We start from the raw sequence: 56,032 nt of genomic DNA, 5'->3' as shown, positions 1-56,032 counted from the left end.
CTTCGCCGTCGACCAGCGCCTGGCTCGACTTGCTGAGCTCGGCGATCTGGACGGCGGCGGCGTCGATGTTCTGCAGCGCCTTCTGGGCGTCGGCGATCAGCGCCTTGCGTTCGCGCAGTTCGGCGGTGACGGCCTGAGCGTCCTCGACCGCGTCGCCGAACTTCTTGATGTTCTGGTCGGACAGCACGCGGTTGACGCGGTCCAGCGCCTCGACCGTGCGGGTCAGCACCGTGCCGCCGCCTTCCAGCAGGTCAGACAGCGCGCTGCGCTGGGTCCGCAGCTTGGGCACCTTGCCGGGATCGACGGTGTCTTTCAGCAGCCGCTTGGCCGGGGTCCCTGCGGTGATCTGCACGTAGTTGATGCCGGTGATGCCCTGCGGCTCCAGCGTGGCGTAGGAGTCGACGCGGATCGGCACGTCGGAGGTGACGCGCGCCCGGGCGATGACCCGGTTCGGATCGGCCGGGTCGAGCTGGATCTTCGTCACCTCGCCGACCTTGATGCCGTTGAAATGCACCTCGCCGCCCTGGCTCAGGCCGCGGACCGGTCCTTGGAAGATGATGTCATAGACATCGTAGTCCTGGGCGAAGCTCAGCCGCGCCAGCCAGACCACGAAGATCAGCAGGCCGGTCACCAGCAGCAGGGTCGAAAAGCCCACCAGGGCGTAGTTGGCGTCTTTTTCCATCAGGCTGGTTTCCCGGCTCTATGGGCCGCAACGGCCGCCGCGCGGCCGCGCGGTCCAAGGAAGTACTCTTGGATCCACGGATGCTGTGAACGCTCAAGCTCGGCGACGGGCGCCACCTCGACCACGTGCTTGTCGGCCAGGACGGCCACACGGTCGGTTATCGAGTAGAGCGTATCGAGGTCGTGCGTGATCATGAACACCGTCAGGTCGAGGCTGTCGGACAGGTCGCGGATCAGCTCGTCGAAGGCGCCGGCGCCGATCGGGTCCAGGCCCGCGGTCGGTTCGTCGAGGAACAGCAGCTGCGGGTCCAGGGCCAGCGCTCGGGCCAGGCCCGCGCGCTTGCGCATGCCGCCGGACAACTCGGCCGGCTTCAGGTCGCCGGCGCCGGGGCGCAGGCCGACCAGCGCGATCTTCAGATCGGCCAACTCGTGCACCACGCGGCGGGGCAGCTTGGTGTGCTCGTACATCGGTGCGGCGACGTTCTCGCGCACGGTCAGGTTCGAGAACAGCGCCCCCTGCTGGAACAGCACGCCCCAGCAGCTCTCGATCTCCGACCAGCGGCGGCGGCTGGTGCGCTGGATGTCCTGGCCCAGCACCTTGACCGTGCCGGCGTCTGGCTGCCGCAGGCCGATGATCGAGTTGAGCAGCACCGACTTGCCGGTGCCCGACCCGCCGACCACGCCCAGCACCTCGCCGCGCTCGACGGTCAGGTCGAGGTTGTCGTGCACCACGTGGTCGCCGAATTGCGAGCGCAGGCCGCGCACCTCGATGGCCGGGGCGTCGTCGTCGAGCAGGGATTGATCGGCTAAATCCGCCACTTAGACATCCAACTGCATGTAGATCAGCGCAAAGACGGCATCGATCAGAATGATGGCGAAAATCGCGTGCACGACTGCGGCGGTGACGCGGCGGCCCAGCGACTCCACGTCGCCGCCGACCTCCATGCCCTGGCGGCAGCCGATGCCCGCGATCACTGCGGCCATGATCGGCGCCTTCGACAGGCCGATCCAGAAATGCGTCGGCCCGACATTGTCCAGGATCCGCTGCAGGAAGAACGAGGGGCCGAGGTCGAGCACCGTCCAGGTCACCAACAGGCCGCCGACCAGCCCCGATATCGTCGCCACGAACGTCAGCAGCGGAATGATCGTCAGCAGGGCGGCGAAGCGCGGAAAGACCAGCGCCTCGAACGGATCGACGCCCATCACCTTCATGGCGTCGACCTCCTGGTTCATCTTCATCGATCCGATCTCGGCGGCGAAGGCCGAGGCCGAGCGACCCGCCAGCAGGATGGCGGTGATCAGGATGTTGAACTCGCGGAACACGGCGATGCCGATCAGCTCGACGGCGAACACCTCGGCCCCGAACTGGCGCAGCATGTTGGCGCCCAGCAGCCCGACGACGGCGCCGATGAAGAACGAGGTCAGGGTGACGATCGGGATCGCGTCCAGCCCCGCCCGCTCGGCCAGCGACACGCAGGCGGCCCAGCGAATGCGCCCCGGATTGGCGATCGTGCGGCCGACGACCACCAGCAGGTGGCCGACGAACGCCATGGTCTCGAAGATTTCGGCGCCGAGGTTGAACACCCCGCGCCCGGTGCGGATCGCCAGCTCGTAGAAGCCGCGCGGCTCCTGGCGCTTGGCCGGCTTGTTGCGGGCCGCAGCGGCGACCAGTTCCAGCAGCCGATGGGTCTCGGGGCGGGCGTCGATGTGGTCGGCGGCGGGGTGGTCGGCGACGGCGCGCAGGATGCCGTAGGCCCCCGCGGTGTCGAGCCGGCGGACGCTGGTCAGGTCGATCCCGGAGAGCGCCTCGCCGCGCACGGCGGCCACCAGACGGCTCACCGCGTCGCCGGCCGCCGTCGCCGTCCAGTCGCCCGACAGCACCGCCCGGCGGCCGCCATCGGTCTCCATCACGCTGAAATCGGCGGGTCGTTCCATCGGCTCGCGTCGGGCCTCGTCAGCTAGCGTCCGCTTGAGTCGAAACGCCTCAAGCTTGAACCTAGCAGAGCCGCCTCAACACGCCGAACGCCTTATGGCGAAGGTTGTTCCGTGGCGCCAGCCTATCGAACGCGTCTCGCGACAAGGTGATCCTAGGTCGCAGGCGGCGGCCAAGATTTCGCCCAAGTCGCAGGCCCTAAGGGGGCCGGGGCGGCTCGGTCCGTCCCCTGATTAAGCGCCTATAGGTCGGGAGCGTGGGTTGACCCGTCGTCACGTCGAAATCGCCGGTAAGTCCGGCGCCCTTTACCGGTATTCGGCCCTGGAGGAGGATCGCGTTCTGCCGCCGGCCGGCGCGAACTACGTCATCTGCAAGCCGGCCGATCGCGGGATCGACATCCTGTTCGTCGGCGAGACCGATAGTCTGGCGCGGATCGCCTGGCGCGAGCAGTTGGCCTATGCGCGCGACACCTATGGCGACGATGCCGACGTGCTGACCCGTCTCAACGTGCGCAGCGCCGTGCGCCTGGCCGAGCAGGAAGATCTTCTTGAGGAATACCGCCCGCCGATGAACGCGGGGGCCTAGCGTCGGGGCGCGGCCGTCGCCATTCTCCGGCCCGTGTCCGATCCTCTCATCGTCATCCTCGGCGCCGCCGTCCGCCCGGACGGTCAGGCCAGCCCCGCCTTGATCCGCCGCATCAAGGGCGGCTTTCGGTTGGCCGAGGCGCATCCCGCCAGCCTGGTCTTCTGTTCCGGCGGGGTCGGCCGCTACGGGCCGTCCGAGGCCTCGATCATGGCTGAGCGGCTGACCGCCATGGGGCTGGTGGCCGAGCGGCTGGTGCTGGACGAGGACAGCCTCGACACCTTGCAGACCGTCGTCGCCGCCGCGAAGTATGTCCGTGCGCGTGGGGCGCCTGGCGTAATCGTCTGCACCGACAGCTATCACACCCCGCGCACGCGACTGTGCTTCGCCGCGCTCGGCGTCGCCAGCGCCGACGGCTCGGTGCCGGCCGGCCCGCGCCAGATGGGCTGGGGCGCGTGGTGGCGGATGCGGGTGCGCGAGATCCCGGCGATCCCCTATGACGGAGTGCTGGCCCTGACCAAGCGCGGCACGCTTCAGCCGGTCCAGCGATAGCCGACCCCAGGCTCGGTGGTGATCAGGGTCGGGGCGGCCGGGTCAGGCTCGACCTTCTGGCGCAGCTGGGCGACGAACACCCGCAGATACTGGACGTCGGCCTCATGGGCCGGCCCCCAGACGGCGGTCAGCAGCTGGCGGTGGGTGATCACCTTGCCGCCGCCGGAGACCAGCTGCGCGAGCAGGTCGTACTCCTTCGGCGAGAGACGGACGGCGTGGCCTCCACGGGTCACCAGCCGCTTGACCAGGTCGACGGTCAGGTCGCCGGCCGTCACCACCGGCTCGGCCCCGGTCGACTTCAGCCGGTGGCGCAGAGCGACACGAAGCCGCGCCAGCAACTCCCCGACTCCAAAAGGCTTTTCCACATAGTCGTCGGCCCCCATGTCGAGGGTGTCGATCTTCTCGGTCTCCTTGTCGCGGGCCGAGAGCACGATGATCGGACCATCGTAAAAGGCGCGTGCGCGGGTCAGCGCTTCCTTGCCGTCGAAGTCGGGCAGGCCGAGGTCCAGCACCACCGCGTCGGGCGCCTTGCGGGCGATTTCCTTCAGGCCGTCGGCGGCGGTGTCGGCGCGCACGGGCTCATAGCCGGCCGCCTCCAGCGCCGGCTGCAGGAACCGGTGGATCTGCGGCTCGTCGTCGATGACCAGGATACGCGGGCGGCTTGCGCTCACAGCATGTGCCCCGGCATGACGTGCTCCTTGGGCAGGCTGATCAGGATGCGCGTTCCGCGGCCGTCGTGGATCGGGCTGGCGGCGGCGATTCGCCCGCCCATCGCTTCGACGAAGCCCTTCGAGATCGCCAGGCCCAGGCCCGCGCCCTTGCCGCGGTCGGTGGCTTCTTCCATCCGTCGGAACTTCTCGAACACCCGTTCCAGCTCCTCGGTGGGGATGCCGCGCCCCTCGTCCTCGATGGAAACTACAACGTTGCCGCGGTCCTCATAGGCGGCGACCTCGATCGCCGAGCCGTCGGGGCTGTAGGCGATCGCGTTCTCGAGGATGTTCACCAGGGCCTGCTCCAGCAGTGATGCGTCGGCCTTGACCATCGACAGCTGGTCGGGGAAGTCGCGCGCCACGCTGCGCTTGTCCAGCCGCCGCTGCACGCGTTCGACCGCCGCGCGCAGGACGTCGCGGATATCGACCCACTCGCGGCGGGTGACCAGCGCGCCGCCTTCCAGCCGGGTCATGTCCAGCAGGTCGCCGACATAGCGGTTCAGCCGCTCGGCTTCCTCGCGGATTGACTGAAGAAGATCGCGCTGGACATTGGGTTTCAACGACTTTCCGTAATCCAGCAGCGTCGTGACCGAGCCCAGCACCGTCGACAGCGGCGTGCGCAGGTCGTGGCTGACCGAGTTCAGCAGCGCCCCGCGCAGGCGGTCGGTGCGGCGCAGCGCCTCGGCGTCGGCGGCCTGGGCGGCGAACTCGGCGCGCTCCAGGGCGACCGCGCCCTGGTCGAGCAGGGCGGCCACGAAGCGTTCGTTGTCTTCGGCGGCCAGGGCGCGCGGCTCGACCCCGGCGACGCCGGCGCGGGCCTTGACGCCCTGCAGCGGCCGGAAGCTCCAGGCGGAGTTGGGCAAGGTGCCGGTGCCGGCTCCGGCCGGCTCGCCCTTTTCCCAGGCCCAGCGCGCCGCGGCCATATCGCCCGGCGCCAGGGCGTCCAGGCCGGGCGAGGCGGCGGTCAGCGCCAGGTCGTCGCGCTCGGGGGTCAGCACCACCGCCGCGCCGCTGGTGGCGGCGGCCAACTGCTCGGCCAGGGCCTGGGCCGCGGCGTCCTGCTTTGCGGCCGAGGAGAGGCGGCGGCTGGCGGCGAGCAGCGCCGAGATCGCCGAGGCCCGCTGCGCCACCGCCCGGGCCTGATCGCGGATGCGGCCGGTCAGCCAGCCGGTGGTCAGGGCGACCGCGAAGAACACCCCGAAGGTGAGCACGTCGGCGGGATGACCGATCCGCACCGTCAGCCGCGGCTCCAGGAAAAAGAAATTGTAGATGAAGGCGCTCAGCGCCGCAGCGGTCAGCGCCGGCCAGAGCCCGAACGCCAGGCCGCTGACCAGCACGCTCAGCATGAAGATCATCGCCAGGTTGGCGGTCTCGGCGACCTGGAACGTAACGCTGGCCAGCAGTGCGGCGAGGACGACGAGGCCGACGGCCCCGGCGTGCCCGGCCCATGGCCACGCGCGCAGCGGCGTCGAATGGCGCACCGGGGCCGGATCGGGTTCGCCGTGCTCGGTGACCACGTGCAGGGCCGCGCCCTGCGCCTCGTTCAACAAGGCCTGGATCAGCGAACGGCGGAACGGGTTGCGGCGGCGATGGCCGGACTTGCCGACCACGATCTGGGTGACGTTGTTGCGCCGGGCGTAGTCGAGCACGCTGGCCACCAGGTCGTCCCCGGTCAGCACCACCGTGGCCGCGCCGAGCTGTTCGCCCAGCTTCAGCGCTTCGTTCAGCCGCGCCTGGCCGCCGGCGGGGGCGGGCGGGGCGTTCGGCCGCTCGACGTGGGCCACGATCCACGGCGCGTCCATCATCATGTCCGACAGCCGCCGGCCGGTCCGCACCAGCCCTCCGGCCGCCCCGTCCGGGCCGATCAGTACGAGGATCCGCTCGCCGGCGGCCCACGGGCCCTCGACGCCGGCGGCCTTCATCGCCCCGATCAGCTGGTCGTCGACCGTCTGGGCGGCGCGGCGGAGCGCCAGTTCGCGCAGGGCGGTCAGGTTCTCGGGTTTGAAGAACCGCTCGGCGGCCAGCTGCGCGGTGTCGCCGATATAGACCTTGCCCTCGGCCATCCGCTCCCGCAGCTCGGATGGCGTGATATCGATCAGCTCGATCTCGTCGGCGCGCGACAGGGCGCTGTCGGGGACCGTTTCGCGTTGGCGGATGCCGGTGATCTTCCAGACCACCTCGCGCAGGCTCTCCAGGTGCTGGACGTTCAGCGTCGTCCAGACGTCGATCCCCGCGGCCAGCAGCTCCTCGACGTCCTGCCAGCGCTTGGCGTGGCGCGATCCGGGCGCGTTGGAATGGGCGTACTCGTCGACCAGCAACAGCTGCGGACGCCGATCCAAGGCCGCGTCCAGGTCGAACTCGAGCAACGTTCGCTCGCGATACTCGATCGGACGGCGGGCCATTACCTCCAGCCCGCGCAGCAGCGACTGCGTCTCTCTCCGGCCGTGGGTTTCGACCACCCCGACAACGACGTCGCCGCCCTCCGCCTTTCGGCGGCGAGCGGCGCGCAGCATCTCGAAGGTCTTGCCGACCCCGGGGGACATCCCGAGGAACACCTTCAGCCGTCCTCGCCCGGGTCTCTGGGTGGCCGCCAGCAGGGCGTCCGGGTCCGGGCGTCGGGGTTCGTCCATGTTCATCGGGTCGGGGGCGGGAAGCGGGCGTCGAGGGCGAGGTTGGTCATCAGCACATTGACCCTCGGCTGGCCGAGGACGCCGAAGGTGCGCCCTTCCACATGGCTCTGCAACAGCGCGCGCACCAGCCCCGGATCCACCCCCCGGGCCTTGGCGATGCGATCGGCCTGCAGCAGGGCGTATTGCGGCGAGACGTGCGGGTCGAGGCCCGAAGCCGAGGCGGTCACCGCGTCGGCCGGGATCGTCCCGTTGACGCCTTGCGTGCGCAGGGCCGCGGCGCGCTCGGCGACCTGCGTGGCGAGGTCGGGGTTGAGCGGGCCGAGGTTCGAGCCGGACGAGGCGGCGGCGTCGTAGCCGTTCGCCCCGGCGGCCGAGGGGCGCGGGTGCAGGTACCGCGGTTCGGCGAAGTTCTGGCCGACCAGTGCGGACCCGACCACCTTGCCGCCTTCGACGACCAGGCTGCCGTTGGCCTGGTCCGGGAAGGCGGCCTGGCCGACGCCGGTGATCGCCATCGGATAGGCCAGGCCCAGCAGGAGGGTGAAGAAGGCCATCGAGACGATGGCGGGGCGGATAAGGGAAAGCATGGTCACGCCTCCTTAGAAAGCGGCCTTGAGACCGAGGACGACGCGGCTCTCGTAGAGATCGCCGAAGTCGTGCTCGTCGGTGTCGTGATAGCGCAGGTCGACACCGAGGAAGTCGGTGAGAGCATAGCCGACGCCGAGGTTCCAGGTGGTGTAGTCGCCCTCGTAGTCGACGTCCTGATAGCCGACGGCGCCTGAGACGGAGACTTTCTCGGCGACCGGCGTCGAGCCGTTGAGCTCGAAGTAGGTGGCCTTGCCGGTCCCCCCGAAGAAGTCGTCGGAATAATAGACGCCGGCGCCGAGGGTGGCCGGGCCGACGGGGACCGAGCCGGCGACCTTGAACTCGATGAAGTCCTGGTCCGAACCGGTCGGGGCGTTGATGTAGCCGTAGTAGATGACGCCGAGGTCGAGGCTGACCGGCCCGAGCTGCGGCCGAACGCCGGCATAGAGGTCGAGCTCGAAGTCGGTGTCGTTGCCGAAATCGACGTTGGACAGCCAGCCGCCGGCATAGATCAGGCCGCCGACCGTCGCGTCGACGCCGCCCGAGATCTGCGGGCTTTCGTCGGTCTGGCTGACACCGCGCCACACGTAGTCGGTCGCGGCGCCGACGTTGAACGACAGGTCGATCGGGCTGGTGTCTTCGGCGAAGGCGGGAACGGCGAAGAGCGAGATCGCGGCGAAGCCGGCGCCGGCGAGGCTGTGACGGCGGAGGCGGAAGAGAGACATAGGGGAGGTCCTGGTAAGAGTGTTCTTGGAGGTGTTGATCATCGGGAGCCTCAGACGATCCCGCCGAGGAAGGCGCAGGCGAACAGCAGGGCGATCAGCCCCAGCGAGACGAGGGTTTCGCGTATCAGCATCACGCGAGGCCGAGGCTGGAGATGGCCAGGTCGATCAGCTTGATGCCGACGAACGGCGCGACCAGGCCGCCCAGGCCGTAGAGCAGCAGGTTGCGCGACAGCAGCTTGGCCGCTCCGATCGCCTGGTAGCGCACGCCGCGCAGCGCCAGCGGGATCAGCGCCACGATGATCAGGGCGTTGAAGATCACGGCTGACAGGATGGCGCTCTGCGGGCTCGACAGTCCCATGACGTTCAGGGCGCCGAGCGCGGGCAGGGCGGTCACGAACATCGCCGGGATGATCGCGAAGTACTTGGCCACGTCGTTGGCGATCGAGAAGGTCGTCAAGGCGCCGCGGGTGATCAGCATCTGCTTGCCCACCTCGACGATCTCGATGACCTTGGTCGGGTCGCTGTCCAGGTCGACCATGTTGCCGGCCTCGCGCGCGGCCTGGGCGCCGGTCTGCATGGCCACGCCGACGTCAGACTGGGCCAGGGCCGGGGCGTCGTTGGCGCCGTCGCCGCACATGGCCACCAGCCGTCCTTTGGCCTGTTCCTCACGGATCAGCCGCAGCTTGTCCTCCGGGGTGGCCTCGGCCAGGAAGTCGTCGACCCCGGCTTCGGAGGCGATCGCCGCGGCGGTGACCGGATTGTCGCCGGTGATCATCACCGTGCGCAGGCCCATGCGGCGCAGGTCGGCGAACCGCTCCTTCACATTGGGCTTCACGACGTCCTTCAGGTGGATGACGCCGACCAGGGCGCCGTCCTCGCTGACCGCGAGCGGCGTGCCGCCCGAGCGGGCGATGCGGTCGACCGCCGCCGTCAGCTCGGCCGGAACCTGATGCGGGGCCAGGTCCAGGCTGCGGATCATCGCGTCGACCGCGCCCTTGCGCCAGGAGCGGCCGCCGACATCCAGGCCTGACTGGCGGGTCACGGCGCTGAACGGGATGATGGTCGCACCGTCCGGGGCCTCGACGTCGATCCCCTGGGCGCGGATCAGATCGACGATGGAGCGGCCCTCGGGCGTCTCGTCGCCCAGCGAAGCCATCAGGGTGGCGCGCAGGGCCGCATCCTCGCGCACGCCGGGGGCGGCGACGACCTCGGTGGCCATGCGGTTGCCGAAGGTGATGGTCCCGGTCTTGTCGAGCAGCAGGGTGTCGACATCGCCGGCCGCCTCCACCGCGCGGCCGGAGGTCGCCAGCACGTTGACCTTCAGCAGGCGGTCCATGCCTGCGATGCCCACGGCCGACAACAGCCCCCCGATGGTGGTCGGGATCAGGGTGATGAACAACGCGCCCAGCACCATTGGCGAGAGCTGCACGCCCGAGAACTTGCCCAGGCCCAGCAGGGTCACGACCGCGATCAGGAACACCAGGGTCAGGCCGGCCAGCAGCACGGCCAGCGCGATCTCGTTGGGCGTCTTGCGGCGGTCGGCGCCCTCGACCATGGCGATCATGCGGTCGAGGAAGGTCTGGCCGGCCTCGGAGGTGATCCGCACCTTGATCCAGTCGGAAACCACGGTGGTGCCGCCGGTGACGGCCGAGCGGTCGCCGCCGCTCTCGCGGATCACTGGGGCGGATTCGCCGGTGATGGCCGCCTCATTGACCGAGGCGACCCCCTCGATGATCTCGCCGTCGGCCGGGATCACGTCGCCGGCCTCGACCAGCACCACCTCGCCGACGCCCAGCTTGTGGGCGGGAGTGGGGACGATGGTGCCGGTCGAAGGATCGACGACCAGCTTGGCCTTGGTGGTGACGCGGGCGGCGCGCAGCGAGTCTGCGGCCGCCTTGCCGCGCCCTTCGGCGACGCTCTCGGCCAGGTTGGCGAAGAGCACCGTGGCCCAGAGCCAGAGGGAGATCTGGATTTCGAAGCCGAAGTCGCGGCCCATCGCGATCTCATTGATCGTCGAGGCCGTGGCCAGGAGCGCGACGATCCAGGTGGCGAAGATCACCGGATTGCCGGTCAGTTTGCGGGGGTCGAGCTTGACCACCGCGTCGCGCGCGGCGCGCACGATCATCGGGCCGGACAGGCTGGTGGCGAGGGTCGAGGCCTTGCGACGGCCCTCTCCCTGCGGTGCATAGGACGCAGTCATGTTCAGACGCCTTGCGAAGTTCAGCGGCCGGCCACGGCGCCAAGCACTTGGAAGTGCTCGACGATCGGGCCGAGGGCGAGGGCAGGGAAGAACTGCAGGCCGCCGAGGATGAGGATGATCCCGATCAGCAGACCAACGAATTGGGCGCTGTCGGTGGGCAGGGTCCCGGTCGACGGGGCAAGCTTGGGCTTGGCGACCAGGGAGCCGGCGATGGCCAGGACTGCGACGATCGGCACGAAGCGGCCCATCAGCATGGCCAGGCCAAGCGTGGTGTTCCACCAGGGCGCGTTGGCGGTCAGGCCCGCGAAGGCCGAGCCGTTGTTGGCGGTGGCCGAGACGTAGGCGTAGAGGATCTCCGACAGACCGTGCGGGCCCTGGTTCAGCAGGCCCTTCAGCGCCTCCGGCAGCACGGCGGCGATCGCCGAGAAGCCGAGCATCGAGAAGGGAACGATCAGCACGGCCAGCATGGCGAGCTTGATCTCCTTGGCCTCGACCTTCTTGCCCAGGTACTCGGGCGTGCGGCCGACCATCAGCCCGGCGATGAACACCGACAGCAGGGCCATCACCACCATGATGGCGATGCCCGAGCCGATGCCGCCGGGCAGGATCTCGCCCAGCATCATCAGGAACATCGCGATCCCGCCGCCCAGCGGCATGTAGCTGCCGTGCATGGCGTTGACCGAGCCGTTCGAGGCGCCGGTGGTCTGCGCGGTCCAAGCGGCCGAGGCGGCCGGGCCGAAGCGGAGCTCCTTACCTTCCATGTTGGCGCTGGCGTCGACATGCGCGGCGACCAGGGCCGGCGGGCTTTGGGTCTCGGCCAGGTAGACGCCGGCCGCGCCGAGCGAGAGCAGCACCGCTGCGGCCGCGACCAGCGCCCGCAGGTCCTTGAACGCCTTGGCCGAGCGGCCGAAGGCGAAGAACGCGGCCCAGCCCAGCACGTTGATCGACACCGCCGTCAGGAAGTTGGTCAGCGGGGTCGGGTTCTCGAACGGGTGGGAGGAATTGACGTTGAAGACGCCGCCGCCGTTGATGCCCAGCTGCTTGATGGCCAGCTGACTGGCGACCGCGAACAGCGACAACTTCTGCTCGCCGCCCTCCAGCGTCGCGGCCTGCGCCGAGGCGGCCAGGGTCTGGGGCACGCCCAGGGCGACCAGGGTCGTCGCCAGGATGATCGAGGCCGGCAGCAGCACGTAGAGCGTGGTGCGCGTCAGGTCGGCCCAGAAGTTGCCGACGCCTTCGCCGCGATGGCCGGCGAAGCCGCGCGCCAGAGCCGCGGCGATCGTCGCCCCGGTGGCCGCCGAGACGAAGTTCTGCACGGTCAGCGCAGCCATCTGGCTGAACTGCGACATGGTCGTTTCGCCGCCATAGGACTGCCAGTTGGTGTTGGTCACGAAGCTCGCGGCGGTGTTGAACGCCAGGTGCTCCGAGAGGGCGCCGAAACCCTGCGGGTTCAGCGGCAGGCCGCCCTGCAGCCGCAGGATCGCATAGACCAGAAAGAAGCCGACCGCGTTGAAGGCCAGCAGAGCGGCGGCGTATCCGAACCAGGTCTGGCTCCGCTTGGAGTCCACGCCGCAGCCGGCGTAGACCAGCCGCTCGACGGGGCGCAGCACGGGATCGAGCCAGGTGCGCTCGCCGTTCCAGACCCGGGACATATAGACGCCGATAGGCCAGCCGAGGCCAATGGCCACGGCCAGCGTCAGGGCGATCTCCGCCCATCCTTGCCAAGTCATGTCAGCTATCCGTCAGAAGCGCTCGGGGCGCAGCAGCGCGACGAGCATGTAGGCGGCCACGGCGATCGCGCCGCCCGCCCAAAGGAAATCGACCAGCATCTTCAGATGCGCCTCAGGCCGACGGCCAGCAGCGCGAACAGGGCGAACGCCCCCGCGCCGATGCCGATAAAGATGAGATCCGCCAAGGCAGCGCCTCCATAGCCAGTTTCAGGCCAGGAGGATGCGCCCCTCAAGCGTCAGGGTTCGAGACGGGAGCCGTCCGCGGGGCATAAGGGAAACGTAAAGATCAGCCGGCGCGCGCGAAGGTGAAGCGGCGGTGGCCGATCCAGCTGGTCGCCACCGGCACGGCGATGGCCAGGGCGTGGCCGACGGTTTCGGCATGCCAGGTGAAGCCGATCATCGGGAACACGCCGCGCACCAGCAAGGTGGCGGTCAGGAAGGTCAGGGTCGCGCCGATCGCGTTGACGATCAGGAAGTTGCGCGCCTGCACGCCGATCGGCAGCGGCGAGCCGGGGAACACCAGCAGCCGGAACAGCACGAAGGCGAGCGCCATGCCCGTGGCGTAGGCGCAGATCACGGCCGCCTCGAACGGCAGCACCAGGCTCCAGGCGAAGCGCGAGGCGAAGTTCGTGCCGGCGGCCAGCCCGCCCACGCCCAGGAACCGCGCAAAGCGCAGCAGATCGAAGCCCAGCGGCTTCCAGCTGGCGGGCGCGGTCAGGACGTGTTGATGAGCATTCACGTGCGTCATGACGCGATCCTGGCGTGTCGTGGTTGAGAAATCGCTCACGTCCGCCAGTTTTTTGCTCAGCGCATTATTAAGCTTGATGCGCCAGCTTGCTCGCCTTCCAAGGGAGGTGGCGTTGAGGCTGCAGGATCTGGACCGGCTGGTGAGCGCCGAGCGCGTGCGCAACTACAGCCTGTTGCTGGTGGTCGGCTTTGTCGTCGCCGTCGTGGCGTGGCTTGTCTACATGGCGGGCAACGATTGGCTCGACCCGTTCGGCATGCCGCTCGGCTATGACTTCATCACCTTCTATGCGGCTTCGGACCTGGCGCGGATGGGCGATCCGGCCGGGGCGTTCGACTACTACAAGATCTATGCGCGCGAGGTGGCGGCGGTTCCGGCCAACACCAGCATCTTCCTCTGGCACTATCCGCCGCCGTTCAATCTCGTCATCGCGCCGCTGGCATTCGTCCCTTATCCGGTGGCTCTGACGGGGTGGCTTGCGATCACCCTCGGGCTCTACCTGCTGCTGGTGCGGAAGATTTCCGACCATCGCCATGCGCTGCTGATCGCGCTCGCCTTTCCTGCAACCTTCGTCAACCTGATGCACGGGCAGAACGGTTTCCTGAACGCCGCGCTGCTCGGCGGCGGACTGCTGTTGCTGGACAAGCGTCCGTGGCTGGCCGGCGTCCTGATCGGCCTGATGGTCTACAAGCCGCATTTCGGCGTCCTGCTGCCGTTGCTTCTCGCGGTGCAGGGGCGCTGGAAGACCTTCGCCTCGGCGTCGGTCACCGCCGTCGCCGTCTGCGCGATCGCCTATGTCGCCTATGGCCTGGAGCCGTGGCTGGCGTTCTTCGCCAACTTCGACCGCGTGTCGCTGATCCTGGAGCGGGGCTTCCTGCCGTGGAGCAAGATTCCCAGCGTCTTCGTGATGCTCGCCAGCCTCGGGATTCCGATGAAGGCCGCCTATGCGGCTCATGCCGCGGTCGCCGCGGGCCTCGCCCTGGCGACGCTCATCGCCTGGCGCGGGCCGGGGCCCCAGTCGCTGAAAGTCGCTTTGGCGATTCCGGCGATCCTGGCGGTCAGCCCCTATTGCTTCGACTACGACCTCGTCCTTCTGGCGCTGCCGATCGGGCTGCTGGCCGACTATGGCCGGACCTCGCCCTTGGCCCCCGGCGCGCGTATCGCGATGGCGGCCGCCTTCCTCGGACCGCTGATTTTTCCGACGCTGGCCTACCAGACCCACGTCCAGCTGATGCCGGTCAGTAACCTGCTGCTCTACGCCGTAATCTGGCGGACGCTCGCGCTGGCGCGTCGCGCGGACGTGGCCGTCGCGCCGGCGCCCGGTGTCGCGAGTCCTAGCCTGGCCGGTTAGATCGGATCGACGCGGAAGTAGCGTTCGGCCTGCTCGCTCCAGCCGTAGGCCGTCTCGTTCATCTGCTCGCGGTCGTAGGCGGGGCTGTTCTTCAGCAGGTCCTTGGTCAGGTCGGTGAGATAGCTGTCCGACGACTCGTCGTAGCGCAGGGCCCGCCAGGGGATCGGGTGGAACTTGCCGCTGGTCCCGAACAGTCCGCCGAATTCCAGCGCCACGAACCGCGCCTGGCCGGTGTCGCGCTCGAAATAGACCTCGCGGATCGTGCCGAGCTTTTTGCCGGCGGCGTCCTTCAAGGGCGCGCCCAGCAGGTTGGCGCTGCGGATCATCAGGCTGTCCAGGCTCATCGCGTCCCTCCGTTTCGCGTGAGGAACGCCTAGCTGAGCTGTTCGATCCCGATGGGGGTCGTGCGCCGCGTTCCTGCGCAGGTCGGCGGCCCTCGGCAGCCAGGGGCAAGCTGCGCCATAATTCCACCCTCAGCCACAGCGAGCGTCGAGTTTAAAATTCGCGAGGAGGTGGCGGTGCGGCGCGCGCAGGTGATCGTGCTGGTCATGTCGCTCGGCGCGCATGTCGTCGTCCTGGGCGCGTTCATGGTCCAGCGTCACGCGCTCTCGCCGGCACCTGAGACCCCGGTCATGGAGGTGCTGCTTGCGCCGTCGCTCCATCGCCGCCCGGTGGCGGAGCCCCCGCAACGCCGCGAGCCGCCGCCGCGCCCGCACGCCGCCAGAGCGCCGCAACGTGCGCCGATCCAACGAAGCGACCCCGATCTCGCCGCACCCGCCGCCGTCCCAGCCCCGCCACGGCCGCCCGCGCCGCTGGCCCTGCGGCGGGCGCTCCGCGGCTTGGTCGGCTGCGGGATGGCTGATCAGACCGAGGACGAGCGCGAGCGGTGCGAGGCGCGCCTCGCCGCCCGCGACGGCCGTGGGGCGCCCAAGCTCAACCTCGACGTCCACGGCGACTTCGACCGTGATCCTGATCCCTATCTGGCCCTTCGTCCGAAGAACGGCTGCAAGGCGAGGGCGGGCGGCGACGCCGATCCCGCCGGCAAGCAGGGCGCGGCGATCGGCCTTGGCTGCGCCTGGGCGTTCTAGCGCGGGGCGGGCGGTCGCTGATGGACTTCATGGTCCCGGCCATGCCGAAACCGGGCGCATATGGATCCCCGGCACGCATGTGCGGTCGAGGATGAAGAGCCGGAGAGGCGGTGGACGCGTCGATGCGGGCAGGGCCTAATCGGCCGATGCGGCTGTTCCATTTCAGCGAGGATCCGGCGATCAGCCGGTTCGAACCGAGACCGGTGCGGACGCCGTCGCGCCGTGCGCCGGGGCGAGAATGGCTGAACGGGCCGCTGGTCTGGGCGATCGATGAGGCGCATCAGCCCATGTACCTGTTTCCGCGCGATTGCCCGCGCGTCCTGCTCTGGCCGTTGGCGACGACGCGCGCGGAGGATCGCGCCGCCTGGTGGGGCCAAAGCCAGGCGCGGATGCTGGCCTATGTGGAGCATGGCTGGATCGCGGCCCTGAGCAGCGCACGGCTTTACCGCTACGAGCTGCCGGCTGAGCCGTTCGAAGGCCTCGACGACGCCGGCATGTGGGTGTCGCGCCAGGCCGTGACGCCCAGCGCGGTGGTCGAGGTCGCCGATCTGCCGGCGGCCCTGGCCGACCGCGATGTCGAACTGCGGGCCGTCGATAGCCTGGTCCCATTGCGCGGGGTCTGGGATACCAGCCTGCACGCCAGCGGCATACGCCTGCGCAACGCAGTCGGGTGGGACGCCTAAGGCGCGGTCGCCTCGTCCTGCAGCAGCGGCGAGGCGCCCATCAGCGCGCCGACGACGCGACGCTGCTCCATCGGCACGGCCTTGGTCCCGAACACGTCGGACAGCCACAGGCCGTCCGCCACGAGCCGCTGCAGCAGGGCGTCGTCGGCCCCGACCGCGTCGTTCGGCTCGTCGCGGGTAATCTGGTCGGTCCACCAGCGCCAGCGGTCGGCGAGCTCCGGCTCCAGCAGGCAGGCGACGAGCACGACCTTGCTGGTGCGCACTTCGTCTTCGCTCATGGTCAGCTGCACGGTGGCGGCCAGGTAGGCGCGAGAGAAGCGGCCGACCGGATGCGGGTCCTTGGCGGCCAGCGCTTCAACGGCGCCGGCGAACCGCTGGCCGGCCTCATCGACCAGCGCCCGCAGCAGCTCGGCCTTGCTCGGGAAGTGGTGCAGCAGCGCGCCCTTGCTGAGCGGCAGCCGGGCGACCACGGCGTCGAGGGTGAATCCGGCCGCGCCGCCTTCCTGCAGGGTGCGCATCGCCGCGCCGATAATCTGGGCGCGGGTGGCTTCGGGCTGGCGTCGGCGCGGTGGGATCATACTTTTACATACCAACTGGACGGTAATTTGCAACGAGCGTCGCCGGCCGTGACAGCTCGCGATGTGCGGGTGAGCGCCTGTCGCCGGCCGCGTGCGACAGTCACTTAGATTCCCGAGGCGGGCGCGCCGGCACGGCTCGACGGCTGCCGCGCGGCGCGGCTAGTTTCGCCGCGACCGGCGGCGGCGTGCGCCGCGGGCGAAGGGGACAGCGATGGCGCGGCAGGCGGAGCGACGGGCGGCGACCAGCGGGGCGATCCTCTCAGCGGCGCGCGACCTCTTCCGGGCGGAGGGCTACGATGCGGTCAGCGTTGACGACATCGCCGCAGCCGCCGGCGTCACCAAGGGCGCCTTCTATCACCACTTCGCCACCAAGCAGGTGATCTTCGATCAACTGGTCGATCTCGTTCAGGCTGAGATCGCCGCCCAGGTCGCCGCCCGCCCGCCTGTCGCGGGCGAGGTCGAAGACCCGATGGCCGCCGCCATCGGCGCCTACCTCGCCGCGGCCAACCAGCCGGGCGTGCGGCGGATCCTGCTGATCGACGGCCCGGTAGTGCTGGGCTGGCGCCGCTGGAGGGAGATCGACGACGCCCACTTCGCCGCCATGGTGCGGGCCGGCGCGGCCCGGCTGATGGGGACGCAGGCGTCGGCGGCGCAGGTGGATGCAGCGAGCCGGCTGATCCTTGGCGCGGTCATGGAGGCGGCCCTGGCGCTCGGCGGTGCGGACGGCGAAGGGCTCACGGCCGCCGACTACGGCGCGGCGCTGTCGCGCCTGCTGCGGGGGCTGCGGCCGGCTTGAGCGGAGCGTCCTTGACTTGCGTACTGCCGGTCCGCAAAAACAGACTCGAAGTATGCAAATAACGGAGGACACGTCATGGCTATCGACACCCAGGCCCTGTTCGCGCGCTACCACGCCGCGTGGGAGGCCAAGGATGCGGCCCGCATCGCCGCGCTGCATTCCGAGGATTCCAGCTTCATCCTGCATGACGGATCGGCCCGCGTGCACGGCCGCGCGGCGCTCGAGGCGGACTTCGCCGAGCTCTTCCGCAAGTTGCCGGGCTTCGGCTTCGAGATGCGGCGGACGATCTTCGGCGAGCGTCACTGGGTGTTCGAATGGGCGCTGGTCATGCCGCTGCCGGGTGGCGGAACCGCCAGCGTCGACATGCTGGACGTAGTCGACGTCAACGATGCGGGCGAGGTGCTTCGCAAGGACGTCTACATCAACGGCGCCCAGCAGGCGGACTTCTACGCCCGTATGCAGGCGGCTTAGCCTCGGCGTTGATGCGCCGAGGATTCTCCCGGGCCTCAGGTCCGGGGGACGACCTCGCTGGATCTTCCGTCTACCAGGTCTTCAGCGGCTTTACGGCCATCGGAGCCTTGTAGATGTACACCTGCGGCTTGGCGGCGTTGGCCGCGACGGGCTTGGCCGTAAACCTGACGGTGTTGTCGTTGGCGGTGCGGGTAGGCGTGGTCTTGTAGGTGGCGGCCATCAGCAAGCCGCTCGACTTGGCGTCGTTACGCACCTGTCCGCTCTGCGCGGACGCCGTTCCGGCGGCGACCAGCAGGCCGACGGCGGCGATCAAGGCGACGAATCTCACGCGCCTTCCTCCCATGTATTGTCTAGTCACGGACCTTCTTGCGGGTCCGTTCAGCAGGCTGCACCGCTTTCGCGGTCGGTGCAAACCCGCATTCTACAAACGTCAGTGATCGGACGCTCGGGCCGCCTCGCCGCGGGGCCTGCCGTATGGGGTCCGGGGAGCCGCGGGGGGGCTGGGTGAACCCGACGGGCGGGTTCCCGCGACTCCCCGCCGCCCCCGGAGGAGACCTCGAAAGGCCTCGCCCCTGGAACCTCGGCGGGTCGCCTGGCGCGTCAGGCGGCCAGGGCCTGCACGCGCCGCGCCCGGCGGTCGTGGCGGAGCAGGGCGCCTGCGCTCACGCAACCCAGGATCATCGCTGTCCAGATGACCCAGACCTCGGCCGCGCGGGCGGTCGCCGCGGGGTCCTGGCCGCCGACCGCCGGGCCGGCGGTGGCCGCCATGGCGGCGGCGAAGGCCAGCGTCGCCGGCAAGTGCTTCCACATCTGCGTCACGTCCTGACAAGCCGCCGGGCAGCGGCCTTTATCGACGCGGGTATGGCGCGCTTTGTGGTCGTATAGCTAACAAGTATTTGAAAAATAACGTAAACGATTGTAACGCCCGCGACCCTGGGGCGGAGCCCAGGCTGCGGGCGCCACCTGTGGGTCAGAGTTCAACGAAGCTCTCGAACCCGCCGAAGATCATCCGCTGTCCGTCGAACGGCATCTTGGCGGGGTCCATTTTGATCCGCGGATCGGCCATGACCTTGGCGTTGATCTCGTCGCGCTGGGCGCGGGACGCATAGACGATCCACGAGAACACCACCACCTCGTCGTCCTTGGCCTGGACCGCCCGCGGGAACGAGGTCACCTCGCCGTAGGGGGTGTCGTCGCCGATGCATTCGACATAGGCCAGCGCCCCGTGGTCCTTCCACACGGCGCCGGCGTTGCGGGCCATGTCTTTATAGGCCTCGAGGTTGGCCTTGGGCACGGCGAGCACGAAACCGTCGACATAGGGCATGGGCTTCCTCCTTTGGGTTGTGCAGACCAAAGGACGTTCGCGCGGCGTCCGATCCGACAGCCGCGCACATATTTTTGACGTTCAGCCGCCGGAAGTCGCCGCCGGGTTGCGCCAGCGCCAGATCAGCAGCACCAGCGCGGTGATGATCAGGATCGCAAAGCCCGACAGCATCCAGCTGTTGATGTACCAGTGTTCGCCCCAGGTGAACTTGCCAGACATGATCTTGGCCCAACCACGGAAATGCTGGGTCGCGCCGACCGAGAGCCCGAAGACCGCGAAGACCGCCGACAGGTACCTGACCAGCCAGTGGCCGGGATTGGGCAGCATGATCAGCAGCCCGAGCAGGCCGATCACCGTGCGCTGACTGCGGCAGAACGGGCAGTGATAGACCAGCCCCGCCCAGTCGACCGCCCAGGTCAGGACGGCGATGGCGATGGCGATCAGCCCGACGATCCGTCGATGCCGCAGCAGAATATCGGGAAGATCGTCGAACATGGGCGCCCCCTCGGCCTGCGGCCACAGATGCGCTGCGACCTGGCCAGACCATAGGCGCCCCGGGGGGCCGGGTCACGCGCCTATCCGCTGTTGCGCAGCCCGGCGGCGACCCCGTTGATGGTCAGGTGGATGCCCTCGCGCACGGCCTCGTCGCTGTCGCCGGCGCGGCGGCGGCGGATCAGCTCGATCTGCAAGTGGTTCAGCGGATCGATATAGGGCAGGCGGGTGCGCAGCGCCTCGGCCAGGTCCGGGTGGCGGTCGAGCAGGGCGGTTTGGCCGCTGATGCTCAGCAGCGCCTCGGCGGTCTTGCTCCACTCGGCCTCGATCCGGCCGAAGATCGTCTGGGCGAGGGCCTTGTCTTCGACCAGGCCGGCGTAGCGCCGGGCGATCAGCATGTCGCTCTTGGCCAGCACCATCTCCATGTTGGCCAGCGTGGTGGCGAAGAACGGCCATGCCTCGTGCAGCTCGTTGAGCTCGGTCAGTGAGACGCCGGACGCCTCGATGGCCGAGCCGAAGCCGTACCAGCCCGGCAGCATGGTGCGCGACTGCGACCACGAGAACACCCATGGGATGGCGCGCAGGCCCTCGATGCTGCGGGTCGGCTGGCGCGAGGCCGGGCGGCTGCCGATGTTCAGGTCGACGATCTCGGTCAGCGGCGTGGCGGCATAGAAGTAGTCCACGAATCCCGGGGTTTCGTAGACTAGGCTGCGATAGGCCTCCATCGAGGCCTGCGACAGCTTGTCCAGCACCGGCGCGTGCTTCTCGCCCAGCCGCTCGGACGAGGCCTTGCGCAGCGAGGCCAGCACGACTCCGGCGGTGATGGTCTCCAGGCTTTGGTCGGCCAGCTGCGGGTCGGCGTACTTGTTGGCGACCACCTCGCCCTGTTCGGTGATGCGGATGCGGCCGCGCACCGTGCCCTCGGGCTGGGCCAGCAGCGCCTCGTAGCTCGACCCGCCGCCGCGGCCCACCGTGCCGCCGCGGCCATGGAACAGCTGCAGCCGCAGGCCCATGGCCTCGGTGGTGGCCAGCAGCGCCCGCGAGGCCTGGTGCAGCTCCCAGGTCGATGTGAGGTAGCTGCCGTCCTTGTTGGAGTCCGAATAGCCGATCATCACTTCCTGCAGCCGGCCCTCGGCCAGCAGCGACTTGATCAGCGGCAGCGACAGGTACTCGCGCATGGTGTCCGGCGCGGCGCGCAGGTCGCCGATGGTCTCGAACAGCGGCTCGGCGAACACCTCGGTGCGCGGGCTCTCGCCCGGGTGGAACAGCCCCACCTCCTTCAGCAGGACATAGACCTCCAGCAGGTCTGAAACTGAGGTGGTGTTGGAGACGATGTAGGCGACGATCGCCTGGCGGCCGTACTGCTGGCGCGAACGCGCCGCCTGGGCCAGCACCGCATACTCGCGGTTCGTCTCTTCGCTGTACTCGGCGAAGGGCGAATAGAGCAGCCGGCCGTGGCCCAGCTCGGACAGCAGCAGCGCCCGGCGAGCGTCTTCGTCCAGCGCTTGGTAGTCGGGGCAGACGCCGGCCACCGCCATCAGCTCGGCGACAGTGCGCGCGTGCACCGCCGAGTTCTGCCGCAGGTCCAGGGTCGCCAGGTGGAAGCCGAAGCAGTCCACGGCCCGGATCAGTTCGGGCAGCGGGCCGATGGCGAAGGTGTCGCCGTGGTTGGCGATCAGGCTGTCGAGAATGGTCTGCAGGTCGGCCTTCAGGGCCTGGGCGTTGGCGTAGGGCTGCGCCGACAGCGGCGACGGGCGGGGCGGCGCCTCGCCGGTCAGGATCGGGTAGGTCGCCGCCAGTCGTGCATAGACGCCGCGCAGCGCCCGTCGATAGGGCTCGTCGCCGCGCTGGGGGGAGGTGTCGCCCGAGGCGTCGGCCAGCGCCTGCAGCGCCGGCGTCACCTGGGCCAGCGTGCTCGACAGCGACAACTCCGCGCCCAGGGCGTGGATGCGTTCCAGGTAGTTCAGCAGCGCAGCCTGCGACTGACGCGCGAACGCCTGCCGCTGGACCGCGTCGGTGACGAACGGATTGCCGTCGCGGTCGCCGCCGACCCATGAGCCGATCCGCAGGAAGCTCGGCAGCTGGGCTTCCAGCTGGCGCGTCCAGCGCCCATAGAGCCGCGGCAATTCGGCCAGGAAGCTGCGCTCGAAATAGGAGACGGCGGTCTCGATCTCGTCGATGACGCCCAGGCGCACGCCGCGCAGCAGCCGGGTGCGCCAGAAGATCGCCACTTCCCGCAAGAGCTCGATCTCGCGCTCGTGGCGCGCGCTTTCGCTGCTGGCCTGCTCCAGCGCGCTCAGCGCCTCGGTGATCGCCCGCGTGCGGTCCAGCACGCTCTTGCGGCGCACCTCGGTCGGGTGGGCGGTGATCACCGGGGCGATGAACGCGGTCTGCAGCATCTTGGCGACCTGCGCGGTGGAGACGCCTTCCTCGGCCAGCGCCGCCAGGCTGCCGGCCAGGGTGTCGACGCGCGGATCGCCGGCCTTACGGCGCTGGACGTAATCCTCGGCGATGTTGGTGATCTGCAGGAAGCACGCGAACGAGTGGGCGAAGCGCACCGTTTCGTGCAGGTCCAGGCTGCGCAGCCGTTCTTCCAGCAGCGCGGCGTTCGCTGCTCCGCCTTCGCGATGGAAGGCGACAGAGGTTTTTCGGATGTCTTCGATGCGGTCGAACAGCGTCTGGCCGTCCTGGGATTTGATCACGTCCCCCAGCACCCGACCCAAAACCCGAACCCTGGCCCTCAGCTCCGAGGGCGGCGACTTGGCAGCTCTATCCGGCACGCTCGCACTTTCAGAATGTCGTTACGTCAGTTCGACGCACGGCGTTCTCTACAGGCGATTTGGCGCGCCGTCGCGGGGGAGTTTGGGCGGTCTCAACCGCGCACGGGGAACCAGATCTCGATCGCCGGCCGACCGGTGTTTCCCGCGTCGTCGCCATAGACCTCGATGAAGTCGGGGGTCAGGCTGTCCCCCGCCGAGCGCAGGCCAAGGTTCGGCAGCCAGCCGTACCAGGCGGTCCAGATGGTGCTGCGCAGGCGGCTCACGGGGCCCAGGTGTGCGAACACTGCATAGCGGCGCGTCGGCACCCGCAGCTGCTCGAACGTCGCCGGACGGCTGGCCGTCTCGTCCGTGGCCACCGCGGCGATCATCTCGAAGCCGTCGCGCTGGGCGAACAGGTCGTAATAGAGGCCATAGCCCGAGCCGTCCTTCCGCCCGCCGACCTTGGCGAAGCGTTCGGACGCCGCGCACCAGTGCTCGTCCAGGGCGCTCCAGACGCCCTCCCTGCGGGCGTGGCGGCGGCGCAGGCCTGCAAAGGTCCAGGGGCGCTCCACGAACCGTGGCGCGTCCATGGCTGCCGGCTGAAGTCTATCCATCGTCCCTCTCGTCGGTCTTGCGCGGCGAGCACCGCGGCTTCGCCGCGTCCCGCGCCAGCATCCAGATCGTGTGAAGGTCGCGCGAAGGAACGCCCAAGCGTGTCAGCTGTCCGCGACCGGGTAGCTGTGAAGCTTAGCTGCGCCATTTCGCCGGCGTCTTTCCGACCGTGACGGTGGCGAAATGCTGATGGCGGAAATGCGGATGACGTCTGATCTTGGCGGAGCAGAGCCAGATCGTGCGGTCGCGCTTGGATAGTCTGAATGGACTAAATGAGTCGGGTTCTGAACAAATTGAATTGAATAAAAACAACTGTCAGGGGAAGTGTTTGAGTCAATTGTAAAATGTTCGGCAATATTGTTGTGCGTGGCGAGATTGTGGCGCAAATCGACTGCCATCTGGAACAACATCAAGGTGGTATTGCGTGAATAAGCTCAAATTTCAGGTCAAGGCGCCGGCCGTGATTTCGGCGCTGGTTCTCGCGGCTGCAATTGCGACGCCGGCCGCCGCCGCGGTGCAGGTCGAATTCAAGAACGTCGCTGGCGCGTGGTTCGACCCGGTCGGCGGCGCGAACGTCAACATCGCCGCCAACGGCGGCGACGGCACGATCCGCTGGGGCCAGTCCACCGGCTACGGCCAGAGCGGCTACAACTTCGTCGGCGCCGATTTCTCGGCCAGCCTCGACCAGGCCATCGATTCCTCGGGCTCGGTGAACATCGGCGAGTTCCAGCACGTGAACTTCCCGATCAGCAGCGGCGGGTCGATCACCGGCGTGGGCCTGCGCTTCACCACCGATGTCTGGGCCGACGGCTCGTTCCTGGGCACGAAGACCTTCGAGTACAACTTCTCGCACAATGAGACGACGAACCAGTCGAACCCCTGCGCCAACGGCCAGGCGAACGGATCGGGGATCAACGTCAATGGCTGCGCCGACCGCGTGACCATGAACTTCAACTCGAATTCCGAGGTCTTCCAGATCGGCGGCAAGCAGTACACGCTCAACCTCGACGGCTTCCTGGTCGACGGTTCGCCCAGCGGCGGGTTCTGGACCAAGGAGAACGCGGTCAACAGCGCCTATATCCGCGGCAAGATCGACCTCTACAGCGTCGCCAGCGGCGTGCCCGAACCGGCCACCTGGGCGATGATGATCATCGGCTTCGGCGGCGTGGGGACCATGGTCCGCTCGGCCCGTCGCCGTCAGATGCTGGCGGCCTGATCCTCAGCCCGAGCACGAGAACAGAAGGCCCGCTCGTCCGAGCGGGCCTTTTTCGTTGGCCTCAGCGGTCGACGTATTCGCGGATCAGCGCGCGCGCCGCGCGCGGCAGCATCCGATCCGGGCCCTCGCCGCCCAGGGTGATGCGGGCCATGTGCGAGCCCTCGAGCAGCAGCAGCAGCCCGTCGCCGAGTTCGTCGTCGGCCGCGCCCGCGGCGCGGGCCAGCTCGATCAGCCGCCGCCGGGTCTCCATCTTGTGGGCCTTGGCGACCAGAAAGGCCGGATGGTCGGGTTCGTGCAGTTCGACCGCGGCGTTGCACAGCGCGCAACCGTGCGCCTCCGAGCTTTCCGAACGCTCGGCGAAGGCGTCGAACAGACCCTCCAGCTTGGCCCGCGGGGTGTCGAAGCGCCCGACGATCTCGTCCCACCAGGCCCAGCCCTCCTTCGACTGTTCGCGCAACACCGCGGCGACCAGCTCGTCCTTGGAGGGGAAGTTGCGATAGAGGCTCATCTTGGTGGCCCCGGCCTCGGCGGCGATGCTCTCGACGCCGACCGCGCGGATGCCCTTGCGATAGAACATGTCGCGGGCGGCCTCGAAGATACGGTCGCGCGCCGAGCGGGGCGCGGCAGCCGTCGTCTTGGATGGTCTCGCCGACATGTTCCGCCTTTCCGTGAGCGACCGGTCTGTAACGAGTTACATCACCGCGCGTCATGCACGGGGTCAAGCGGGCAGGGGACGGAGCTTCACCTTAACTTCCCCGATGCTGCACGATCAGGCGGATGTTGCGCTGGCGGGTCAGCCAGCTCCACGCCCAGTCGAACGCCACGGCGATGCGATTGCGCAGCCCGATCAGGAAATAGACGTGGGCCACGCCCCAGAACACCCAGCCGACGAAGCCAGTCAGCTTGACCTGGCCGATCTGCACCGCCGCCGCGTGCCGCCCGATGGTCGCCAGGTCCCCGGCATGAGCGTAGCGGAACGGCGCCTTGCCCGGCCTCCCGGCCAGCCGTTCGGCGATCTGCCGGGCCGCATGCTTGCCCGCCTGCTTGGCTGCCGGTGCGATGCCGGGCACGGGCTTGCCGTTGCTGGCCATGGCCGCGGCGTCGCCGACGACGAACACTTCGGGATGGCCGGGAACCGACAGGTCCGGGGCGACTTTCACCCGGCCGGCGCGGTCGTGCTCCCCCTCCAGCCCGGCGGCGAGCGGCGAGGCAGCGACCCCGGCCGCCCAGATGATCGTCGCGGCGTCGACCCGCGTGTCGCCCAGATCGACGCCATGCGTGTCCAGGTCGGTGACCATGGCCGAGGTGCGCACCTCGACGCCCAGGCCCTCCAGCGCGTCCTCCGCATAGGCCGACAGGTCGGGCGACAGGGCCGGCAGCACCCGGGGCCCGCCCTCGACCAAAAGCACCCGGGCCTGGCTGGGATCGATCTGCCGGAAGTCGCGGCTCAGGGCGTCGCGGGCCAGCTCGGCGACCGCGCCGGCCATCTCCACCCCCGTCGCGCCGCCGCCGACCACCACGAAGGTCAGCAGCGCCGCGCGCTGCTCCGGCGCGGCGGTCTCGGCCCGCTCGAACGCCGACAGCACCCGGCGGCGCAGTTCGGTGGCGTCTTCTAGGCTCTTGAGGCCCGGCGCCGCGCTCTCCCACTGCGGCTTGCCGAAATAGGAGTGGGTCGCGCCGGTGGCGATGATCAGGTGGTCATAGGCGAACGTCCCGGCCTCGGTGATCACGCTGCGCGCGTCCAGATCGACCCCGGTGGCCCGGGTCATCACCACCCGCACATTGGCCTGCCGGGTCAGCACATGGCGTAGCGGCCAGGCGATCTCCGACGGCGAGAGCGCCGCCGTCGCCACTTGGTAGAGCAGGGGCTGGAAGAGGTGGTAGTTACGCTGATCGATCAGGGTGATCTGGCAGTCCGCCTTGGCCAGGGCTCGGGCCGCCTCCAGTCCGCCGAAGCCGCCGCCCACGATCACGACGCGGGGTTTCTCGGCCTGGGACATGGACATCTCCGGTTGCGGCGCGGGCCCATCTAGAGGCCGCGCGGCCCGATCCCGCAAGCCGTCGGCGCCCGATTTGGCGAACGCCGTCCGAGAGCGCATGATGTCGAACAATTGTTTGAGGAATCCCGGCCGGGGGGCCGGGCGGTGATTTCAAAGGTGACATTGGTGGGCAGCGAACATTTCGACGTCCTGATCGTCGGGGCTGGGCTTTCGGGGATCGGGGCAGGCTATCACCTGCAGGCCAACTGCCCGGGCAAGACCTATGCGATCCTGGAGGGGCGCGAGGCCAGCGGCGGCACCTGGGACCTGTTCCGCTATCCGGGCATCCGCTCCGACAGCGACATGTACACCCTCGGCTACGCCTTCAAGCCGTGGCGGGAGGCCAAGGCCATCGCCGACGGTCCCTCGATCCTGAAGTACGTGCGCGACACCGCCGCCGAGAACGGCATCGACCGCCATATCCGCTATGGCCACCACGTGACCCGGGCCTCCTGGTCCTCGGCCGACGCCCGCTGGAGCGTTGAAGCGCAGGTCGGGCCCAACAAGGAAGTGGTCCGCCTGACCTGCAACTTCCTTTTCATGTGCACCGGCTACTATGACTACGCCGAGGGCTACACCCCGCAGTTCGCCGGGACCGATCAGTTCCAAGGCCAGATCGTCCATCCCCAGAAGTGGCCGGAAGGCCTCGACTATTCGGGCAAGAAGGTCGTGGTGATCGGCAGCGGGGCGACCGCCGTCACCCTGGTCCCGGAAATGGCCAAGACCGCCGCCCATGTGACCATGCTCCAGCGCTCGCCGACCTACGTGGTCTCGCGCCCGGCGGAGGATGCCGCCGCCAACTGGCTGCGCGCCAAACTCCCGGCCAAGCTCGCCTACGCCATCACCCGCTGGCGCAACGTCCTGTTCGGCATGCTGTTCTTCAACTTGGCCCGCAAGAAGCCGGAGAAGACCAAGGCGCAGATCATCGACATGGTCCGCCAGCACCTGGGCCCCGACTACGACGTCGCGACCCACTTCACCCCCAGCTACAACCCATGGGACCAGCGCCTCTGCCTCGTGCCCGACGCCGACCTGTTCGACGCGATCAAGAGCGGCTCGGCCTCGGTGGTCACTGACCACATCGAAACCTTCACGCCGACCGGCATCCGCCTGAAGTCGGGTCAGGAGCTGGACGCCGACGTCGTCGTCACTGCCACAGGCCTGAAGCTGCAACTGCTCAGCGGCCTGGAGGTCACCGTCGACGGCGAGCGCGTCGATATGGCGGGGACCATGAGCTACAAGGGCATGATGTACAGCGGCGTGCCGAACCTGGCCTCGGCCTTCGGCTACACCAACGCCTCCTGGACGCTGAAGTGCGACCTGACCTGCGAGTACGTCTGCCGTCTGCTGAACCACATGGACCGCACCGGCCAGCCGATCTGCACGCCCAAGCCCGACCCGACGGTGGGCGAGGCGCCCTGGCTCGACTTCTCCTCCGGCTACGTCCAGCGCAGCATCGACCAGTTCCCCAAGCAGGGAACCAGGAAGCCCTGGAAGCTGTACCAGAACTACGCTCTGGACCTGGTCAGCCTGCGCTTCGGCTCGGTCGACGACGGGGTCATGCAGTTCTCCCGGCCCCAGGGCGGCGGCCGTCAGGACCTGGCCGCCTGACCGAACGTCGATATGTGGCGGCTTGCCAAGCCGCCGCCCCGCCGTTCTGATAGCCCGGCCGGCCGCTCGACGCCGGTCGGGGCGCAGGGGAGGCGGCCATGGGGGCGTTTGCGGGGCGTGCGTTGCCGGCCTGGTACGACGACGCCAAGTTCGGCGTCTTCATCCACTGGGGCCTGTTCTCGATTCCGGCCTTCGCGCCCAAGGTCGGCAAGATCTCGGACATCTTCCGGACCGACTACCGCCGCGCCGTGGCGCTCTCGCCATACACCGAGTGGTACGAGAACGCGATCAAGTCGCCGGACACGCCCTCGGCGGCGTTCCATCGCGACACCTATGGCGCAGCGCCCTATCGCGACTTCCGCGAGCCCTTCCTCGCTGGCCTGAGACAGTGGGACCCCGACGCCTGGGCCGAAGCGATCGCCGGTTCGGGCGCGCGCTACGTGGTGCTGGTCAGCAAGCACCATGACGGCTTCTGCCTGTGGCCCTCGAAGGTGGCCCATCCGCACGCCCGCGACTGGCGCACCGATCGCGACGTGGTCGGCGAACTGGCCGCCGCCGTGCGCCGCGTCGGTCTGCGCTTCGGCGTCTACTATTCGGGCGGCATCGACTGGAGCTTCAATCCCGAGCCGCTGCGCACCCTGATGGATTTCGTCGGCTCAGTTCCCGGCGGCCGCTATCCGGCCTACGCCACGGCCCAGACCCGCGAGCTGGTCGAGCGTTACGAGCCCAGCGTGCTTTGGAACGACATCTCCTGGCCGACCTCCCAGGGCGAGCTCGACGCCCTGTTCGACGACTACTACGCCGCCGTGCCCGACGGGGTGGTCAACGACCGCTGGAAGACCCCGACCTTCACCGCCCGGCTGCTGCGCCACAAACTGCCGCGCCGGGTGCTCGATCGCATGATCGAGGCCAAGGCCGCCAAACAGGAGGGCGGGGAGGGCGGCGTCGTGCCGCCGCCGGTGCCGCACAGCGACTTCCGCACCCCCGAATATGTCCGCTTCGCCGACATCCAGGACCGCAAGTGGGAGGCGACCCGCGGCATGAGCCATTCGTTCGGCTTCAACCGCAACGACACCGAGGCCGACTACGAAAGCGCCGAGCACCTGCTGCTCGAACTGGTCGACAGCGTCTCGAAGGGCGGCAACCTGCTGCTCAACATCGGCCCCCGCGGGGACGACGCGCAGATCCCCGCGCCTCAGCTCGAGCGGCTCAAGGCGATGGGCGCCTGGCTGGCCGACAACGGCGAGGCGGTCTACGGAACCCGGCCCTGGCGCATTGCGCAGGCCGAGACGGACGGCGGCGCGCCCGTCCGCTTCACCACCCGCGGCGAGCGGCTCTACGTCATCCCCCTGGCCCCGGTCGGCGACGGCGAACTGGTGGTGCGCGGCGTAGGCCTCAGCGGCCTGGGCGTGCGCCTCTCCGATGGCTGCCCGGTCGAACTGCAGGCGCAGGGCGAGGCGACCCGCCTGATCTTCGCCCGGCCCCAGACCGGCGCCTTCGCTCCCGCAGTGGCGATCGACGGCGGGGCCTGCGCGAACCCCATGTTGGGGCGCGCGGCGTCTTGACGGCCAAGCTGCCCGCGGGACCAATGGGTGCATGAAGCCTGCGCGCACCCGGGCCATCTATGCCGGCTCGTTCGACCCGATCACCCTCGGTCACCTGGACATCATCCAGAAGGCGCTGCTCACCTTCGACGTCGTGCACGTGGCGGTGGGGATCAATCCGCTGAAGGCCGGCCTCTTCGACATCGACGAACGGCTGGACCTGATCGCGCAGTCGGTGATGGATCTCGACCTGACCGGGCAGGGGGCGCGGGTGCTGCCGCCGCAGGTCGAGGTCGGCGCCTTCGAGGGCGAGAGCGTCACCAAGTACGCTCACCGGGTTGGGGCCACCCACATCGTCCGCGGCCTGCGTCAGTCATCCGACTTCGACGACGAGTTCCGCTACCACGGCATTCTCGGCCGGTTGGAGCCGAACATGCCGATGATCCACATCATCTGCCGCGAGACCTTTCTGCACGTCAGTTCCAGCACCGCGCGCGAACTGGCCAGCCTCGGCGAAGATGTCTCCTGGCTGGTCACCCCCAGCGTCGAGCGGGCCCTGCGCGCCAAGTTCGTCGTCGGAGCCTGAGGGCGCCACGACATGCCGGCGACCGACCGCAAGTTTTGACCCGATGGCCGCAGGGGCGTGCAAGGTCGCCGAGGGGCGGCTGGAGCGGTCCGTGCCGATCCAGTTCTCATCGGCTAGGGCCTGGACATCGGCATGGACGCCGGCTTCGCCGTCGACTTCAGCTATCAGCCGCCGTCCAAGTTCACCGGCGGTATCGAGCAGGTGGCGGCCGACGAGAAGCTGGCTGCGCAGATAAGCAAGCCGTAGCGGCCGGTTCAGCCCAGTCGCAGCCGCACGGGGTCCAGTTCCGTGCGCGGTGCATAGTGGTCGCCCAGCAGTCGGCTGCCCTCGATCGACAGGCCGACGGGAATGATGATTTCGCCCGACGGCTCGGTGGTCATCGCCGCCAGGTCCAGCCGCGCGACTTCCACGCGATAGTCGCGCTTGGCTGTGTCGGCCACGGTCAGCGCCGCGCCCTTGTCGTCTACCTCGATGGCCGGGTCGGCCAGGAACACCGACAGCATGCCGCCATGGGCCTGGAACTTCACTTCGCCGGTGAACCCGCCGCGGCCCTGCAGTTTGCCCTCTGCGTCCAACGCCAGGTCGCCCTCCGCCGCAGCGAACACGAACGCTCCGTCCTCGGTCTGCTGCGCGCCGGCCCCGACCTCTGTCGTACCGCCGGCCATGCCGACATAGTTCCGGAAGCTCTGCTTCACACCCCACTGCAGCGACGCCGCCGGCTTAATCTGGTCGCTCATCGTCGACTCCCTCCCCATACCGAGCCCGGAAAGTAACATCTCTCGCCAAACCCGCAGCGGTCGCTTGCCGGTGTCGTGACAATTCCTTTGCGGTGCGACAGGTTGCCGGCCGTCGGCCATGGGGCCGGCGCGGGGTGGGTATGGTCGACCTTCTGTCGTCGCGCGCCGAGGTTCGCGACATCTATGACGGGTTCAACGGACGCGTGGCCGACGGCCCGCGCGCGCCGCGCCATGGGCCGGCCTCCGCCCGCCTGCCGGTCGAGCGCGGCGCCGGCCACTGGGACGTGGTGCGGCTCTACGACTACCTGCTCGTCTGTGTCGCCGACAGCAGCTACGACGACCACTACACACTGCCGATCCGCGCGCCGGAGGACCTCGTCTCCTTGCGCTTCGTGCTGGCGGGCGGCATCGGCGTGCACGACGGCGGTCCCAATGCCGTGCGGGTCGAGAAGGGCTACGCCTCGGTGCTGACCCTGCCGGCCGGGCGCGACTACGACCTGCACATCCATGGCCGCGAGCGGCTGGCCTCGCTGACGCTGCACTTCCACGCCGGCAATCTGGCGCGGATCATGGGGCTGGAGCCGGACGAACTGCCCAAGCTGCTGCGCGACCTCGATCGCCCGGGGCAGGGGTTCAACCACCTGGGCATGCGCCTCACCCCGGCCATGCACAGCGCCGTCGGCGACATAGTCGGGGCCTCGTTCAAGGGCAATCTGCGCCAGCGCTATCTCGAGGCCAAGGTCATGGAGATGCTGTGCCTGCTGGTCGACACGGTCGAGAGCAGCGAGCAGGGGCCGCGTGCGGCCTCGCCCGGCCGGCGCAGCGAACGCGACAGCCTCTACCAGGCGCGCGAGATCCTGATGGCCGAGTTCGCCGACCCGCCGACCATCGAGGCTCTGGCCCGCCGCGTCGGTCTCAACCGCACCAAGCTGCAGGGCGGTTTCAAGGAGACCTTCGGCGCGACGGTCTTCGACTTCTGCCAGGGGCGGCGCATGGAGCGGGCCAAGGACCTGCTGCGCGAGGGCGCCATGACCATCGCCGAAATCGCCGAATCGGTGGGCTACGAGCACCCGACCAACTTCACCGCCGCGTTCCGCCGCCGGTTCAACGCCGCGCCCAAGGACTTCCGCCGAAGGTAGCGGCGCGGGGGTGCTGCACCTGAAGTTGCCGAACTCCCGCGACTGATTGCATCGCGCATCAGAATGGCTGCTTGGCGCATCATTCGCAGAAGCGTCACACGCCTATGTTCCGGCCTCGAATTTTGCGCGCGCCGGCTGGAGCAGCGTGCGCGTCTGCCATTCGGGAGGGGATTCCTATGACCATGAGCACCAAGACGCGCCTGCTGGCCGCGTCGGTTCTGATCTCGGCGACGGCGCTGACCGCCGCGCCGTCCTACGCGCAGTCGGCGCGCGACAGCGCGGTCGTCGACGAACTGGTCGTCACCGCCCGCAAGCGCACCGAAAGCGTGCTCGACGTGCCGATGAGCATCAACGTCGTCGGCGAGCAGGCGATGCAGAACATGGGCGCCGAAAGCTACACGGCGCTGCTGGGTTCGGTGCCGAGCCTGACCGCCTATCAGAACGGCCCGGGCCGCACGCGCCTGTCGATCCGCGGCGTCACCAACGGCGGCGGCAACGACAACGACACCCAGAACCAGGAAACCGTTGGCATCTACATCGACGAAATCCCGATCTCGATGGGCGCCTTGAACCCGGAACTGGCGCTGTTCGACCTGGAGCGCGTCGAAGTGCTGCGCGGCCCGCAGGGCACCCTCTACGGCGCCGGCTCGATGACCGGCACCGTGCGGATGATCACCCATCGGCCGCAGTTCAACACCTTCGAAGGCAAGGTCGAGTACGGCGTGTCGAGCGTCAACGAGGGCGGCGACGGCTTCTCGCTCAAGGGCTTGGTCAACGTGCCGCTGATCAACGACCGCCTCGCGATCCGCGCCTCCGGCTACTACACCAAGACCCCGGGCTACATCGACAACATCACCACCGGCGAGAAGGACCTGAACGACGGTCTGGCCCGCGGCGGCCGCGTCGAGGCCCGCCTGCAGGTGACCGAGGACTTCACCGCCGACCTCTCGTACTTCAAGCACCACTACAAGGACGGTGGTCGTCCCGAGGACCTGGAGCGCGTGCCGGGCCTGGGCCGTGACTACACCTCGGCCGACGGCTACGACGACAAGCTCGACATCTACAACCTGACCCTGAACTACGACCTGGGCTTTGCGAACCTGGTCTCGTCGACCTCGTATTTCGACCGCACCACGGTCAACAAGCGTTCGCTGGACGGCCTGCTGGCCGCGTTCCCGGGCGTGAAGCCCAGCCCGCTGGTCGACACCACGGATTCGACCTACTTCGCCCAGGAAATCCGCCTGGCCTCGCAGGGCGACGGTCCGTTCAGCTGGGTCGTCGGCGCCTTCGCCGACAAGAAGGACATCTACTACCTGAACACCGTGCCGGTGCCGGGCTTCGACGCGGCCATGGGCATCAACTCGAACGATTTCGGCGCCCCGACCGACAATCCCTACTGGGGCTACGACGACCTCGAGGTGAAGACCTACGCCCTGTTCGGCGAGCTGACCTACGAGATCGGCAAGTTCAGCGTCACTGGCGGCCTGCGCTACTTCAACTGGGAACAGAAGTACAAGCTCTACGCCTCGGGCTTCTTCAACGGCGCGATCCCCAGCGACCCGCCGCGCCGCACGTCCAAGGAAGACGGCTTCAATCCGAAGTTCAACGTCTCCTATGACCTGAACGACGACTTCATGGTCTATGCCCAGGCCGCTCGCGGCTTCCGCTACGGCGGCATCAACACCCCGGTGCCGCAGGACGTCTGCGCCGCCGAGCTGGCCGACTTCACCCGCACCGGCACCGACCCGAACACCTTCGCGGCCGACAAGGTCTGGAACTACGAAGTCGGCGGCAAGGGCTCGTTCGCCGACGGCCGTGTTCGCGTCAACGGCGCCTATTTCCACCTGGTGTGGGACGACATGCAGACCCAGCGCCGCCTCGACTGCGGCTTCGGGTTCCGCGAGAATGTCGGCGGCGCGACCAGCGACGGCGTCGAACTGGAAGTCACCGCCAACCCGATCCAGGGCCTGACCCTGACCGCCGGCGGCGCCTACATCGACTCCAAGCTCTCGACCGACGTGGCGAACCTGAAGGCCAAGGAAGGCGACAAGGCGCCGTTCGTGCCCGAGTTCACCTTCAGCGGCTCGGCCGAGTACGTGTTCCCGGTCAGTGACGACCTCGACGCCTTCGTCTACGCCGGCTACCAGTACATGGGCGAGCGCTTCACCGAGTTCAGCCCGGAGCTGAGCACCTACCGCAAGATGGACGCCTACAACGTCGTCAACCTGCGCGCGGGCCTCACCCACGAGGGCGTCGAGTTCTCGGTCTATGCGAACAACGCCCTCGACAGCCGCGGCGTGATCCGCGCGCTGCCGGCCAGCCCGTTCGATCCCGAGGCGCGCATCCGCATCGTGCCGCGCACCGTCGGGGCGAACATCCGGGTGGCGTTCTAAGACTATGGGCCGGCGGGGCGACCCGCCGGCCTCGCGACTGACAAAAGGGGAGGGGCCGCCTTGGCCGTGAAACTCGCTCGACGCGCCATGCTGGGCGCGGCTCTCACCCTGGCGATGGCGGGCTGCGCGCTCGCCGCGCCGGCGACGCCGGTGGTGATGACCACCGATCTCGGCGTCGTGGAGTTGGAGCTCTACCCGGACAAGGCTCCGGTCACCGTGGCTAACTTCCTGCGTTACGTCGACGAGGGCCGCTTCGACGGGGCGACCTTCTACCGCGTGGTGCGCGCCGGGACCGACCCGAACCCCAAGGCGCCGATCCAGGTGATCCAGGGCGGCATCGACAGCGACGCCCACCGCGGCCAAATGCTGCCGCCGATCGCCCACGAGACCACCGCCAAGACCGGCCTGTCGCACACCGACGGCGTCATCTCGATGGCCCGCGACGGTCCCGGCAGCGCGACCTCCGAGTTCTTCATCACGGTCGGCGACAACACCAGCCTCGACTTCGGCGGCGCGCGCAATCCCGACGGCCAGGGCTACGCCGCCTTCGGTCGGGTGACGCACGGCATGGACGTCGTCCGCAAGATCCAGGCCCAGCCCTCGGACGCCCCGACGCCGGTAACCTTCGTAAAGGGACAGATTCTGGAACGTCCCGTCGAAATCCTGTCGATACGGCGCAAATAGGAGCCCGAACGTGAACCGCAGCGCACTTTCCGCCATCGCCCTGACGATGGCTCTGATCGCCGGTCCGGCTCTCGCCGATGACCGCGCCGACGTCGCCAAGGTGTTGGCCGACGCCAGCGCCGGCTGGAGCCGCGGCGAGCTGGACACCTTCATGGCCAGCTACGAAAAAGCCCCGCAAATCAACTATGTTAGCGGTGGAAAGGTGATCCAGGGCTATGACGCGATCCGCGCCATGTACGCCCCGCGTTTCGCCGACCCGAAGGCCATGCCGCAGCTCTCGACCGAGGTCGTCGACTTCGATCCGCTGGGCGCCGACTACGCCGCTGTGATCGGCAGGTTCAATCTCGCCATGCCGAATGGCGAGAAGGCCACCGGGCTGTTCAGCCTCGTGTTCCACAAGACCGCAGAGGGCTGGCGGATCGTCTCCGATCACTCCGGCTGAGGCTTAGGCGGCCCGGCCGTTCGAGCTCGGGCCACCGCTTGCTCGAGGCTCGCGTCGTCCAGCCCGCCCTGCAGGAGGTGGGGCCCGACCAGATAGGCTGGCGTGCCCTTCAGGCCGAGGCCGAAGGCCTGGTTGGCGTGCGCCGCCAGCTGGCGGTCTATCTCTTTGTCATACTGAATTAAATCGGCCTCCAAGCGGGCCGGGTCGAGCCCAGCGTCGGCGGCGATCCGGCCGATCTCGGCCGGGGTCAGCGGGGCGTTGTCGGCCATCAGCGCCCGGTGCATGGCGAGGTATTTGCCCTGCCGCTCGGCGGCCAGCGCCGCCCGGGCCGCGAGCGTCGACTGCTCGCCCAGGATCGGCCAATCCTTGTAGTGGACCCGCACCTTGGGGTCGCGCGCGACCAGCCGCTCCAGCGCCGGATCGGTCCGCCGGCAGATCGGACAGCGATAGTCGGTGAACAGCACCACCACCACGTCGGCGTCGGCCGGCCCGACCCGCGGCGTGCCGGCGTCGTCCAGAAGGCCGGCGACCACCGGCGTCCGTTCCAGCGTGAGCGCTGGCGGCGGGCGGTTCTGCAGGACGAAGGTGATCGCCAGGCCGACCACGACGGCGATGGCCAGGACTCGCCTCGGATGTGCGTCGGCCCAGTCGGCGAGGGAATCGAAAAGCCGTTTCATCGGACCGGCCTAGTGGCGTGCTGGGGAGGCGTCCAGGCGCGAGCGGCGCTAGACCGTGCGGTCGAGCACGTGATCGACGTCCGGGGCCTCGATGGCGCGAACGTCCTTGCGCCACAGGCGGGCGCGATAGGCCCGCCCGCTGGCCCGCAGGTCGCCCAGCAAGACGGCTCCGATCTCGCGTGGCGGCGGCCGGATCGGCGGCGAGGGGGGCTGGCGTTGGGGGCTCATGGTTGTTGAACGTCCTCGCAGCCCTTGTGGTTCTTGGGATGGTGAACGTCGGGCGCTAGCCGCCGTCCAACTCCGCCGCCAGCCAGTCCAGAAACACCTGCGCCTGCGGCGACAGCGGTCGGGTCCGGTGCGGAATAGCCGCAAAGCCGTCGGCAAAGGGCGCGAACCCAGCCACTGCGACGAGCCGACCGGCGGCGAGGTCGGCGTTCGCCAGCCGCCGCTCGGCCACCGCAACTCCCATGCCGGCGACCGCAGCCTGCAGGCAGAGGTGCGTGTGCGGAAAGCTGATCTGCGCCGGGGCGTCCAGGGACAGGCCCGAGAGCCGGCTCCACAGCGCCCAGGCCCCGGCGGTGTGGTCGTGTACGATGCGTTGTTCGACGCGCAGGGCGCCATCGCGGCGCTCGAGCGGATAGCCTGGGGCCGCCACCGGTCCGAACTGCGCGTCGGCCAAGCGGATGGCGCGGGCCTGGTCCTCAGGCGGATGGGCGCTGCGGTCCCATAGGATCACCAGGTCGGCGTCGCGGTCCTCGCGCATTTCCCTGGCTGATGTCATCGAGAGCTGCAGCCGTACCTGCGGGTGCAGCTCGGAAAAGCGCGGCAGATGCGGAACCAGCCAGCCCATGGCGAAGCTGGCGCTGCAGGCGATGCGCAGCGCCGGGGCCCGCGCCTCGCGCACGACCTCGGCATAGGCCTGGCCAAGATCGTCGAACGCGCGGCCGACCGCCTGCGCCAGCTGCCGGCCGGCGGCGTTGGGTTGCAGGCCGGTGCCGACCTTGTCGAATAGCGGCGCGCCGGCGTCAACGCGCAGGGCCTGCAACTGCTTGCTCACCGCGCCGTGGGTGCGGCCGAGCTCCTCGGCGGCGCGGCTGACCGAGCCCAATCTGGCGACGGCTTCGAAGGCGCGCAGAGCGGCGAGCGGCGGCAGGCGTGGGCGCATGGCGTGGCGGCCTCAATATTGAATTTTCCTCACATATAGCACGACCCGAACTCGATTTTGTCCAGTCAGAGTGGGGGTTAGATGTTCGGGCATCGAGATCGACGTGAGGATGAGTGACAGATGGCGGTTGGCGGGGATGTCGACTACGAGCGAACCGGGACCGGTTACGGCGCTCAGCGCCGGCCCGATCCGGTGCTGGCGGCGCGTATCCGCCAGGCCCTGGGGCCGGTACGGACCGTGCTCAATGTCGGGGCCGGAACCGGGTCCTATGAGCCGGAGGACTGCCAGGTGCTGGCGATCGAGCCTTCGGCGGTGATGCGGGCCCAGCGGCCGCCCGGCGCCGGCCTGGCCGTCGAGGGGTTCGCCGAGGCGTTGCCGCTCGACGACGCCAGCGTCGACGCGGCGATGGCGGTGGCCACGGTCCATCAGTGGCGCGACCTGGCCAAGGGACTGGCGGAGCTGCGGCGCGTGGCGCGCGGGCCGGTGGTGGTCGCCGCCTTCGACGGATCGGTGCTGTCGCAATGGTGGCTGAACGACTACGCGCCCGAGCTGCTGGCCGCCGAACAGAAACGCTATCCCGACATCGCCGCGATCATGCAGGGCCTGGGCGGCCAGGTGAGCGTCGAGACCGTGCCCATCGCCGCCGATTGCCCGGATGGGATCACCGAGGCCTTTTACGCCCGGCCCGAGCGCCTGCTGGACCCGGCGGTGCGGCGCGCGCAGTCGTCCTGGGGTTTCGTTGCGCCGGAGGTCGAGCCGCGGTTCGTGGCCACCTTGTCGGCGGACCTCGACTCGGGGGCGTGGGACGCCCGACACGGCCATTGGCGCAAGATGGCGACCTATGACGGCTCGCGCCGGCTGATCGTCTCGCGGCCATAGGGAAGGGCCGTCTTGCGCCTGCCGCGAACCGCTATGTAGGCTGCCGCTTCAACGCCGGGAGCCGACGCATGAAGTTCAAGCAGCTCGGCCGGACGGGCCTCTATGTCTCCGAGATCTGCCTGGGAACCATGACCTTCGGCGGCAACGAGGAGGCCGGCATCTGGAAGGCCATCGGTTCGCTGCCGCAGGCCGAGGTCGACGCCATCATGGGCAAGGCGCTGGCCGCCGGGGTGAACTTCTTCGACACCGCCGACGTCTACTCGTTCGGGGCCTCGGAACAGCGCCTGGGCCAGTCGCTCAAGAACCTCGGCGTCAAGCGCAGCGACGTGGTGCTGGCGACCAAGGTGTTCGGCCAGATGGGGCCGGGCCCCAACGACCGCGGCGCCTCGCGCGGCCACATCATGGACTCGGTGAAAGCCAGTCTGGAGCGGCTGCAGACCGACCATATCGACCTCTACCAGATCCACGGAAACGACACCGTGACCCCCATCGACGAGACGCTGCGCGCGCTCGACGACCTGGTGAGCCAGGGGCTGGTCCGCTACGTCGGCGTCTCCAACTGGGCCGCCTGGAAGATCGCCAAGGCGCTCGGTCTCTCCGAGGCCAAGGGCTATGCTCGGTTCGAGACCCTGCAGGCCTACTACACCATCGCCGGCCGCGACCTGGAGCGTGAGCTGGTCCCGATGCTGAGCGCCGAGCAGCTGGGCCTGATGGTCTGGTCGCCGCTCGCCGGCGGCCTGCTGTCGGGCAAGTTCGGGCCGGGCTCGAACAATCCGGAAAACGCCCGGCGCACCAATTTCGACTTCCCGCCGGTGAACCTCGATCGCGCCTGGGCTTGCGTGGAGGTGATGCGCGACGTGGCTCAGGCGCATGGAGCGTCCGTGGCCCGCGTGGCGCTGGCCTGGCTGCTGGCCAAGCCGCACGTGATGAGCGTGATCATCGGCGCCAAGACCGTCGAGCAGCTTGACGACAACCTGGCCGCCGTCGAACTGGAACTGACAGCCGAGGACATGCAGCGGCTGGACGAGGTTAGCGAGCTGCCCGCCGAGTATCCCGGCTGGATGTTCGCCCGCCAGGGGGGAGCGCGCGTGCCTGCGCCCTTCACCCCGAAGGCCTGAGGTCTGTGACGCTTGATGAGCCTGCGCCGATCGCGGTGGTGCGCGGCGCGCCGACGCCGCAGATCCAGGCCCTGTTCGCCAGTTTCGTCGCCCGGCTCGGGGCGCCGGTTCGTGTCGTCGGCGTCGTGGAGGAGGAGCCCGTCCCCGGCCGCGCCCAGCTTCGCAGTCTGACCGACGGGCGGCGGTTCGAGGTGTTCCAGGAGCTGGGCCGCGGCTCCAGCGCCTGCAGCGTCGACGCCGGCAGCGTCGTGACCGCCTGCGAAGCGGTGCGCGGCGACATCGCCGCCGGCTGCGACCTCGTGGTGCTCAGCAAGTTCGGGCGGCTGGAGGCTGAGCGCAGCGGCCTCAGCGACGCCTTCGCCGCCGGCCTGGCCGGCGGGGTTCCGATCCTGACGTCGGTGGCCCCGAAGTTCGATCCGGCGTGGAGCGCCTTCGCCGCGCCGCTGTTCGTCATGCTGCCGCCGCGGCTGGAGGCGGTCGAGGCCTGGTGGAGAGGCCTGAGCCGGCAGGCGGCCTAGTCGCGGAGGCGCCGGCGCAGCCGCATCGCCTCGCGGTCGTCCAGCCCCGGGGGATAGGCCAGGCAGGCGTCCCACCGCCGCGCTCCGCACCGCGCGCAGGCCGCCTTGATCCGGGCTGCGACGTCGGCCACCGGCGTCTGCAAACCGCCGTCGCCCAGCGTGTAGAGCCGGTGCGCAATCCTCAGCGGGTCGTAGCGCCGCCGCCAGCCGCATCCGCCGCAGGAGAGCAGCACGACGCATCCGGGAAAGTACCGCGCCTGGTCGAGCCGGGGCGCGGGCAGGGGCAGTTTTCGATCGCGCGCGCGCGCGGGCATGTCTCGTTAAAACAAAACAAGAACATTATCGCCATGGCCCTAGGGTGGCCGCCGGCGACCTGGCGCCACCGTCCGTAGTGGATGTGCGGCCCGCTCCCTTGTGGCGGCGTCGGGCAGGCGCGATGAGATCGCTGTTCGTCCAACGCTGTAATTCGGAATTGAGCTCGGCCGCACACTGCGTCAGTGTTCGGTGTCGGCAGGGGCTCGAAGGTATCCGAATGCGGATGATCTATTTGGTGCTCGCCCACGAAGGTCGGCCGCAGCTTGACGCCTTGGTCGAGCGATTGGCGCCCGCGGGCGGCCTGGACATGGTCATCGTTCATGCGGACCGTCGCTCGGACCTGTGGCGTAGCCTGCGGGAGGACCCTCCCCCTGATACCCAGCGGGTCGAGGTCATCCAGAACCCTGTCTCGGTCCGTTGGGGGCATTGGAGCCTTCAGTCGGCGATCATCCTGCTGATCGAGCGGGCGATGGAGTTCGAGTTCGACTACGCGCACCTCGTCAGCGGGTCCGACTGGCCGGTCGTGTCTCGCCAGGAGATCGTGCGGGAGCTCGATGCCTCCCAGATCCCCCTTTGCTACATCGAAGCGGAGTTCGGGCGGGAGGAGGAGCGGATGCAGCGCTTCCACATCGATGCGCGCTGGCTCCGGCCCGATCCGCGGCGCGAGCCCCTGGCCTACCGATTCAAGCCGGCGATCGTTCGCCTCTCGCGATGGCTGGATAGCGCGCGTCACCGGCTCCTAGGGGACCGCTCGCGGCCATGGGGTCGGTGGTTCAAGGGCGAGACCTGGTGGTCGCTGCCGTGCGATGCGCTGTGCGTGGTCGCGGCCGAGTTGCATGGCGTGACGGCCTCGGGCCGCCTGCGCGGGACCTATGTCTGTGAGGAGCACGTCGTCCAGACCATCGTCGCGGCGAAGTTTCCGGACCGCCTGGCTGATTGCCGGCGCTACATCGACTGGGTCGAGGGCGGCGACAGTCCGCGGGTGCTGGGGCGCGGCGACCGAGAGGCCATCGCCGAGAGCGGCGCCTGGTTCGCGCGCAAGTTCGCCCTGGCGAACGACGATTTCTTCCTGCGCCTGCCGCCCTACAGCTGACTGCGCGGCGTTTCCCCGCCGTGGCGGCGGGGGCGTAAAGCCCAATGATTCAAGGGAAGAAGAATGGTGGATGCGACAGGGATTGAACCTGTGACCCCCTCGGTGTGAACGAGGCGGGCGCTATGGAAAGTGTAATAAAATCAATGGGTAGTGTGGCGGCTCGTCGCCCATGATACGCCGCCAACGCCTGATTTCGGGACCGTTTCTGGGGAATATCTGGGGAGTGGGCCCCAAGTTCTGATCGTCACCATTCGGGGGCGTAGCGATCGGCGACAACACTTCCGGCCCACGCCCAGATCTGACGTAGCGCCTTGCCACCTTGCCAGTGGGAGGCCCCAATGACCAAACCAACCGTGCTGCGACGCCGGATGCTCGCAGAGGCTCAGAACTGGCGGTGCGCGTATTGCGCGGCGGCGATGGCGGACGATGCGGCGCACCCGATCGCCGCGACCGTCGATCACGTGGCGCCAAGAGCCGTGGGCGGCCGCGATGATCCGCTCAACCTCGTGGCGGCCTGTCGAGCGTGCAATGGCGCAAGGGGTGCAGATATCGATGCATGGACCTTCTACAAGCTCCGCAAGCGGCTGCGCGACGCCGACGTTTGGGCTCCTGGGGCTTTGCCCCCGCCTGCCGTTCGGCGTTTTTTGAGCGCGCATCGAGAACTTACCCGGGCCAAGATTGCGCTGCGTAGGCTCGCATCTGGCGGCGGATGGACAGCTTCCCAGCTCCTGATCAACGAACTTGTCGACACCCTCAATGACGGGTGCACGCTCACCGCGCTGCAGATCACCCATCTGCCTCGCCCCGGGCCAGTCGCAGGTTGTGGGCGCCAGCTCGGTCCGGAGTCGAAATACGCCGCCGAGATGGAGGAGCGCCTGCCTTGGGAATGCCTCTGGAACCGGAACGCGATCGTTACGTCAGTCGCGGACGACCTTGACGGTGACGCTCGGCGTCAGCATGCTTGAGGTTCGAAACTTTGCATTGCTCCGACAATCTGACAGCGCCCCCTGGCCGAGCACAGCTCGTGCCGGCGCTTCTGCATGTGTCGAGCTCTTCCCAACATTGGAGGCGGTGTCATGCGTAAGGACATGGCGAAGGTGATCGTCACCCGGCCGCGGATTGTCGACAGCGTGCGTCGCCGCGGCCGAGCGCGGTCGGATGATCTGCTGCCGAAGGGCGTTGGCCTGCGCCGCGACGCTATGGAGCACGGTGGCTTCAAGGCGTTGAACGAGAACCTCGCTCCGTTGCGCCGGTATCTTGAAAGGCAGGTGGGGCGGTCTTGGAACAAGGTCTTTGGCGAGATTGCTTCGATTGGATGCGGCCCTTCGATTGGGTGGTTTGGCAGACTACGCCCGAGGGGCGAATGCTCCTTTCCGATCACTCTGCAATCGCCGGTGCTACGGCCGAGCAGCTGTCGAAGGTGTTGACCGCGCATTTCCGAAAGGACCGCTTTGCAGACGGCACGCTACTCGAGGCCTTCGAAAGTGGGTTCATGCGAGCGATTGCGGGACGCGCAGTCGTGCTCCTGGGCGGATTCGACGCCGACGGCGCGCCGTAGTTGATCGTGCTCGACGTGATGCTCGCAATTGGTCACGACAATTTCGCTTGAATCGGGCTTCTTGGTCTTTGAGAGCGTCCAATGGACTGAGAGCTGAGTCACTGGGGTGTCTGTGCGCATAGTGAGTGACGCATTCGGGCGCGTAGCAACTCCAACAGCGTTCTTGCGCATCCGACTTTCAATGACGTCGGCGGCTACGTGAGCGCAGATCGGTCGCCACATTCGTCACGCTTGCGCAGGAGTTACCCAGCGCCAAATCGGCTGCAGGTCCTCCGCGAGGCGAAAGGACTTTCGGTGGCTGAATTCAGTCGCCTCGTCGGAGTTACACCTCAGGAAATTGGCTACCTGGAGACCGGCAAGCGCCAGCTTACGGTCGCGTGGCTGAAACGACTGGCCGCTACGCTGCAATGTGCGCCGTGGTCGATCGTCACAGAGCAGGATGTGTCAAACCTATCTACCGACGAGCAACAGATGATTATGGCCTATAGACGTATGACAAGTCAGGCGCGATCCGCGTTGCTTGCCCGTATCGTAGCTGAGGTCGAACTGCCAGATCGTCAAGCTTAGCTTTATTTAGCATATATGTTTGGCGTGTTTGCTGCCCGCTTGCAGCGAGGGTAACAATCTGTTTTTCTAAAATCCTGCGATCACTATCGTGAGGAGAGCGGCGATGGCCGCTTCCGACGGCCCCGGTGCGAATTTCAGCGGAAACGCACCCCCGATCGTGCGGGTGGCGCAATACGTCCGGATGTCAACCGATCATCAGCGGTATTCGACGGAGAACCAGGCCGATGCGATCCTCAAATATGCAGAGGCTCGTGGGATGCGGATCGTTCGGACCTACTCAGACGAGGGCAAGAGCGGTCTCAACATCGGCGGCCGGAGCGGCCTGCAGCAGCTAATCGAGGAAATTCAGGCCGGCGCCGATTTCGAGGCGCTGCTTGTTTATGACGTTAGCCGTTGGGGGCGGTTTCAGGACGCCGACGAAAGCGCCTACTATGAGTACCTCTGCCGTCGGGCGGGCGTGCGGGTGATCTACTGCGCCGAACCGTTTGAGAATGACGGAACGCCGATCGCCACTATTGTCAAAAGCGTGAAGCGCGCCATGGCGGGTGAGTACAGCCGCGAGCTGTCATCGAAGGTCTTCGCAGGTCAGTGCAGGCTAATTGAGCTCGGGTTTCGCCAGGGCGGAGTTGCGGGCTACGGCCTTCGTCGCTTGTTGGTGGACGACAAGGGAGAGCCAAAAGGCGAGTTGGAGCGCGGTCAACACAAGAGCCTGCAAACCGATCGAGTTGTTCTAGCGCCCGGCCCCTCACAAGAGACTTCTGTCGTCCGGCGCATCTATCAGATGTTTGTTGTCACGGGTTTGACCGAGGCCAAGATTGCGTTCGATCTCAATGCGGAAGGCATCGTTGCTGATCAAGGCAAGCCATGGACCCGCGGCGCGGTGCACCAAGTGCTCACCAACGAGAAGTATGTCGGCAACAACGTCTTCAACCGCTCGTCCTTCAAGCTGAAACAGAAGCGGGTGCGTAACCCGCCTGAGATGTGGGTGCGCGCCAATGGGGCGTTCGAATCTGTCGTGGCGGTCTCGGTGTTTGAGCTGGCGCGCCAGATTATTCTCGACCGATCGCGCCGCCTGACTAATGAGGAGATGCTTGGCGCGCTGCGACGTCTCTATGAGGAAAGGGGTGCGCTCTCCGGCCTCGTCATCGACGAAGAAGAGCACATGCCCTCAAGCAGTGCCTTCCGTTCGAGGTTCGGCAGTCTTCTGCGCGCCTACCAGCTGATCGGGTATCGCCCCGACCGCGACTATCGCTATTTGCATATCAATGCACGCCTCCGCGAGCTCTATCCGGCCGTAGTTGCTGAGGTGGCGGCGGGCGTGCGTACCCTGGGCGGCCGCGTTGAGGGGCCTGACCTTGCGGGTCGAATGCGGGTGAACGATGAGCTGACGCTCTCGGTTGTGATCGCTCGCTGCCGACAGACTCAAGCAGGCGGATATCGCTGGCGGCTGCACTTCGACACAAGCCTAGCGTCGGACATCATGATCGCGGTGCGCATGGACGCGGCCAACAGAAGTGTTCTCGATTACTACCTATTCCCTCGGATCGACATCGTTGATGGGCGCCTTCGGCTCATGGAAGACAATGGTCTGTCCCTCGACGCCTATCGGTTTGACGACCTTGCCGGGCTGTTTGAGCTTACGGCTCGGGTTCCCTTCGCGGAGGCCGCCTAATGGACGAGGCGAACATCGTCATCGAGCTCATCCCGATTGATCGGGTCGCGGTGCTCAATCCTCGCGCCCGCAATCGAAAGGCCCACCGGGAAATAACAGACAACATCGAGGGCATAGGCCTGAAGCGGCCCATAACCGTGGCGCGTCGCACGCTTCAAAACGGAGGAGAACGATATGACCTCGTCTGTGGAGAGGGGCGAATAGAGGCGTTTCAGGCGCTCGGCCAAAGCCATGTGCCGGCCATTGTCGTCGAGATGCCGGAGGAGGCCTGCCTTGTCCGCAGCTTGGTCGAGAACATCGCGCGGCCGCAGCACCGCGGCGTCGACAACTTGCGAGAGGTCGGGCAGCTGCGCAAACGAGGCTATTCGGACGCCGAGATCGCCGAGAAAATCGGTGCCTCGCCGTCATGGGTCAGCATGATCAACACGCTCCTGGAGAAAGGGGAAGAGCGCCTGATTGCGGCGGTGGAAAGCGGAATTATCCCCATCACCCTGGCGATGACTATCGCACGCAGCGATGACGCGGGCGTCCAACAAGCTCTGGCCGACGCCTATGCCGACGGTAAGATAAAGGGGCGGAACGTCGAGACTGTACGACGACTTTTGGAGCACCGACGTCGCAGTAGCGGCCTTGGCCAATCGCGATTTGGCCGGCCATCTTCTAGCAAGCGTCCAACCCCTGAGCAGCTAGTGCAGGTGTTTCGGCGCGAAGCCGATCGTCAGCGTTTGATCGCGAAGAAGGCTGATTTTGTACAAAGTCGCCTGCTGTTTGTGGTCCAAGCGCTCAAGGATCTCAGGGCTGATGGCGCCTTCGCCACTTTGCTTCGAGCCGAGCAGCTGGACACGATGCCAAGAGCCCTTGATGCGCAGCTCGGAGCATTGCGATGAGCGATTCGGGGCCAACGCTGGGCGTGCGGCTAGGATTCGAATCTCAGGGCGTGCGCCTGCAGATCTCTGCGATCGCGCCTATGAAGTCCCTCCGGCCTAGCGTGAAGCTGAGCGCAAAGTACCGTCAAATCCTGACGTCTGTGCAGGCGGTAGGTCTGGTGGAGCCGCCGGTTGTGATCCCCGATCAACTCGATAAGCAGCGCTACTTTTTGCTCGACGGTCACCTGCGGATTGAGGCGTTGAAGGACCTTGGTCACACCGAAGTCGTCTGTCTGGTGGCGACCGACGATGAAACCTTCACTTACAACAAGCGGGTCAACCGCCTTCCAGCACCGCAAGAACACCGAATGATGGTGCGCGCCATTGAGCGTGGGGTGGCGCCTGAGCGCCTAGCTGAGGCGTTAGGCTTCAATGTTCAATCTGTGCAGCGCCGGGTTCGGCTCATGGATGGTATTGGCGAGGAGACCGCCGAGCTTCTGAAGGACACTGTCTGCCCACTAAGCGTGTTCGACGTGCTGAGGAAAATGACCCCGCTGCGTCAGCTTGAGACCGCGCAGATGATGATTGGGCACAACAATTTTGGCAAACCATTCGCAATGGCCATGCTTGCGGCGACGCCGGAAGCGCAGCTCGCTAAGCCGCGTCGGCGGGGCAAGCCCGCGGCCAATCCAGTGACCAGGGAGCAGGTAGCGCGATTGGAGCGGGAGCTTGCGAGCCTGCAGATGCAGATCAAGTCTGTCGAAGAGACGTATGGACTCGACAATCTGCATCTGACGGTCGCCAAGAGCTATCTCACCAAGCTTCTGAGCAATGTCCGCGTGGTGCGTTGGTTGGCCCAACAAAGGCCAGAGTACCTAACCGAATTTCAAGCGATCGCCGAATTGACGAGCCTGCCTGTCGAAACCTCAGCGGCGGCAGAGTAGGGGACCGGGACCCGTAGAGCGCCGGGACCGTCGGAGAAGCCGTCGTGTGGGGCGGATCAAGGACGGTGGTGGGAATGGCGGCGAACCCGTTCGGAGCCCACCAGGCCGACCGCTATCAGATCGGCCGCACGCCAATTGTAATCGATGGAGGCTTCGATGCAGCTGGCAGCGCACTACAGCCAATTCTCAGGCTGTCCGGATTGGCGGTAGTGCGCGACAGGTCAGTCGCCAAGCCTGCGTCCAAATTCGACGTCCCAGCGAGTTAGATCGCACGACGTAGGGGTGTCCGTGTGCCTACCGGCATGTGGCGGCCTTGGGAACTCTCCGTCGTGGGGAGTAGAGTTGACCCGTGGCTGGAGCAGGCCGCAGGATAAGCATCCATCCGCGTAGGCTTAGGATGGGTTGGGGGCGACTATCTATGAGTGACAAGGAACGCATCGAGCAACGGCTTGAGCGACTTCGGCAGAAGTTGTTGGACTTGTCCACAATGAACCGGATGCTGAGCTTCCGGCATCCCAAGGCATCTTGCTTGCGGGTAGTCGATGAGCTTCCCCATCAACTCTTTGATGTGCTCCGGGACGGCGCGACGCTGACGTTCGAGCCGGTTCCCGAGCCTACGCAACGGGAGCTGCAGGCCTATAACGCGCCGCGCCCGGACCAGGTGAGGCGCGCAAACGAAGCGCCGTCCACCGCTCGACCGGACGCCGCGACGTGGGCGCGACACCTCGGCATTAGCGTCAACTACGACCTCCCGGTAGAGACCGACTCGTTTGAGCGGGAGGAGCGTCATTCGGACCGCAAGGTGCAGACGCTTCACTTCCCCGATGAGCTGGATGCGCGCCTGCGGAAGATCCGGGCCTCAGCGCGAACGGCTGTCGAGGAGAGCGGCGCCAATATGCTCTACCTCGCTTTTGGTTTCTTGGAGTGGCGAGATCAGCAAACATCTAAGGCCCATCAGGCGCCGCTTGTGATTATGCCTGTGGAGCTCGAGCGCGAAGCGGTGCGTGGCGGTCAGTACCGCACCAAGATCCGGTGGACCGGTGAAGAGCTCCAACCCAACCTGTCGCTGAAGAAGAAGCTTGAAGAGCTCAATATCGACCTCCCCGCCCTGGAGGAGGAGCAGCAGCTCGAGGACTTCCTAACGGAAGTTACTCGCGCCATCCGCCACAAGCCGGAATGGATGGTAAGGCGATATGTCACGCTCGGGCTCTTCGAGTTCGGCAAGATCTTGCTCTATCTCGACCTGGATCCTGAGCGTTGGCCGTCACATGCGCCGATCTCGGACAACCGTCTGGTTGGCGAGATACTCGGTGGTCCAGAAGGCGCCGACGATGTCGAGATCGACGGCTGGACGCCTGGGGCCGATCCCGACGAGTCGCCCGAGGCCTATAAGGGGCGCGACCTCAGTCTGGAGGTGGTCGACCGCGCCGATAGCTCTCAGTGCGAAGCGCTGGAAGTCGCGCTTGCCGGGCGAAACCTCGTGGTCCAGGGCCCGCCGGGCACTGGCAAGTCGCAAACCATCACCAACCTGGTCGCCGCCGCGCTCTCGCGAGGAAAGACGGTCCTCTTTGTGGCCGAGAAGCTGGCTGCGCTAGAGGTCGTGCGCCGACGCATGCGTGAGCTCGGATTGGGCGACTTCTGCCTTGAGCTCCACAGCCACAAGACGCGGAAGACCGAGGTCCTCGAGGACATTGCTACGAGGATCCGCGCGAGCGCCAGAATCCGGCCTCCGAGGGATTATGAGGGCGCGCTTTCGAGGCTCTCCGACCGTCGGCACAAGCTGGCTACCTACATCGACATTGTGGGCGGCCCAGCCAGCGGCTTTGCCGATCTGACCATCAGCGATGCGCTGATGAAGGCCGGACAGGCGCGTCGAAAGCTTGGGGCGTCCGTGAAGGACGTCGAGGCCCTACGTCCGCACTTTGCTGCGCCTGTCGGAATGACGTGGGCGATGCTGGCCGACGCCAAGGGGCGGCTTAGCCAATTCTCTGGTTCGATCAAGGAGCTTGGGCTTGAAGGATCTGCGTTCGCCCATGTTTGGGCGGGCGTTTCATCGGAGAAGGTTCTGCCGCACGACGCGGACTATATCGCAGACCTCGCTGGCCAATGGGCCGAGAAGGCCGATGCCTTGGCCTCGGTCTTGGTGGACCCAAGGCTCAAAACGTTGCCGCTGACCGCGGTGGCGGGGGCGGCCGATGACCTCGCCAGGCTGGCCGCACATCGCGCCAACCTGCGAAGTGCTGACCAGATCGCGGAACTCGTAGAACAGCAATTTGGCCTTATGGTCAGGCGTTCAGCAGTCGGGGCCACTGATCTCATCGCTTTGATCGGCGCGACGAAGGATGCGCCGACCGCAGATCTTCACCTTCGAAATTCTGCGCTGCTGGGGAGCGGCGCCTGCGACCATTTGCGGGAACACCAAGCGAGGCTAGACGCCCTTCGCAAGTCCCATGAGGCCTTGGGCGCGGTTATCAAGGAAAGCGCCTTCAGCACCCACATCGACGATCTGGAAGAATGGGCTGCGGCCCTCTCTCAGACCAGCCTATTTGCGCGGCTAGGGAAGCGGTGGCGGTCGGCGACGGAGGGTGTGAACGCCATACTGCGGCCCGCCGCCCTCAACGCCAAGCCAGCGGCGAAGGCCGCGCACGTCGAGCATCTGCGGCAGCATCAGCTGGGCCTTAGGGCCATGCAGGCGAACTCGGCTATAGAGGCGATGGTAGGTCCTGAATTCTCTCAGCTTTCCCTGTCTCTGGAAGCTCATCTGCGGATCGCAGACTGGTCAGAGCGAACTAGAGCGCGGCTGCGCAGCGAACTTGTGCCCTCGCTTCTCAATGCATCAGTTGAGACCCTCGCGATCCTTGCCGATGCCGGCGACGACCATGCGATGGAGCATTTGGCCGGGATTGAGAAGCTTGAAACGGGCAACGCATTTGCGTCCTCGTTCTGGAGCTTAGGCGCCCGCAAGATCGCCTCGTCAAACGTCGCCGCGCTTGCCGAGAGCGCGGCTTTTGACGCCGAGTGGGACAGTCTGAATGAAGTCGTGGCGGCATGCTCTTCGGCCGCACAAGCTGTCGTCGCGGCCGAAGAAGCGTTCACGACGGCCACGGACCTGGACGAGGAGTACTGGTTTGGTGAGGGCGGACGCCCTGATCTGGAAGGCGTTAGCGCGCAAGCCCGCTTGGCCGCCGCCCATTCTGATCTGCTTGCAGGTTGGCTCGACTTCGACCGCGCCTTCAAGAACTCGAACGCGGAGTTCGAAGCGCCGCTTGCGATTGCCGGCGCCAACGCGAGTGTTGCGCCAGACACGATGTCACTGGCTTTGGACTTCCTGGTCTTTGACGCCATCGCCCGAGAGGCGTTCGCCGCCATGCCGGCGTTGCTCAGGGCGTCTGGCAAATCCTTGGATGTGCTGAGGAGCGAATATGCTGCAATCGACGCCGAGGTGATGGAACTACGGCGCGCTCACATTGCATCCACCCTCCTTGAGAAGAAGCCGCCCGAGGGGCGAACCTCCGGTCGTAAGGCCGACCTTACCGAGATGACCCTCGTTCGCGCTGAGCTGGCCAAACAAAAGCGCCACATCCCTATTCGTCAGCTCATCAGGCGCTCGGGCAAAGCCATTCAGACCCTCAAGCCGTGCTTCATGATGGGGCCCTTGTCGGTAGCGCAGTACATCGCGCCAGGTACTTTGAAGTTTGATCTCGTGATCATGGACGAGGCCTCGCAGATGAGGCCGGAGGATGCGATCGGCGCGCTCGCGCGGGGCGGCCAGGCGGTGATCGTCGGCGACACCAAGCAGCTGCCCCCGACCTCATTCTTCGACCGAATATCGGACAGCGCCGCTGACGAGGATGACGAGGAGATGACGCTCGCCGAGGATGCCAAAAGCATCCTGGAGCTCTCCGAAGCGATCTTCACGCCGCGCATGCTGCGTTGGCACTATCGGTCGCGCCACGAGAGCCTGATCGCGTTCTCCAACAAGCAATTCTACAAGAACGACCTGATCGTCTTTCCGTCCCCCTCCGAGCAAGGGGGGCGCTTCGGGGTGGGGTGGCATTTCCAAGATCAGGGAGCGACCACGACGGGGGTGAACCCGGTGGAGGCCCGCGCGGTCGCGCAGGCAGCTGCAACCGCGCTCCTGACAGATCGACGCCGCACGGTGGGTGTGGTCGCGATGAACATCAAACAGGCTCAGAGAATCTCTGACGAGCTTGCGGCTCTCGCGAACAAGGACCCGATCCTGGCCAAGGTGCTCAGCGAAGCTGAGAACAGCACGCGAGGTGAGCCGTTCTTCGTCAAGAACCTTGAAAACGTCCAGGGAGACGAGCGCGACATCATCATCATTTCGATGACCTACGGCCCGGCCACGCCAGGCGCGCGCGTGCCGCAGAACTTCGGTCCGATCACTCTGGAGACGGGTTGGCGGCGGCTAAATGTGCTCTTCACCCGCGCCAAGGAGCGCATGGAGATCTTCAGCTCCATGCGTTCGAGCGACATCGTGCCGAAGGAGGGCGCAGATCGTGGCTCTCGCTCGCTGAAGCTCTTTCTCGAGTATGCGGAGACCGGTCGCCTGGGCGAGGAAGCACGCCATAGCGGGCGCGATCCGGACAACGATTTCGAGGATGCGGTGATCGAAGGGCTTCGTGAGCTCAATTATGAGTGCGTGCCGCAAGTTGGCGTCGCGAACTTCTTCCTCGACATAGGCATTCGCGATCCAAACGCGCCGCACGAGTTCGTCGCCGCCATCGAGTGCGATGGCGCCACCTATCACTCGTCGAAGTCTGCTCGCGATCGCGACCGGCTGCGTCAGGAGATCTTGGAGAACCTGGGCTGGAGCATCATTCGGATCTGGTCGACGGACTGGTTCCGCGATCCGGCAGGCGAGGTTGCTCGCGTATCAGACGAGCTGAAGCGCTTGATTGCGGATAGGGCGGAGCGCCGCATAGCAAAGCCCCATGAGCCTGCCATTGTCGCCAAGCCCGCGACGGCGCCGGTCAACGGGGAGGCGGCTCCGGCCTTCGCGCCGGTGAGCGGACGCAAACGTTCGGTCGACGAACTCTCACGCGATGAGGCTCGGGAGGCGCTGATTGATTTGCGGGAGAACGCCATCAAGGTGGCCTTCCCGGAAGCTGATCCTGCGCGCGGGCTGCTGCGCAAGTCGATGCTAGACGAGTTGCTGCGAAAGCGCCCGAGGGACTCGGGAGAATTCCTCGGGAAAATCCCGATGGAGCTGCGTCAGAACACTGACGCGGACCAACTCAAGTCGTTCGGCGAGGCAATCTTTGAGATCCTTGAGAGAACGACATGACGGCGGAAGGCGGGGGACCTGCTCGCAACCCATCTGGAGCGTTGATTGGCGCCTCGTCATGGGGCTGAGGCTAGCTAGCCGTCCCGTTAGTCGACTTCCAGGGCCGACGCCCTGCTCGAAGCGTCTTGCGCACCGTCGTCCGTCGCTTCCTCCAGGAGAGGGGTGGGTTCGCTGAGGTCTTCCAGGCGCAGGGCTTCGGGCAGCAGCTTCGTGGTCTTGGCCCCAAGCTTCCTCAATGTCTCGGCCTGGCCCACGAGGTTGCCAGATCCGGTCTGTAGCTTGCCCATGGCTGCATCGTAGCTGGCCTTGGCGGTGTCGAGCCGCTGGCCGACCTTCTGCAGATCGTCCACAAAGCCGACGAACTTGTTGTAGAGGTGGCCTGCGCGCACCGCGATCGCCTCGGCGTTGCGGTTGCGGCGCTCGACTTGCCAGACATTGTCGATGGTGCGCAGGGCGATCATCAACGTCGTCGGCGTGGCGATGGCCACATTGTTCTGGACGGCGTAGCTCGTGAGGTGCGGATCGACCTCGAGCGCAACGGCGAGCGCGCCTTCGATCGGCACGAACAGGATGACGTAGTCGAGGCCGTCACCGGCCAGCGTTTGGTACTCCTTTGACGCCAGGCGCTTGATGTGGCTGCGCATCGACGTCAGGTGGGTGGCGGCGGCCGACGAGCGCGCCTCCTCGGTCTCAGCGTTGACGTAAGTTTCGAAGGCCGTGAGCGACACCTTGGCGTCGATGATCACGCGTTGGCTGTTGGGCAAGTTGACGATCACGTCAGGGCGCAGGCGCTGACCGTCGTCGGTGCTATGGCTCGATTGCGAGACATATTCCTCGCCTTCGCGAAGCCCAGATTTCTGCAGCAGCGTTTCCAGGATCATCTCGCCCCAGGCGCCCTGCGTCTGCACCTTGCCCTTCAAGGCGCGAGTGAGGTTGAGCGTCTCGCTGGTCATCTTGGCGCTTTGGTCCGACAACTGGCGGATCTGCTCGCCGAGCGCGGCGCGGTCCTTGACGGTCTCGGTGTGGGCGGTCTGCAGGCCCGTCTGAAACTCGTTCAGCTTGTCGCGCAAAGGGGTGAGCAGCCCGTCGAGCTGCTCCTTGTTTTGTTTGGTGAAGGCTTCGCCATGACGCGACATCACGTCGTTCGCCAGGACTTGGAAATCTTTGGACATCGACTCTTTGGCGTCGGTCAGGAGCCGCAGTTTTTCGGCGGACGCGCGCCGTTCCTGGTCCAAGGTCTCTTGGAGCTTGGCGAGCTCGGTTCGCAGGTCCGCTCGTGCGCGCTCGGCGGCCTGGAGCGAGGCTGCGACCTCGACCGCGTTGGTCTCCACCGTGGCCAGCCGTGCTTTCAGCTCAGAGTTCGTCGTCTCTAGCGCCGCCTTCGCCGCGCTCATGCCGGCGAGATCGGCCCCTAGCTGGCCCTTCGTCAGCAGTTCCGCGGCGAGCTGCGCTTCGACGGCGGCAAGCGTGGCCTCAAGCTGAGGGAGCTTGGCCAAACGCTCCTGGTGTACGGCCAGGTCCCGCTCAAGGGCGGTGTTGGCGGCGCGAAGGTCCAAGTCACCACCGGCGCTGGCCTTGCCACGTTGAAAGAAGAGCAAGAGGCCAGCTGTGAGGCCAGCGACCAGCACCGGCACGCCGACGGTGAGGGCGATATCCAATGGCGTCATGCGAGGTTTTCCATTCCGAAAGGCGCTCTCGCAGCGACCGGGCGCAGGGCGGCGTGACGCGCGGTGAAATGCAGAGCGGCGACAGGCGATGGATAGGCAGACAATTCAAACCTCCAGGCGCGAAATCCGTAGCCGCACCAAGCCTATCTGGCGTCGGCGTCAGATTTGGTCGCAGCCCTAGCCGCTGCGAGGCTCGCGCCTTGAGGGAGTGAGCAAACGAGACGCTCGCGGCTGCTATCCCTTCGGCTTACCGGGCGCTCGCTGCTTGGCCTTAGGGCGACCAACCTGCTTCGGCTCAGCGACGGCCTTGACGCCCTTGCTGATCGCCGTGGACGTCACGGATGAAATCGAGCCGTTCAACAGCACTGTGGCGGCTCCGACGGCCGCGCCAACCGGGACGCCGACAACAGGAACCACAGCGGCGACTGCGCCGCCCACTAGCGCTCGAGCAGCGGCTTCCTTTGTCAGATCATGCCTCAAGGCCGCCTTGCTCAGCTCCCAGGCCTCGCTGCCGAGCTCAGCGGCCGCCTTGCCGACAGCGCCCTTCGCAATCTTGAGATCTTCGGCGTCAACGCGGCCGTCCCCGTTGAGATCGCCGACGACATGAGCCGCGGCGGAGGCGGCGCGGGCGGTTTTGCTAGCAGCTTTGGCGGTGGTTTGCGCCGCGTCAGCCACGGCGCCCGCGCCGGCCTTAGCTGCGCCCTTTGCGGTATCGCCGACGACCTTGCCGGCCGCCTTCGCGGTTTTGGCGGCGCCTGCCGTTACTGCGGCGGCTGACTGAACGGTCGTGCTCATCGCCTTGCCGGAGGCCGTGATCGCGGCCCTGGTCTTCGCCGCCGTGGCCTTCTTCGCCCCGTCGACGACTTGGCTCGCAAGCTGCGCATGTTTGACTGCGGTCTTGGTGAGCTGCGCACCGGCAGATGGTCGTGACTTCATCGTCTCGTGAGGCGTCACGACCACGGTCACGGCGCTTTGGGGGCGCTCGGTCTTGCGAGGTGATCGCGCGGATTTTGGCGACTTACTTGTCATGTTTGAACGCCCTCCCAAGGCTTAGCTTACACTAGCATCAGTCGGTAAGGTCCCAAAATCGCTGACGATCCTTTGATCTGGAGTTCAGGGCTTGGTTCAAAGTCCGCGCACGACGAACTAATCTGAGGATCCTGCCTAACCCCAAAAGAACGATAGCTGGGATTTCAGCGCGCAGGTTCCCCTCAGGCAATCCGATTGGAGTTAGGGCTCGGATGCGTCCCGATGAGCGCTCGCTCAGTAGGTCGTCGGGGCTGCAGCATTCCGGAGCTACTCGATGTTCGACTACGAACGCCAAAGCACAGTCCGCAGCCTCCTCTTCCGCTACTTGGAAAGCCCCTCGCTGAAGCATCTGCGAGATCCAAAGCAGGTCGACGGCCTGGCCGAAAGCATCCTCACAGCGCTCGATCGAACGGGGCCGGTGTGGGAGAAGTGGGACGCCGTTCGAGGTGAGTTCCTAAAGGCCGCTGCAAAGGCCTGGATCCCATTTGACGAGCTCGTGACCTTCCTGAACGGACTTCCAGGTCCAAACCTCACGAAGACCGACGTCGCCCAGCGGCTAAGGGCTTTCCAGGAGGAGCCCTACGCGCACCTCTATCCGGACGAACGGGTGAAGGAGGCCTGCCTTGCACTCTATGCCGCAGAGCGAGAGGCCGGCACGGAGATGGCGGCCATCATCGGGGCGCTGCAGGAGTTCGCGGAGGCCGAGGAGCAGCGCCTGGACGAGGAACGACAGGAACGCTGGCGCGAACAGCAGGCGGCGGATCGGCTGGCGCTTCAGCGCCGCTTCTTGTCCGGAGCCGACTGCAAGTGGACCGCCCTGGACGGCTCAAAGGCTCTATTCCTGCGGAAGAACGGACGCGCTTTCCGGCTTTCGCCGACAAAGGACAAGCGATGGGAGTTGCATCGTATCGAGGCGCCCGGCGATGACGGAGAGCTCATGGGTCTCTATGCGACGCGCGGAGCGGCCAACAAGGTGATTGAGAAGCTGGCCTATGAGCCGGAGTGGCGGCGTTAGCCTGCTATGTCTGTGGTCGGGCTCTG

At 67.2% G+C, this 56,032-nt stretch carries 55 protein-coding genes (1 of these 55 only partly in view); 27 read left to right on the top strand and 28 right to left on the bottom strand.

Going from position 1 to position 56,032, the window contains the following annotated elements; genetic code table 11:
- The 3 genes in view from OUA97_RS01070 to OUA97_RS01060 are tightly spaced (each overlapping or abutting the next) and all read right to left on the bottom strand, a layout consistent with a single transcriptional unit that may run on beyond the window.
- Positions 1–682, bottom strand: the 5' portion of a protein-coding gene (locus OUA97_RS01070; RefSeq protein WP_267229870.1) for an MlaD family protein. Its footprint begins 257 nt before the window's first position; the window shows 682 of its 939 coding nt (coding positions 1–682); it begins with the start codon at positions 680–682; its stop codon lies off the left edge, out of view.
- A complete protein-coding gene (locus OUA97_RS01065) occupies positions 682–1,500 on the bottom strand; it encodes an ABC transporter ATP-binding protein (RefSeq protein WP_267229869.1) in 819 nt (272 codons plus the stop codon). The genes OUA97_RS01070 and OUA97_RS01065 overlap by 1 nt, the downstream gene beginning before the upstream one ends.
- On the bottom strand, positions 1,501–2,616 hold the full coding sequence (locus OUA97_RS01060; protein ID WP_267229868.1) for an ABC transporter permease: 1,116 nt from the start codon (positions 2,614–2,616) through the stop codon (positions 1,501–1,503). It lies immediately after the preceding gene.
- A 259-nt stretch (positions 2,617–2,875) separates the two neighbouring features.
- On the opposite strand from OUA97_RS01060, the gene OUA97_RS01055 reads away from it, so the two are divergent.
- Positions 2,876–3,199, top strand: coding sequence for a hypothetical protein (locus tag OUA97_RS01055; protein ID WP_267229867.1), 324 nt, complete (start codon positions 2,876–2,878; stop codon positions 3,197–3,199).
- Positions 3,200–3,232: 33 nt separating this feature from the next.
- Entirely contained in the window at positions 3,233–3,748 is a 516-nt protein-coding gene (locus tag OUA97_RS01050; protein ID WP_267229866.1) for a YdcF family protein, read from the top strand.
- On the opposite strand, the gene OUA97_RS01045 is transcribed toward OUA97_RS01050, so the two are convergent.
- The 8 genes from OUA97_RS01045 to OUA97_RS01015 form a co-directional block, all read right to left on the bottom strand.
- Positions 3,730–4,419, bottom strand: a complete 690-nt coding sequence (locus OUA97_RS01045) for a response regulator (RefSeq protein WP_267229865.1) — start codon at positions 4,417–4,419, stop codon at positions 3,730–3,732. The genes OUA97_RS01050 and OUA97_RS01045 overlap by 19 nt on opposite strands.
- Positions 4,416–7,094, bottom strand: a complete 2,679-nt coding sequence (locus OUA97_RS01040; protein ID WP_267229864.1) for a sensor histidine kinase — start codon at positions 7,092–7,094, stop codon at positions 4,416–4,418. Before OUA97_RS01040 ends, OUA97_RS01045 begins: the two co-directional genes overlap by 4 nt.
- The gene (gene kdpC, locus OUA97_RS01035) at positions 7,091–7,672 is read right to left on the bottom strand and encodes a potassium-transporting ATPase subunit KdpC (protein WP_267229863.1); all 582 of its coding nucleotides are present in this window, start codon (positions 7,670–7,672) and stop codon (positions 7,091–7,093) included. The genes OUA97_RS01040 and kdpC overlap by 4 nt, the downstream gene beginning before the upstream one ends.
- A gap of 12 nt (positions 7,673–7,684) precedes the next feature.
- Positions 7,685–8,395 carry a TorF family putative porin gene (locus tag OUA97_RS01030; protein WP_267229862.1) on the bottom strand — a complete coding sequence of 237 codons (711 nt, stop codon included), beginning with the start codon at positions 8,393–8,395 and terminating at the stop codon, positions 7,685–7,687.
- Between the two features lie 130 nt (positions 8,396–8,525).
- A complete protein-coding gene (gene kdpB / locus OUA97_RS01025; RefSeq protein ID WP_267229861.1) occupies positions 8,526–10,595 on the bottom strand; it encodes a potassium-transporting ATPase subunit KdpB in 2,070 nt (689 codons plus the stop codon).
- 20 nt (positions 10,596–10,615) lie between these two features.
- On the bottom strand, positions 10,616–12,325 hold the full coding sequence (kdpA, locus tag OUA97_RS01020; RefSeq protein WP_267229860.1) for a potassium-transporting ATPase subunit KdpA: 1,710 nt from the start codon (positions 12,323–12,325) through the stop codon (positions 10,616–10,618).
- 12 nt (positions 12,326–12,337) lie between these two features.
- Entirely contained in the window at positions 12,338–12,424 is an 87-nt protein-coding gene (locus OUA97_RS23375; protein ID WP_416362399.1) for a potassium-transporting ATPase subunit F, read from the bottom strand.
- A gap of 187 nt (positions 12,425–12,611) precedes the next feature.
- Positions 12,612–13,073, bottom strand: a complete 462-nt coding sequence (locus tag OUA97_RS01015) for a GtrA family protein (protein ID WP_267229859.1) — start codon at positions 13,071–13,073, stop codon at positions 12,612–12,614.
- 112 nt (positions 13,074–13,185) lie between these two features.
- Here OUA97_RS01015 and OUA97_RS01010 point away from each other — a divergent pair, with 112 nt between their 5' ends.
- A complete protein-coding gene (locus OUA97_RS01010) occupies positions 13,186–14,421 on the top strand; it encodes a glycosyltransferase family 87 protein (RefSeq protein ID WP_267229858.1) in 1,236 nt (411 codons plus the stop codon).
- Here OUA97_RS01010 and OUA97_RS01005 read toward each other — a convergent pair.
- A complete protein-coding gene (locus OUA97_RS01005; RefSeq protein ID WP_267229857.1) occupies positions 14,418–14,765 on the bottom strand; it encodes a PRC-barrel domain-containing protein in 348 nt (115 codons plus the stop codon). The genes OUA97_RS01010 and OUA97_RS01005 overlap by 4 nt on opposite strands.
- Before the next feature lie 174 nt (positions 14,766–14,939).
- Between OUA97_RS01005 and OUA97_RS01000 the strand changes: the two genes are divergently transcribed.
- Together OUA97_RS01000 and OUA97_RS00995 are read left to right on the top strand one after the other, a co-directional pair.
- Positions 14,940–15,509 (top strand): hypothetical protein, encoded by a 570-nt coding sequence (locus OUA97_RS01000; RefSeq protein ID WP_267229856.1) that lies wholly within the window; start codon positions 14,940–14,942, stop codon positions 15,507–15,509.
- A 146-nt stretch (positions 15,510–15,655) separates the two neighbouring features.
- Positions 15,656–16,192, top strand: a complete 537-nt coding sequence (locus OUA97_RS00995; RefSeq protein ID WP_267229855.1) for a DUF6886 family protein — start codon at positions 15,656–15,658, stop codon at positions 16,190–16,192.
- Here the strand turns inward: OUA97_RS00995 and OUA97_RS00990 are convergent.
- Positions 16,189–16,770: a TetR/AcrR family transcriptional regulator gene (locus OUA97_RS00990; protein ID WP_267229854.1), complete on the bottom strand. Its 582-nt coding sequence runs from the start codon at positions 16,768–16,770 to the stop codon at positions 16,189–16,191. The two genes, OUA97_RS00995 and OUA97_RS00990, sit on opposite strands and share 4 nt — an antisense overlap.
- 211 nt (positions 16,771–16,981) lie before the next feature.
- Here OUA97_RS00990 and OUA97_RS00985 point away from each other — a divergent pair, with 211 nt between their 5' ends.
- Together OUA97_RS00985 and OUA97_RS00980 are read left to right on the top strand one after the other, a co-directional pair.
- Entirely contained in the window at positions 16,982–17,566 is a 585-nt protein-coding gene (locus tag OUA97_RS00985) for a TetR/AcrR family transcriptional regulator (RefSeq protein WP_267229853.1), read from the top strand.
- A 75-nt stretch (positions 17,567–17,641) separates the two neighbouring features.
- Positions 17,642–18,037 carry a nuclear transport factor 2 family protein gene (locus tag OUA97_RS00980; protein ID WP_267229852.1) on the top strand — a complete coding sequence of 132 codons (396 nt, stop codon included), beginning with the start codon at positions 17,642–17,644 and terminating at the stop codon, positions 18,035–18,037.
- Between the two features lie 70 nt (positions 18,038–18,107).
- Here the strand turns inward: OUA97_RS00980 and OUA97_RS00975 are convergent, their stop codons facing one another.
- The 6 genes from OUA97_RS00975 to OUA97_RS00950 all read right to left on the bottom strand — a co-directional run bounded on the left by OUA97_RS00975 (position 18,108) and on the right by OUA97_RS00950 (position 23,226).
- Positions 18,108–18,365 carry a hypothetical protein gene (locus OUA97_RS00975; protein ID WP_267229851.1) on the bottom strand — a complete coding sequence of 86 codons (258 nt, stop codon included), beginning with the start codon at positions 18,363–18,365 and terminating at the stop codon, positions 18,108–18,110.
- Between the two features lie 272 nt (positions 18,366–18,637).
- Positions 18,638–18,847, bottom strand: coding sequence for a hypothetical protein (locus OUA97_RS00970; protein ID WP_267229850.1), 210 nt, complete (start codon positions 18,845–18,847; stop codon positions 18,638–18,640).
- 160 nt (positions 18,848–19,007) lie between these two features.
- Positions 19,008–19,361, bottom strand: coding sequence for a DUF1428 domain-containing protein (locus tag OUA97_RS00965; RefSeq protein ID WP_267229849.1), 354 nt, complete (start codon positions 19,359–19,361; stop codon positions 19,008–19,010).
- An 81-nt stretch (positions 19,362–19,442) separates the two neighbouring features.
- Positions 19,443–19,856, bottom strand: a complete 414-nt coding sequence (locus tag OUA97_RS00960) for a hypothetical protein (protein WP_267229848.1) — start codon at positions 19,854–19,856, stop codon at positions 19,443–19,445.
- A gap of 80 nt (positions 19,857–19,936) precedes the next feature.
- Positions 19,937–22,633 (bottom strand): phosphoenolpyruvate carboxylase, encoded by a 2,697-nt coding sequence (gene ppc, locus OUA97_RS00955; RefSeq protein WP_267229847.1) that lies wholly within the window; start codon positions 22,631–22,633, stop codon positions 19,937–19,939.
- A 92-nt stretch (positions 22,634–22,725) separates the two neighbouring features.
- Entirely contained in the window at positions 22,726–23,226 is a 501-nt protein-coding gene (locus tag OUA97_RS00950; protein WP_267229846.1) for a GyrI-like domain-containing protein, read from the bottom strand.
- Positions 23,227–23,648: 422 nt separating this feature from the next.
- Between OUA97_RS00950 and OUA97_RS00945 the strand changes: the two genes are divergently transcribed.
- On the top strand, positions 23,649–24,440 hold the full coding sequence (locus OUA97_RS00945; protein ID WP_267229845.1) for a THxN family PEP-CTERM protein: 792 nt from the start codon (positions 23,649–23,651) through the stop codon (positions 24,438–24,440).
- Between the two features lie 61 nt (positions 24,441–24,501).
- On the opposite strand, the gene OUA97_RS00940 is transcribed toward OUA97_RS00945, so the two are convergent.
- A complete protein-coding gene (locus OUA97_RS00940; protein ID WP_267229844.1) occupies positions 24,502–25,095 on the bottom strand; it encodes a TetR/AcrR family transcriptional regulator in 594 nt (197 codons plus the stop codon).
- A 91-nt stretch (positions 25,096–25,186) separates the two neighbouring features.
- Positions 25,187–26,440, bottom strand: a complete 1,254-nt coding sequence (locus tag OUA97_RS00935) for an NAD(P)/FAD-dependent oxidoreductase (protein WP_267229843.1) — start codon at positions 26,438–26,440, stop codon at positions 25,187–25,189.
- Between the two features lie 165 nt (positions 26,441–26,605).
- On the opposite strand from OUA97_RS00935, the gene OUA97_RS00930 reads away from it, so the two are divergent.
- The 3 genes from OUA97_RS00930 (at position 26,606) to coaD (ending at position 30,220) form a co-directional block, all read left to right on the top strand.
- Positions 26,606–28,090: a flavin-containing monooxygenase gene (locus OUA97_RS00930; protein WP_267229842.1), complete on the top strand. Its 1,485-nt coding sequence runs from the start codon at positions 26,606–26,608 to the stop codon at positions 28,088–28,090.
- A gap of 98 nt (positions 28,091–28,188) precedes the next feature.
- Entirely contained in the window at positions 28,189–29,655 is a 1,467-nt protein-coding gene (locus OUA97_RS00925; RefSeq protein WP_267229841.1) for an alpha-L-fucosidase, read from the top strand.
- A 31-nt stretch (positions 29,656–29,686) separates the two neighbouring features.
- Positions 29,687–30,220, top strand: a complete 534-nt coding sequence (gene coaD / locus OUA97_RS00920) for a pantetheine-phosphate adenylyltransferase (protein ID WP_267229840.1) — start codon at positions 29,687–29,689, stop codon at positions 30,218–30,220.
- 254 nt (positions 30,221–30,474) lie between these two features.
- Here the strand turns inward: coaD and OUA97_RS00915 are convergent, their stop codons facing one another.
- The gene (locus tag OUA97_RS00915; RefSeq protein ID WP_267229839.1) at positions 30,475–30,957 is read right to left on the bottom strand and encodes an HtaA domain-containing protein; all 483 of its coding nucleotides are present in this window, start codon (positions 30,955–30,957) and stop codon (positions 30,475–30,477) included.
- 140 nt (positions 30,958–31,097) lie between these two features.
- Here OUA97_RS00915 and OUA97_RS00910 point away from each other — a divergent pair, with 140 nt between their 5' ends.
- The 4 genes from OUA97_RS00910 to OUA97_RS00895 all read left to right on the top strand — a co-directional run bounded on the left by OUA97_RS00910 (position 31,098) and on the right by OUA97_RS00895 (position 35,615).
- The gene (locus tag OUA97_RS00910; RefSeq protein WP_267229838.1) at positions 31,098–32,096 is read left to right on the top strand and encodes a helix-turn-helix transcriptional regulator; all 999 of its coding nucleotides are present in this window, start codon (positions 31,098–31,100) and stop codon (positions 32,094–32,096) included.
- Positions 32,097–32,278: 182 nt separating this feature from the next.
- Complete coding sequence (locus OUA97_RS00905; protein ID WP_267229837.1) at positions 32,279–34,489, top strand: TonB-dependent receptor; 2,211 nt, start codon at positions 32,279–32,281, stop codon at positions 34,487–34,489.
- 66 nt (positions 34,490–34,555) lie between these two features.
- Positions 34,556–35,173, top strand: a complete 618-nt coding sequence (locus OUA97_RS00900; RefSeq protein ID WP_267230036.1) for a peptidylprolyl isomerase — start codon at positions 34,556–34,558, stop codon at positions 35,171–35,173.
- Positions 35,174–35,183: 10 nt separating this feature from the next.
- A complete protein-coding gene (locus OUA97_RS00895; RefSeq protein WP_267229836.1) occupies positions 35,184–35,615 on the top strand; it encodes a YybH family protein in 432 nt (143 codons plus the stop codon).
- Here the strand turns inward: OUA97_RS00895 and OUA97_RS00890 are convergent.
- The 3 genes from OUA97_RS00890 to OUA97_RS00880 are packed head-to-tail and all read right to left on the bottom strand — an operon-like array spanning position 35,603 to position 37,457.
- A complete protein-coding gene (locus OUA97_RS00890) occupies positions 35,603–36,292 on the bottom strand; it encodes a DsbA family protein (RefSeq protein WP_267229835.1) in 690 nt (229 codons plus the stop codon). The genes OUA97_RS00895 and OUA97_RS00890 overlap by 13 nt on opposite strands.
- A gap of 48 nt (positions 36,293–36,340) precedes the next feature.
- Positions 36,341–36,520, bottom strand: a complete 180-nt coding sequence (locus tag OUA97_RS00885) for a hypothetical protein (protein ID WP_267229834.1) — start codon at positions 36,518–36,520, stop codon at positions 36,341–36,343.
- Positions 36,521–36,575: 55 nt separating this feature from the next.
- Positions 36,576–37,457: a LysR substrate-binding domain-containing protein gene (locus OUA97_RS00880; RefSeq protein WP_267229833.1), complete on the bottom strand. Its 882-nt coding sequence runs from the start codon at positions 37,455–37,457 to the stop codon at positions 36,576–36,578.
- A 120-nt stretch (positions 37,458–37,577) separates the two neighbouring features.
- Here OUA97_RS00880 and OUA97_RS00875 point away from each other — a divergent pair, with 120 nt between their 5' ends.
- The 3 genes from OUA97_RS00875 to OUA97_RS00865 all read left to right on the top strand — a co-directional run bounded on the left by OUA97_RS00875 (position 37,578) and on the right by OUA97_RS00865 (position 39,972).
- Positions 37,578–38,336, top strand: a complete 759-nt coding sequence (locus tag OUA97_RS00875; protein WP_267229832.1) for a class I SAM-dependent methyltransferase — start codon at positions 37,578–37,580, stop codon at positions 38,334–38,336.
- A 68-nt stretch (positions 38,337–38,404) separates the two neighbouring features.
- Positions 38,405–39,454: an aldo/keto reductase gene (locus tag OUA97_RS00870; protein WP_267229831.1), complete on the top strand. Its 1,050-nt coding sequence runs from the start codon at positions 38,405–38,407 to the stop codon at positions 39,452–39,454.
- A 5-nt stretch (positions 39,455–39,459) separates the two neighbouring features.
- Entirely contained in the window at positions 39,460–39,972 is a 513-nt protein-coding gene (locus tag OUA97_RS00865; protein ID WP_267229830.1) for a DUF2478 domain-containing protein, read from the top strand.
- Here the strand turns inward: OUA97_RS00865 and OUA97_RS00860 are convergent.
- Positions 39,969–40,205, bottom strand: coding sequence for a hypothetical protein (locus OUA97_RS00860; RefSeq protein WP_267229829.1), 237 nt, complete (start codon positions 40,203–40,205; stop codon positions 39,969–39,971). The two genes, OUA97_RS00865 and OUA97_RS00860, sit on opposite strands and share 4 nt — an antisense overlap.
- Positions 40,206–40,504: 299 nt before the next feature.
- Here OUA97_RS00860 and OUA97_RS00855 point away from each other — a divergent pair, with 299 nt between their 5' ends.
- From OUA97_RS00855 to OUA97_RS00820, 8 genes are all read left to right on the top strand, one after another.
- Positions 40,505–41,380: a beta-1,6-N-acetylglucosaminyltransferase gene (locus tag OUA97_RS00855; protein ID WP_267229828.1), complete on the top strand. Its 876-nt coding sequence runs from the start codon at positions 40,505–40,507 to the stop codon at positions 41,378–41,380.
- Between the two features lie 338 nt (positions 41,381–41,718).
- Complete coding sequence (locus OUA97_RS00850; protein WP_267229827.1) at positions 41,719–42,345, top strand: HNH endonuclease; 627 nt, start codon at positions 41,719–41,721, stop codon at positions 42,343–42,345.
- A 350-nt stretch (positions 42,346–42,695) separates the two neighbouring features.
- Complete coding sequence (locus OUA97_RS00845) at positions 42,696–42,938, top strand: DUF6508 domain-containing protein (RefSeq protein WP_267230035.1); 243 nt, start codon at positions 42,696–42,698, stop codon at positions 42,936–42,938.
- Between the two features lie 198 nt (positions 42,939–43,136).
- Positions 43,137–43,505, top strand: a complete 369-nt coding sequence (locus OUA97_RS00840) for a helix-turn-helix transcriptional regulator (protein WP_267229826.1) — start codon at positions 43,137–43,139, stop codon at positions 43,503–43,505.
- Between the two features lie 103 nt (positions 43,506–43,608).
- Entirely contained in the window at positions 43,609–45,177 is a 1,569-nt protein-coding gene (locus OUA97_RS00835; RefSeq protein ID WP_267229825.1) for a recombinase family protein, read from the top strand.
- The gene (locus OUA97_RS00830; protein WP_267229824.1) at positions 45,177–46,064 is read left to right on the top strand and encodes a plasmid partitioning protein RepB C-terminal domain-containing protein; all 888 of its coding nucleotides are present in this window, start codon (positions 45,177–45,179) and stop codon (positions 46,062–46,064) included. Before OUA97_RS00835 ends, OUA97_RS00830 begins: the two co-directional genes overlap by 1 nt.
- A complete protein-coding gene (locus OUA97_RS00825; RefSeq protein ID WP_267229823.1) occupies positions 46,061–46,987 on the top strand; it encodes a plasmid partitioning protein RepB C-terminal domain-containing protein in 927 nt (308 codons plus the stop codon). Before OUA97_RS00830 ends, OUA97_RS00825 begins: the two co-directional genes overlap by 4 nt.
- 418 nt (positions 46,988–47,405) lie before the next feature.
- Entirely contained in the window at positions 47,406–52,295 is a 4,890-nt protein-coding gene (locus OUA97_RS00820) for a DUF4011 domain-containing protein (protein WP_267229822.1), read from the top strand.
- 86 nt (positions 52,296–52,381) lie between these two features.
- Here the strand turns inward: OUA97_RS00820 and rmuC are convergent, their stop codons facing one another.
- Positions 52,382–53,962: a DNA recombination protein RmuC gene (rmuC, locus tag OUA97_RS00815; RefSeq protein WP_267229821.1), complete on the bottom strand. Its 1,581-nt coding sequence runs from the start codon at positions 53,960–53,962 to the stop codon at positions 52,382–52,384.
- A gap of 234 nt (positions 53,963–54,196) precedes the next feature.
- Positions 54,197–54,928 (bottom strand): hypothetical protein, encoded by a 732-nt coding sequence (locus tag OUA97_RS00810; RefSeq protein ID WP_267229820.1) that lies wholly within the window; start codon positions 54,926–54,928, stop codon positions 54,197–54,199.
- A gap of 337 nt (positions 54,929–55,265) precedes the next feature.
- Between OUA97_RS00810 and OUA97_RS00805 the strand changes: the two genes are divergently transcribed.
- On the top strand, positions 55,266–56,006 hold the full coding sequence (locus OUA97_RS00805; protein ID WP_267229819.1) for a hypothetical protein: 741 nt from the start codon (positions 55,266–55,268) through the stop codon (positions 56,004–56,006).
- The last annotated feature ends 26 nt before the right edge of the window (positions 56,007–56,032 follow it).

Origin of the sequence: Phenylobacterium sp. 58.2.17 (genome assembly GCF_026411515.1) — a bacterium.
Taxonomy (GTDB): domain Bacteria; phylum Pseudomonadota; class Alphaproteobacteria; order Caulobacterales; family Caulobacteraceae; genus Phenylobacterium.
The sequence above is the reverse complement of the archived record's forward strand: the minus strand, read 5'-3'. Positions and strand labels throughout refer to the sequence as shown.

Coding starts and splice junctions, on each gene's coding strand:
- OUA97_RS01060 (WP_267229868.1), bottom strand. CDS start 2,616: ATGGAACGACCCGCCGATTTCAGCGTGATGGAGACCGATGGCGGCCGC.
- OUA97_RS01040 (WP_267229864.1), bottom strand. CDS start 7,094: ATGAACATGGACGAACCCCGACGCCCGGACCCGGACGCCCTGCTGGCG.
- kdpC (WP_267229863.1), bottom strand. CDS start 7,672: ATGCTTTCCCTTATCCGCCCCGCCATCGTCTCGATGGCCTTCTTCACC.
- OUA97_RS01030 (WP_267229862.1), bottom strand. CDS start 8,395: ATGTCTCTCTTCCGCCTCCGCCGTCACAGCCTCGCCGGCGCCGGCTTC.
- kdpB (WP_267229861.1), bottom strand. CDS start 10,595: ATGACTGCGTCCTATGCACCGCAGGGAGAGGGCCGTCGCAAGGCCTCG.
- kdpA (WP_267229860.1), bottom strand. CDS start 12,325: ATGACTTGGCAAGGATGGGCGGAGATCGCCCTGACGCTGGCCGTGGCC.
- OUA97_RS23375 (WP_416362399.1), bottom strand. CDS start 12,424: ATGCTGGTCGATTTCCTTTGGGCGGGCGGCGCGATCGCCGTGGCCGCC.
- OUA97_RS01015 (WP_267229859.1), bottom strand. CDS start 13,073: ATGACGCACGTGAATGCTCATCAACACGTCCTGACCGCGCCCGCCAGC.
- OUA97_RS01005 (WP_267229857.1), bottom strand. CDS start 14,765: ATGAGCCTGGACAGCCTGATGATCCGCAGCGCCAACCTGCTGGGCGCG.
- OUA97_RS00995 (WP_267229855.1), top strand. CDS start 15,656: ATGCGGCTGTTCCATTTCAGCGAGGATCCGGCGATCAGCCGGTTCGAA.
- OUA97_RS00990 (WP_267229854.1), bottom strand. CDS start 16,770: ATGATCCCACCGCGCCGACGCCAGCCCGAAGCCACCCGCGCCCAGATT.
- OUA97_RS00985 (WP_267229853.1), top strand. CDS start 16,982: ATGGCGCGGCAGGCGGAGCGACGGGCGGCGACCAGCGGGGCGATCCTC.
- OUA97_RS00980 (WP_267229852.1), top strand. CDS start 17,642: ATGGCTATCGACACCCAGGCCCTGTTCGCGCGCTACCACGCCGCGTGG.
- OUA97_RS00970 (WP_267229850.1), bottom strand. CDS start 18,847: ATGTGGAAGCACTTGCCGGCGACGCTGGCCTTCGCCGCCGCCATGGCG.
- OUA97_RS00965 (WP_267229849.1), bottom strand. CDS start 19,361: ATGCCCTATGTCGACGGTTTCGTGCTCGCCGTGCCCAAGGCCAACCTC.
- OUA97_RS00960 (WP_267229848.1), bottom strand. CDS start 19,856: ATGTTCGACGATCTTCCCGATATTCTGCTGCGGCATCGACGGATCGTC.
- OUA97_RS00950 (WP_267229846.1), bottom strand. CDS start 23,226: ATGGATAGACTTCAGCCGGCAGCCATGGACGCGCCACGGTTCGTGGAG.
- OUA97_RS00940 (WP_267229844.1), bottom strand. CDS start 25,095: ATGTCGGCGAGACCATCCAAGACGACGGCTGCCGCGCCCCGCTCGGCG.
- OUA97_RS00935 (WP_267229843.1), bottom strand. CDS start 26,440: ATGTCCCAGGCCGAGAAACCCCGCGTCGTGATCGTGGGCGGCGGCTTC.
- OUA97_RS00925 (WP_267229841.1), top strand. CDS start 28,189: ATGGGGGCGTTTGCGGGGCGTGCGTTGCCGGCCTGGTACGACGACGCC.
- coaD (WP_267229840.1), top strand. CDS start 29,687: ATGAAGCCTGCGCGCACCCGGGCCATCTATGCCGGCTCGTTCGACCCG.
- OUA97_RS00915 (WP_267229839.1), bottom strand. CDS start 30,957: ATGAGCGACCAGATTAAGCCGGCGGCGTCGCTGCAGTGGGGTGTGAAG.
- OUA97_RS00910 (WP_267229838.1), top strand. CDS start 31,098: ATGGTCGACCTTCTGTCGTCGCGCGCCGAGGTTCGCGACATCTATGAC.
- OUA97_RS00905 (WP_267229837.1), top strand. CDS start 32,279: ATGAGCACCAAGACGCGCCTGCTGGCCGCGTCGGTTCTGATCTCGGCG.
- OUA97_RS00890 (WP_267229835.1), bottom strand. CDS start 36,292: ATGAAACGGCTTTTCGATTCCCTCGCCGACTGGGCCGACGCACATCCG.
- OUA97_RS00885 (WP_267229834.1), bottom strand. CDS start 36,520: ATGAGCCCCCAACGCCAGCCCCCCTCGCCGCCGATCCGGCCGCCGCCA.
- OUA97_RS00880 (WP_267229833.1), bottom strand. CDS start 37,457: ATGCGCCCACGCCTGCCGCCGCTCGCCGCTCTGCGCGCCTTCGAAGCC.
- OUA97_RS00875 (WP_267229832.1), top strand. CDS start 37,578: ATGGCGGTTGGCGGGGATGTCGACTACGAGCGAACCGGGACCGGTTAC.
- OUA97_RS00870 (WP_267229831.1), top strand. CDS start 38,405: ATGAAGTTCAAGCAGCTCGGCCGGACGGGCCTCTATGTCTCCGAGATC.
- OUA97_RS00855 (WP_267229828.1), top strand. CDS start 40,505: ATGCGGATGATCTATTTGGTGCTCGCCCACGAAGGTCGGCCGCAGCTT.
- OUA97_RS00850 (WP_267229827.1), top strand. CDS start 41,719: ATGACCAAACCAACCGTGCTGCGACGCCGGATGCTCGCAGAGGCTCAG.
- OUA97_RS00845 (WP_267230035.1), top strand. CDS start 42,696: ATGCGGCCCTTCGATTGGGTGGTTTGGCAGACTACGCCCGAGGGGCGA.
- OUA97_RS00835 (WP_267229825.1), top strand. CDS start 43,609: ATGGCCGCTTCCGACGGCCCCGGTGCGAATTTCAGCGGAAACGCACCC.
- OUA97_RS00830 (WP_267229824.1), top strand. CDS start 45,177: ATGGACGAGGCGAACATCGTCATCGAGCTCATCCCGATTGATCGGGTC.
- OUA97_RS00825 (WP_267229823.1), top strand. CDS start 46,061: ATGAGCGATTCGGGGCCAACGCTGGGCGTGCGGCTAGGATTCGAATCT.
- OUA97_RS00820 (WP_267229822.1), top strand. CDS start 47,406: ATGAGTGACAAGGAACGCATCGAGCAACGGCTTGAGCGACTTCGGCAG.
- rmuC (WP_267229821.1), bottom strand. CDS start 53,962: ATGACGCCATTGGATATCGCCCTCACCGTCGGCGTGCCGGTGCTGGTC.
- OUA97_RS00805 (WP_267229819.1), top strand. CDS start 55,266: ATGTTCGACTACGAACGCCAAAGCACAGTCCGCAGCCTCCTCTTCCGC.